Raw genomic sequence first — 53,782 nt, forward strand, 5'->3', positions numbered from 1 at the left:
TGCGGCCCAAGGCGACCTGACCGCCGCCGCCCGCGAGGCCTGGCTCTACGCCCTGCCGCTGATCGAAATGGCCCAGGCCCGCCAGCGCATGCTGACCGCCACCGGCGTCGACGCCCAGAAAGCCGGGCTGAACAGCTTCGGACACTCGCGCAAGCTGGTGGTCCCGGCCAACCGCTGGATCACCACGCCCAACAACGACACGCTCTATTCCAGCGCCTGGCTCGACCTGACCAAGGGGCCGGTGACCCTGACCATCCCGCCGACCAGCGACCGCTACATCTCGGTGGCGGTGATGGACATGTACACCAATAATAACGCCGTGCTGGGCACGCGGACCCTCGGCGGCCAGGGCGGGACCTTCACCCTGGTGGGGCCGGGCCAGTCCGGGTCCGGCGCCGACGTGGTGCGGGTCGAGACGCCCCACGCCTGGATGCTGGTCCGCACCCTGGTGGACGGCGAGGCGGACCTGCCGGCGGCCCACGCGGTCCAGGACGGGCTGAAGCTTAAAGGACCCAAGGGCGTCGCGCCCGGCGCCTACGCCAACCGCCAATCCCCCTGGGACGCCTATTTCTCCAGCGTCGCCGAGCTGCTGGCGTCTGACCCGCCGCGGCCGGAAGACCTGGCCCTTTTCCGCAAGTGCGCGGGTCTGGGCCTCGACCCCAAGGGCGCCTTCGATCCCAAGCGGTTCGACGCGGCCGCCATCGCCCAGATCCAGGCTGGGGTCGCCCAGGCCTCCATGGGCCTGATCGGCTTCACCAAGCGCATGGTCTTCACCCAGGGCTGGAGCTATCCGCGCTCGAACCTCGGCGACTATGGCCAGGACTACGGCTTCCGGGCGCTGGTCGCCCTGGCCGGCCTGGCGGCCTTGCCGGTGACCGAGGCCATGTACCTGCGCGCCCAGGGCGACGACGGGGCGGTCTTCTCCGGCGACGGGCTCTATCACTTGGCGGTGCCGGCCAAGCTGCCGCTGGACGGCTTCTGGTCGCTGACCATGTACGAGGCCACAGCCGACGGGCAGTTCTTCCTGACCGAGAACCCGATCAACCGCTACGCCATTGGCGACCGCACGCCCGGCCTGAAGCGCAACGCTGACGGCTCCCTGGACGTCTGGATCGGCCGCAGCGACCCGGGCGGCGATCGCACCGCCAACTGGCTGCCGGCGCCCGCCAAGGGCCCCTTCGCCATGACCCTGCGCGCCTACCTGCCCCGCCAGGAATTCCTGGACGGCCGCTTCCGCATGCCGGCGGTTCAGAAGGTCTAGGATTCGGATTGTGCAGGGATTTCGTTGACAGGGGCGGGGTGGGACGCCATACACCGCCCCTTCGCGCCGCCGGACCATCGGGCGGCCGCGAACCTATGACGGGATGATGTGTCGCCGCCGTTGAGATCGCGCCCCCACTATCGGAGGCGCCGGCCCACGTCGAATAGAAGAGAGTTCTCATGTCGAAGCGTCACTCGGCGAAGTACAAAATCGACCGCCGTATGGGCGAAAACATCTGGGGTCGCCCGAAGTCCCCGATCAACCAGCGCGCCTACGGCCCCGGCCAGCATGGCCAGCGCCGCAAGTCCAAGGTCTCCGACTTCGGCCTGCAGCTGCGCGCCAAGCAAAAGCTGAAGGGCTACTACGGCAACCTGACCGAAAAGCAGTTCGCGCGCACCTACGCCGAAGCCGCGCGCCGGAAGGGTAACACTGCCGAATCGCTGATCGCCCTGCTGGAAGCCCGTCTGGACGCCGTCGTCTATCGCGCCAAGTTTGTCCCGACCGTGTTCGCCGCCCGTCAGTTCGTGAACCACGGCCACGTGCTGGTGAACGGCAAGCGCGTCAATATCGCCTCCTACCGGGTGAAGGTCGGCGACGTGGTCTCGGTGCGCGAGCGCTCCAAGAACATGGCCCTGGTGCTGGAAGCCCTGCAGTCGTCCGAGCGCGACTGGCCGGATTACGTCGAGGTCGACGCCAAGGCGATGACCGCCAAGTTCATCCGCGCCCCGGAACTGGCCGAAGTGCCGTACCCGGTGAAGATGGAACCGAACCTGGTCGTCGAATTCTACGCCTCCTAAGGCGTTCTCGACATACCGATACAGAGAAGGCCCCGGAGAGATCCGGGGCCTTTTTCTTTGCAGCGGCAAGGTCAGCCGCGTCCCCGTTGCAACGGGGAGAACATCTCGAGAAGATCAACCGCTGAGCGAGCTTGACAGTCCTGTTACGGTGACTGTTACCTCCCCGACATAAATGGGTCACGCGTCCTGAATCGCTGGGACAAGACCCTGCGCATTGGGGAGCACGATGAGACATTTGATGATGAGCGCGGCGACGCTGGCGCTCGTGACGGGGGCCTTTGGGCTCCCGGCGGGCGCGGCCTACGCCCAGAGCGGCACGGTCGAGGAGGTGGTGGTCACCGGCTCGCGCATCCGCACCAGCCCGCTGGACCAGGTCCAGCCGGTGATCCAGATCGGCCAGGACGAGGTGCTGAAGACCGGCCTGTCCTCCACCGCCGACATCCTGCAGCGCCTGCCCGTCGCGGCCGGCGGCCTGAACTCGAAGTTCAACAACTCCGGCAACTTCGGCAACCCGCCGGACGGTGGCGGCGTCGGCGCCGGCGCGGCGGAAATCGACCTGCGCTATCTGGGCTCGCGCCGGGTGCTGGTCATGGTGGACGGCCTGCGCTGGGTGCCGGGGGCCTCGGCCTCTGGCGTGCCGGGCTCGGTCGACCTGAACACCATCCCCTCGGCCTCCATCGCCCGGATGGAAGTGCTGCAGGAAGGCGCCTCGCCGATCTACGGCTCCGACGCCATCGCGGGCGTCGTCAACATCATCACCAAGAAGAGCCAGGACGGCTTCCAGGCCTCGGCCCAGGTCGGCCAGTACGGCGAGGGCGACGGCTTCTCCAAGGAGGTGAACCTCTCCTGGGGCGCCAGCCAGGACAAGACCAGCATCGTGGTCGGCGGCGGCTACATCAAGCAGGACGCCGTGTCGTCCGGCGACCGCTCGATCTCACAGTTCCCGACCCCCGGCGCGACCTCGTGCCTGGGCGGCGGCTGTTCCTCCGGCACCTTGCTTGGCCGGTTCATCATCCATGATCCGAACACCAACCAGGACCTGGACCTGACCCTGAAGCAAGCTTTGGCGGTCGGCGCCCGGCCGACCTACACCCCGGCCAGCCCGACGGGCGCGGGCAGCAGCTTCAAGAACTTCGCGACCCTCGATCGCTTCAACTTCCAGCCCTACAACTACATCGTCAGCCCGTCGGAACGGACCAGCCTGTACGGCTCGGTGACGCATGACTTCACCGACACCCTGAAGCTGCGGGTCAAGGCGAGCTATGTGAACCGCCGCTCGGCCAACCAGGCCGCGCCCCTGCCGCTGTTCGTCGGCCCCGACGCCGGCAACGGCAACCTGCTCGACCAGGTCGCGGTGGACGCCACCAACCCCTACAACCCGTTCGGCTTCACCCTGCAGCCCGGCACCTACGCCTTCATCGGCCGCCGCCTGATCGAGAACGGCCCGCGCCACTACGCCCAGGACGTCAACACCTTTAACCTGACCGCCACCCTGGACGGCCAGTTCGAGGTCGCCGGCAAGACCTTCTTCTGGGACGCCAACGCGGTCTGGTCGCGCAACCACGCCGAACAGACCTTCACCGGCAACGTCAACGCCCAGCGCGTGCAGCAGGCCCTCGGCCCGGCCGCCCTGTGCACCGGCTCGTGCGTGCCGCTGAACATCTTCGGCGGCCAGGGCACGATCACCCAGGCCATGCTGGGCTACATCGCCTTCACCCAGCAGGACGTCTCCGAACAGGAACTGCGCGACTACACGATCAACGTCACCGGGGACCTGTTCGACCTGCCGGCCGGTCCGGTGGGCGTCGCCGCCGGCTACGAGCACCGCGAGAACGAGGGCTTCTTCCAGCCCGACGCCATCGTCGCCGCCGGCCTGTCCTCGGACATCCCGGCCCAGCCGGCCCGCGGCTCGATCAAGGTCGACGAACTCTACACCGAGGTCTCCGTGCCCCTGGTGCGGGACGTGCCGCTGTTCCATCGCCTGGACGCCTCGGTCGCCGGCCGCTGGTTCGACTATTCCACCTCGGGTCGGGACTCGACCTACAAGGCCGGCCTCGCCTGGCGGCCCACCGGGGACATCCTGTTCCGCGCGTCGTGGGGCGAGGGCTTCCGGGCCCCGACCATCGGCGAACTGTTCGGGACGGCCTCGCGCTTCGACCAGGAGGTCAACGACCCCTGCTCGAACCTGGCCACCAAGTCGGCCGCTATCCGGGCCAACTGCATCGCCCGCGGCGTACCGGCTTCGGGCAGCTATTCGCAGCTGAACCCGCAGGTCTCGGTGATCACGAGCGGCAACCGCGCCCTGCAGCCGGAAACCAGTGAGAGCTGGACCTATGGCTTCGTCTGGGAGCCCAGCGCGCTGAAGAACACCAGCTGGTCCAACGGCGCCTCCATGGAGATCGTCTACGCCGACATCACCCTGGACAACGCCATCCAGGCCCAGAACGGCCAGACCCTGCTGGACCGCTGCGCGCAGACCGGCGACGCCCTGTCCTGCGCCACTATCACCCGCACCGCCTCGGGCGCCATCGCCGGCATCTCCAACCCGCTGATCAACATCGGCGGCGTGAAGACCCGGGCCGTGGACCTGAACCTGAACTGGCGCTCGCCGGAGACCTCGGTCGGGACCTTTGCGGTGCGCTCGAACTCCAGCTTCCTGCTCGAGTACAGCGAGAAGGTGCCGACCTCGACCGGCCTGGCCGAAATCAAGCGTCAAGGCACTGAGCGCGGCAGCCCGGACCAGGCCTATCCGAAGACCAAGTCCACCCTGGCGATGGACTGGGACAAGGGCGTCTGGGGCGCGACGGCGTCCGCCCGTTACCTGTCGAGCGTCAAGGAAGTGAACGCCGGGGACAACAAGCTGGCGGCGCGCACCTATTTCGACGCCCAGCTCCGCTACGCCCCGGACTATCTGGAGGGCTTCTCCTTCGCCCTCGGGGTCAACAACCTGTTCGACAAGGACCCGCCCGGCTGCATCAGCTGCGGCCTGAACAACTACGACCCGAACGCCTATGACGCGCCGGGCCGCTATTTCTACTTCCGCCTCAGCTACAAGCAGTAGGCGTAAGCGCTTGGGAGAGCAGGGGGCCCCGGAGAGATCCGGGGCCCTTTTCCTATGTGCGCCGCTGGTCGGCCAGCCGCGCATGCCAGCGGCCGGGGTCAACGCCGCGGATCAGCAGCCACAGGCACAAGGTGCTTTCGGCGACGAAGGGCACGATCAGGATCGCAGGCGTGATGACCTCCGCCACTGGGCGGAAGAACATCACCGCCACGCAGGCGACCAGGTAGGCGACGCCGGCCAGCTGCATCATCCGGCCGATCAGGGCCGGCAGGAAGCCGGAACGGGCGATCAGTTCGCCCAGCACCAGGCAGGCGATCCCGAAGAAGATCAGCGCCAGATGAAAGGCGGTGTGATGGACCGCGAAGGCCGTGGCCGCGATAGTCTCGGCCCCGCCGGGCGCCAGGGACGCGATGAGCCCTCTGCCTTCGGCGGCGAGGCCCACCACATAGAGGAAGACCTTGCTCACCGACTCCACGGCGATGGAGACGATGTTGACCAGCAGGAAGAGCAGGGCGCCCTGTCGGCTGACCGGGCGGATCAGCAGGTACTCGATCCACAGCTGCAGGGTCGCGACCACGGCCAGGATCACGGCGGCGGCGCTGCCCAAGGCCCAGAGGTCTGACCGGGCGGCGATATTGCGCAGGGTCTGTGCGGCGTCGCCCGGGGCGATCAGCGCTTCCTGGACGAACATCTGGGAGAACAGGCCCGTGACGATGACCACCAGATAGAGCAGGCCCGCGGCGCGGGCATAGGCGCGGGGCGCCTGGTGGAGGGCGGGGAGGGCCATGGTCAGCCGACGTCCTTCAAGAGCTTTTCGATGGCGGCCAGACGATCGCGGGCGTCGGCGAGGTCGGACTGGATCTGGGCGAGGGCGGCGGCGGTGGCTTCGGCCTCCGCGCGCCTGGCCTGGCTCTGCAGGACGCTGGCCCGGTAGCGCATGCCGAAGATGATCAGCACGGTCCCGAGGACCATGGACAGGGTGGTGAAGAAGGCGGGAGCGGACATGGGTTCCTCAGGACTCCGGCTTGGACGTGAGACTGGCGGCGGCGGCCGCGATAGCCCCAGGCGTGAGGTCGATGGCGAAATCGGAAACGGCGAAGAAGTTCAGCGCCTTGCCGTCCGGCGAGAGTTCGAGCTGGCTGGTGACCAGGCCGGCCTCCTCCAGCTTGGCCAGGTGCAGGTGCAGGAGGGGGCGGCTGATGCCGATCTCGCGCGCCAGCTGGCTGACATAGTTGCGGCCCGACTGGTTGAGGGCGGCGATGATCCGCAGGCGATGCGGATTGGCCAGGGCGGCCAACATCGCCAACAGCTCATCGCCGGAAGGAGGCTGGGAAGTCTCTTTCATATGTCAGAAATAACTTACATATGAAAACAGAGTCAAGCATGGCGCCGCTTGCCAGACCCGCCGTGGGCGGGGACAGTGCGCAGCATGAACCGACGTCTCCTGATCCTGGCCGGCCTGGGCCTTCTGGCCGGGTGCGCCACGGCGCCTCCGCCGCCCATCATCGCGCCGGCCGGCTCCGACCTGAGCGAGCTTGAGCCGCTCTTTGCCGTGGATGCGGGACGCCAGGCCCTGACCATCAAGGTCTCGTCCAACGGCTGCACCAAGAAGGAGGACTTCGCCTTCTTCGTCGAAAAGAAGGGGGAGGGGACGACCCTGGCCTTCGGGCGCAAGCGGTTGGACCCGTGCCGATCCTTCGCCATGGGCCGGGCGGAGCTCACCTTCACCTATGAGGAGCTGGGCGTGGCGGCGCGGACGCCGCTGTTCCTGCTCAATCCCGTGGTCGCCTGGACCGGGCCCGGTAGCTAGAGGAAGCGGGCGACCATGTCCGGCGGCACGCGGCGCGGCCGGCCGGAGCCCTGCTCGATCAGGCACCAGGTGGTGATCGCCTGGGCGCACATGGCGCCGTCGGGGCCATCGATGCGGACATAGCGGTCGTAGCGGGGGCCTTCGGTGGTCTCGCTCAGCCAGGTGCGGGCCTGGGCGGTTTCGCCGGGCATCAGGGCGCGGCGATAGTCCACCTCATGACGCAGGCAGATCCAGGCCCACTTGGCCTGGTCATCGGCCGGCTGGACGGCTTCCCAATGCGCGATGGCGATCTGCTGGACCCAGTCCAGATAGACCACGTTGTTCACGTGGCCATTGGCGTCGATGTGCTCAGGCAGGGCCGTGAAGGCGCGCGTGAACACCTGGCGGCCCTCAGGCGGCTCCAGCAGCTTGGTCATGCGTACGAGCGCGGATCAGGCCGCGAGCACGCCCTGTTCGATCAGCAGCGGCTTCAGTTCGCCGTTCTGGAACATCTCGCGGACGATATCGGCGCCGCCGATGAACTCGCCCTTCACATAGAGCTGGGGAATGGTCGGCCAGTCGGTGAAGGACTTGATGCCGTCGCGCAGGCCATCGTCCTGCAGGACGTCGACGCCGACGAAGTCCACGCCCAGGTGATCCAGGATCTGCACCACCAGGCCGGAGAAGCCACAGCGCGGCTGTTCCGGCACGCCCTTCATGAACAGGACGACGGGGTTCTCGGCCACGGTCTTGCCGATGAAGTCGTGGACGGGGTTGGCGAGGTCGGACATCGGTCTGAAGCTTTCGACGAAAGAATTGCCCAAGAGCTAGGGAGGCCTGGCCCCTGGGTCAAGCACCTGCGCGGTCCTGGCGCCTGCGCGGCTCAGGCCCGACGGCGGCCTTCCTGCTCGGAGCCGAAGCGGGCCATCTCGATCTGGGCGGCGACGCCGGTGGGCAGGTCACGGTCCGGCACGGCGGCCAGCCGGTCGATCGTCTCGGCGCGGAAGGCCTCGAGCTGGATTGAGGCGAAGGCCGGTTCGGTCAGGGCGTAGGCGATGCACACCTCTTCCGGGGTCCAGCCGGGGGTCTCATGCAGGAAGGCGTAGGTGCCTGCGCCCGCCAGGGGCTCGATCCGGCGGCCCAGCAGGGAGGTCTTGGCCGGCGTCGGACCCCGGTTGCGCAGCACGGAGGGGAAGGGATCGCTGGCGACGATCACCATGTCCTTGGCCGAGGCCTCGCGGATGCGGCGGCGCGCCTGCCAGTCCGAGGTCAGGTTGAACGGCGTGATCAGCACGTCGAAGCCGGCCGATGAGATACAGGTGTCGATGGCCGGACCGTCGCCCGACACGCCCAACTGCAGGGCAAGGCCGCCGGCCCGCAGATCGTCCAGATAGGTCCGCGCGCTGGGCTCCAGGTGGGCGAAGGCGTGCTCGTCCATGACCAACAGGTCGAAGTAACCGGCGCCGGTCTTCTGCAGACCGTTGCGCACGCTGGCGGAGATGGCGTCGGCTGTGACCGGCTTGTGGCCGTCGCCGCGAATGCGCCAGGCCAGGAAGATCAGGCGGCGCTCCACCGCGCGCAGGGCCTCGCCCACGCCCATCGACATGATGTCGGAGCCCGCCGAGAGTTCGAAGGCGTTGACGCCGCTTTCCATGGCCGAGAAGGCCAGGGCTCGCCACGCCTGGGGCGTCGCCATGTTGGGCGCTTCCCGCAGCAGCAGGCTGACGGCCGAGACCGCCTTTCCTGTCGCGCCGAAGGGACGATAGCGCATCGCCGTCGCTCCTAGGCCGGGGCCTGGGTCTCAAGGGCGAGGGCGTGCAGTTCCCCGCCCACCTTGCCCTTCAGGGCCGCATAGACCAGTTGGTGTTGCTTCACGCGCGACAGCCCCGCAAAGGCCTTCGAGACGATCCGGGCGCGATAGTGGTCGCCGTCGCCGGCCAGATCGTCGATCTGGATGTCGGCGTCGGGAAATGCGGCCTTCAATTCGGCTTCGAGATCGGCGATGGGCATGGGCATGAGTAAGGGCTCCGCTCAGGGACAACTTTGTGCGCTAGAAAGCTTAACAACCGCCATATCGGAGTGACGGGACATGTTTCGTAACGCCGTGATCCTGATGGCGGCGCTCTGGCTCGGGGCCTGCTCCACGGTCGGGTCGGATACGCCCCTGTTCGCGGCCGCGGACACTGTCGGCGCGCCGGTGTTGCGGCCGGGCCTTTGGGCCGCCCCCAGCCGGGGCTGCCGCTTCAGCTCCAAAGCCGACGCCGCCAAGTGGCCGGACTGCGCCAACGGCGTGGTGGTCGGGGCCAGTCGCCTGGTCGGCGGTCGCCGGGACGCGAGCGGCGCCTTCACTGAGGTCCTGCCGTTCAGCCTCGCCGCCGGGGACCCTCCGGTGATGCAGATCGAAACGCCGCCGGGACATGACCTGCGGGGACCAAGGTTCGTCTATGTGGGGGTGCGCCCCCTGGCTTCCGACGAGGTGGGCGAGATCGTCAAGGCGCGGATCTGGCTGGCCCTGTGCGCCCCGCCCGTCGTCGCCGGGGCGCCTGCGCCGCGCCCGCCCAAGCTGCCGGCAGGGGTCATCCCCAGCAAGGACAAGAGCTATTGCATCACCCGCAACAAGCTGGCCCTGCGCAGCATGGTGCGCACCAGCGAAGGCTGGGCCTTTCAGGGAACCCAGGACGACTACGGGCTGGTGGCCTTCTGGGTTCGCGACGAGCCGCGCTGAGGCGGCCCGCCGCGCGCCGCTTCAGTCGATGATGGCCGAATAGACCAGGCTCTTCAGCTGGCCGCGGAAGTTGAAGGTCCCCGACGGCATCAGCTGGGTCATGAACACCAGGAACAGGTCCTCCTTGGGATCGACCCAGAAGATGGTCGAGGCCGCGCCGCCCCAATAGTAGTCGCCAGTTCCGAGCGACCCGGTCGCCACCTGGCTCATGGTCGAGGCGAAGCCCAGGCCGAAGCCCACGCCTTCGTTGGCGGTTTCCGAGAACGAGCCCAGGGCCATCTGGGTCAGGTCCTTGCCCCCCGCCAGGTGGTTCATGTGCATGATCTCAAGGGTGCGCGGCCCCAGGATCCGGTGGCCGTCCAGTTCCCCGCCCCGGCGCAGCATCTCGCAGAACCGGCCATAGTCGGCGATGGTCCCGGTCAGGCCGCCGCCCCCGGACTTGAAGCCGGGCTCCTTGGTGAACTGGCTGGTGGCCGGATCGTCGATGAGCTTCAGCTTCTTGTCCGGTCCGCGCTGATAGTTGGCGCAGAAGCGGTCGAGCTTGTCCGGGGCGACCTGGAAGGCCGTGTCGACCATGCCGAGCGGCTGGAAGATCTCTTCTTCGAAGAACTGGGCCAGGGGCTTGCCGGAGATGATCTCGACCAGGGCGCCGCACACGTCGGTGGCGAGCGAGTACATCCACTGTTCGCCGGGATGATAGCGCAGCGGCACCTGGGACAGCTTGTCCATGAACTCCATCATGGTGTCGGTGCTGCCGGCGCTGCGGATCTTCAGGCCGCGATAAATCAGGTCGATGGGGTGCTGGACGCCGACGCCCGGCAGGCCGCCGCCATAGGTCAGACCGGCGGTGTGGCAGAGCACGTCGCGGAAGGTGACCGGCCGGCGCGGGGCCTCGGTGACCATGGCCTCGCCTTCGCCGGAGACCCAGACGCGGTGGTTCTTCCAGGAGGGCACATAGCGGCTGACCGGATCGTTGAGCTGGAAGTAGCCGCGCTCGAACAGCATCATCAGCGCGACCGAGGTGATCGGCTTGGTCATCGAATAGATGCGGAAGATGGCGTCGTCGCGCATGGCCTTGCCGCGCTCGACATCCATGCTGCCGAAGGACTTCAGATAGGCCTGATGGCCGCGGCGCGAGACCAGCACCTGGCAGCCGGCGATCTTCTGCGGGCCGATATAGTTGCGCTGCAGATGGTCATCGATGCGCTCGAGCCGCGCGGCGTCGAGGCCCGTCCATTGGGATTGGGCGTCCATGAAAAAATCCTCCCGAAAATAGCGGTCGTTGAAATTGGCGGGCATCATGCGCGCCGAATACGGCCCAAGCCAAGCAAAACCATGCCGTAGGGAGAGCGCCCTTGCCGACGTCCGAGCCCGAGGAAATCCTCGATCCCGACCTGCCGATCTGCGACCCGCACCATCACCTCTGGGACTTTCCGAACGCGCGCTATCTGCTGGACGAACTGTTGGCCGACACAGGCTCCGGCCATCGGATCGAGAGCACGGTCTTCGTCGAGTGCACGGCGTTCTACCGAGCCGGCGTTCCCCCGCAGCAAGCCTTCGTGGGCGAGACCGAGTTCGTGAACGGCGTGGCGGCGATGAGCGCCTCGGGCCGCTATGGCGAGACCCGGGCCTGCGCCGGCATTGTCGGTCGCGCCGACCTGGCGGGGGCGGATGTGGACGCCGCCCTGGCCGCCCATGTGCGGGCCGGCAATGGCCGCTTCCGGGGCATCCGCCACGCCGGCGCCTGGGACGCCAGCCCCGACATCCGCGAGGCCCACACCCATCCGCCGCAGGGGCTCTACGCCAGCCCGGCCTTTCGCGCCGGGTTCGCCAGGCTGAAGGACCATGGCCTGTCCTTTGACGCCTGGCAGTTCCACCCCCAGCTGTCCGAGGTGACGGACCTGGCCCGCGCCTTCCCCGAGATCACGATCATCCTCGACCATGTGGGCGGCCCCCTGGGCATCGGCCCCTATGCCGGGCGGCTCGACGAGGTGTTCGCCACCTGGAAACGCGACATCCAGGACCTGGCCCGCGAGCCCAATGTGGTGGTCAAGCTGGGCGGTCTGGGGATGGCCACCTGCGGCTTCGGCTTCCATCACCGCGAGGTGCTGCCGAGCTCGGCGGAGCTGGCCGACGCCTGGCGGCCCTGGATCGAGACCTGTATCGAGGCCTTTGGCCCCACGCGCGGGATGTTCGAATCCAACTATCCGGTTGATGGGGTCTCGTGCAGCTATGCGACCCTGTGGAACGCGTTGAAGCGCATCGCCGCCGGGGCCTCGGCGGACGAGAAACGCCTGCTGTTCCGCGACACCGCCCGCCGTATCTACCGCCTCGACGAGGAGAGCCGCCCATGAAACCGCTTCTGATCCAGCTCGGCGAGACCGTCGGCCTATCCCTGAAGCGCCGGGGTGAGACCGTGGCCGTGGCCGAGAGCTCCTCGGGCGGCCTGATCTCGGCGGCCCTGCTCGGCATGGGCGGGGCCTCGGCCTACTATCTGGGCGGCGGGGTGATCTACACCGCCAAGGCCAGGTTCAGCCTGCTGGAGCTGCCGCGTGAGGCGGTCGCCGGCATGCGCTCGGCCAGCGAGCCCTACGCCCTGTTGTTGGCGCGAACCGTGCGCGAGCGCTTCGGAGCGACCTGGGGGATTTCAGAAACCGGCGCGGCCGGCCCGACCGGCAACCCTTACGGCGACGCCGCCGGCCATACCTGCATCGCCATCTCCGGTCCCCTGGAGTTCGCGACGACTCTCGAGACCGGCGAAAGCGACCGTCTGGCCAATATGGACGCCTTCGCCGCCGCCGCCCTGGAGTTGCTGCGCAAGGCGACCGACGCCTAGTCCTTCTTCGCCCCGCTGAGGTCCGGCACGTAGAGGCCGGTGGCGAACTTGGCCAGGAAGCCTTCGGGACGGAGACGCGCGCCAAACTCCGCGCAGGGGTCCGGCTCGCCGATCTTGCGCGACTTGTGGTCCTTGGCCGTCATGGTCCGGGCCGCGGCGTCGGCGAAGGGCTCGGCGAACTGCAGGGCGTCGCCGATGCGCGACAGGGAGGGATCGTCCGTGCCCACCGGCTTAGCGGTTCGCCGCCAGCTGATCGCGGCGATCTGCTCGCCGGCCGGCGCCAGCATCTCGGCCTCCACGGCCAGGGCTCCGGTGGTCCCCGGCGCCCGCACGCCCAGGGGGCCGGGGATGAAGAAGCTGGCCGCCGCCGAGGCCGCCGAGGCGAAGCGTCCCGTGGGCTCGACCCCGGCGATGGCGGCGCGGACCTTGTGGGCCTCGGCCGCCCCCTGCGGCGCAAGCTCGTAGCGCTTGCTGAGTTCGAAACAGAGTTGGGCGTCGACCTCGCGGGCCAGGGCCTTGCGTTCCGCCTCGGTCATCCAGTCTAGGGTCGCGCCCGTCGCATAGACGGTCGGCGCGACGGCCACCTTGCGCACCTGGGCCAGGGCCGGGGCGTCCTGGCGCTCCCGGATGCTGGCGCGCACCGTGTCCGTGCGGGCGGCCATCTGGTCATAGCGGGTCAGGAAGCCGCTGTTGGGCGCCGGCGCGCTGGCGCAGGCGGCCAGGGGGGCGATCAGCAGGTGGGCGAAGGCGGCGCGCATTACGATATCCGGAGCTTGGGGAGCGTTAGTCCATATACGCCCAGGCGTAGCGGCGGATGCGGAGCTCGCGTCGGATTGTTCGCCCTGGGCTGGCGAAATAGCCGTAGGCATTGTGCCGTCACTGGCTAAACTGAAAGCTGTGATTTTGCGTCGGGTCGCCTGATGGCGCTCCGATGGGGGGCCATTGTTCGTGACCACGACGCGGTCTCGCTAGAGCTTTTCGGGGGGAGATGCATGGACTTTGGGATCAAGCCCGGGCTGTCGCGCATCCTCAGCCTCGCTGTCGGCCTGCTGTTGTTCTGGAGCCCCGTCGCGGCGGCCCCCGTCTATCCGGCCCTGACCGGCCGGGTGATTGACGGCGCCGGCGTTCTTCCCACCAGCGTCGAAGATGCTCTGGCGGCCCAGTCCCAAGCCCTTGAAGGTCGCACGACGGATCAGTTCGTCATCATCACAGTGCCTTCGCTTCAGGGCGTCTCCATCGAAGAGTACAGCCTGGGCCTGGGCAAAAGCTGGCGGCTGGGCCAGATCGGCAAGAACAACGGCGTGCTGCTGGTCATCGCTCCCAATGAGCGGAAGGTCCGGATCGAGCCCGGCTCCGGCCTGGAGACGGTACTGGATCACACGACCTCCCAGGCCATTATCCAGGATGCGATCCTGCCCCAGTTCCGCAAGGGCCAGCTGGCGAAGGGCGTGAGCGATGGCGCCGAAGCGATCATTGAGCGGCTGGACGCCAATGCGGCGCCGGCCCCCTCGGCGGCTATGGCGCCCCCTCAAACCCTGGCGCCGGCCGCCGTGCCCGTCGCGACGCCGACCCCGGCGTCTGTGAAGAGCGACAATATGAGCTCCCTGTTCGCGCTGGTGGTCATCTGCCTGATCTTCTTTGTGATCTATAAGGTCGTGGTCGGTGTCCTCCGCGTCCTGGTGGGGCTGATCGGTCTCGCCTTCCGTCCGCGAGGGGAGGCGGGCGCAGCCCCAGATCCTTCGGGCGCGACGCCACAGGGGCTTCCCCAGGGCGCTATGCAACAAGGGCTCTCCCCCCAACGCGGCTATGGCTTCTCGCCCCTGCTCAACCTTGCTGGGCCGCTCGGCGCGGGCGCGGCGGGGGCCATGCTGGCGAACTGGTTCTTCAATCGCGACCGTGGCGGCTCGCATCGGGTGTTCAGCAGGACCACCTCCGACGAGGCCCCGTCCTACACCCCCTCCAGCAGCGGGACGGTTTCGGCCGGCGGCGGATCCTTTGGCGGCGGCGGCGGCGGTTTCTCCGGCGGTGGCGGGACATTCGGTGGGGGCGGCGGCGCCTCCGGGAGCTGGTGATCATGTTGAGTTCTGTAGATCACCAGCGCCTCGCCGCCGCGGTCGCTGCGGCCGAGGCCAAGACCTCCGGCGAGATCATGTGCGTCGTGGCCGACGCGGTGTCGGACTATCGCGACGTCCCCATCGGCTGGGCGGCGGCCGCCGCCTTGCTCGTGCCGCCCCTGCTGATGGCCGCCGGATTGCCGCTGGAGAGCGCGGCGGCGATGGCTATGCGCTGGACCGCGGGTTCAGCTCTGATCGGGTGGCTCGCCGCCTATGTCGCGACCCAGGCGGCGGTCTTCGCCCTGGTCCGCTGGGTGGCCGGTCTGCCGTCGGTGCGTCGGGTGCTGACGGGCCGCACGGCGGTGCGCGCCCGGGTTCGTCGCGCGGCGCACGCTCACTTTGTCGGGGCCTTGACCCTGGTGAAGCCTGGCCAGCCGGCTGTGCTGATCTTCGTCTCGGAAAGCGACCGTCAGCTTGAGATCCTGGCCAATCCGATCATCGACGCCGCGGTTCGGCCCGGCGCCTGGGCCACAGTCGCCGACCGCGCCGTGCAAACGGTGCGCGACCAGGGACTCGCCGAGGGCCTCGTCCTGGCCATCGCGCTATGCGGCGCGGAACTTCAGGGCGCGTTTCCCGATGATGGCGCGGTCAACGCCCTGCCGGATCACGTAGCCGAGATCTGATCTCGCCTATTCCATGAAGCCCGGCATCCAGCCCTCGTGGGCGGAACGCAGGGTCGCGAGCGGCAGGCTGAACAGGCCCTCCGCCGCCAGCGCCTCGCCGCCCGCCTGACCCACAACAACGGCGGGGACCCCCGCTTTCTGAGCGGCGAGGAGCACCGACGGGGCGTCGTCCACGGCGATCAGGTAACGGGCCTGGTCCTCGCCGAACAGGGCGGCGTGGGGAGCGAGCGACCCATCGAGCTTCAGGGTCAGGCCGGTGTTCGAGGCCAGCGCCACATCGGCGGCGGCGGCGATGAGGCCGCCGTCCGAAAGATCATGCACGACAAGGGCTTGGCCCGAATCAATGAGAGATCGCACGAAGTCGCCATTGCGCTTCTCGACCGCCAGGTCCACCGGCGGCGGGGCGCCGTCCTCGCGGCCCATCAGCTCGCGCAGATAGATGGACGCGCCCATGTCGCCGCGGGTCTCGCCCACCAGCACCAGGGCCTGACCGGCCTTCAGCCCGCTGAAGTCAGCGCGCTTGGCGTAGTCGGCGATCAGGCCAACGGCGCCGACGGTCGGGGTCGGCGGAATGGCCGCGCCGTTGGTCTCATTGTAGAGGCTGACATTGCCGCTCACGACGGGGAAGTCGAGCTCGCGGCAGGCCTCGGCCATGCCCTCGATCGCCTTGACGATCTGGCCCATGATCTCGGGGCGCTCGGGATTGCCGAAGTTCAGGTTGTCGGTGATGGCGATAGGCGTCGCGCCCACGGCGGTCAGGTTGCGCCAGGCCTCGGCCACGGCCTGCTTGCCGCCTTCGTAGGGGTTGTTCTGGACATAGCGCGGGGTGCAGTCGGAGGTGACGGCCAGCGCCTTGCGCGTGCCGTGCACCCGGACCACGCCGGCGTCAGCGCCGGTGGCGGAGTCCTCAAGCGTGTCGGCCATGACGTGGCGGTCGTACTGCTCCCACAGCCAGCGCTTGGAAGCCATGTCCGGGCAGCTCATCAGCTTCAGCACCGCTTCGGCGTAGTCGGCCGGGGCGGCGACCTCGGCGGCGCCCAGGCGCGGCTGGGCCGCGGTCGGGACCCAGGGGCGGTCATAGAGCGGGGCGTCGTCGAACAGCGGGGCGAGCGGCACGTCGCAGACGGTCTCGCCCTTGTGCTTCAGAACCAGATGGCCGGTCTCGGTGGTCTTGCCGATGACGGCGGCGTCCAGGCCCCACTTCTCGAAGATGCGGTGGCCGTCGGCCTCGCGGCCCGGCTTCAGGATCGCCAGCATGCGCTCCTGGCTTTCCGACAGCATCATCTCGTAGGCGCTCATGCCCTCTTCGCGCTGGGGCACGGCGTCGAGGTTGAGCTCGATGCCCACGCCGCCCTTGCCGGCCATTTCCACCGACGAGGAGGTGAGGCCCGCGGCGCCCATGTCCTGGATGGCGGCGACGGCGCCCGAGGCCATCAGCTCAAGGGTGGCTTCGATCAGCAGCTTCTCGGCGAAGGGGTCGCCGACCTGGACGGTCGGGCGCTTTTCTTCGGAGGCGTCGTCGAACTCCTGGCTGGCCATGGTCGCGCCATGGATGCCGTCTCGGCCCGTCTTGGAGCCGAAATAGACCACGGGCAGGCCCGGCGCCGGGGCGGCCGAGTAGAAGATCTTGTCCGCGTCGGCCAGGCCCACGCACATGGCGTTGACCAGGATGTTGCCGTCATAGCCGCGGTGGAAGTTGGTCTCGCCAGCCACGGTGGGCACGCCCACGCAGTTGCCGTAGCCGCCGATCCCCGACACCACGCCGGACACCAGGCGCTTGGTCTTGGGATGGCTGGGATCGCCGAACCGCAGGGCGTTCAGCAGGGCCACCGGCCGCGCGCCCATGGTGAAGACATCGCGCATGATGCCGCCCACGCCCGTCGCCGCGCCCTGATAGGGCTCGATGTAGGAGGGGTGGTTGTGCGACTCCATCTTGAAGATGCAGGCCTGGCCATCGCCGATGTCGATGACGCCGGCGTTCTCGCCCGGGCCGCAGATGACCTTGGGCCCAGAGGTCGGGAAGGTGGACAGGTGCTTCTTCGAGGACTTGTAGGAACAGTGCTCGGACCACATCACCGAGAACACGCCGAGCTCCACGAGATTGGGCTCGCGGTTCAGGCGGCGGACGATGAGGTCGAATTCCTCGGGCTTCAGGCCGAACTCGGCGGCCGTTTCGGCCAGGGTCTTTTCAGGCTTGGCGCTCATGGCGGGGCTTCTACCCGGACTCGCGCGCAAGGGCGATAGGGCGCTCGCCGGAAACGGCTTCTATCTGAGGATCAGCATGAACCCGGCGAGCAAAAAGCTGCCGACGCCCGCCGCGACTAGGAGCCAGACGACCAGGTTGACCATGGCGCTGGCCTTAGCGCCCTGGGCGCGGCAGGGCCGCGACCTCGGCTGAGCTCAGGCGGATCATGACGGCGCCGCCGGGCAGCTGCTCAGTGACCAGGCTGTCATAGACCCTTTGCTCGAAGGAGATCGGGGCAGGCGCCGGCGGTTTTGCGGCCCAGGTAGACCAGGTCGCGGTCAGCACCAGCAGGGCCGCGCCCCAGGCGCCGAGGGTCAGACGGTCATCGGACGGGGCCGGGGCGGCGAGCATGCCGATGCGGGTCTCCAGCGGATGGCGGGCGCTGAGCCAGTGGCAGCCGAGCGGCGCTGCGCCGCCATTCAGGCCGGCCTTCAGCAGGGCGCCGGCATAGGTCTTCCGCGCCCCGGACCGCGTCGCCATCACCGTGGCGTCACAGGCCAGCTCCTGGTCCAGCCGCATGACGGCGGCGGCCAGGTGAACCAGCGGATTGAACCAGCAGATCGCCATCAGCGCCGCGGCCGCCGCATTGGCCTTGGGATCGTTGCGCTCGATATGGGCGCGTTCGTGGGCGCGGATCAGCTCGCGCTCGGCTGCGGTGAAGCTGGCCTCGAAGTCCGCCGGGGTCACCAGTCGCGGAGCGATGACCCCGACCACGGCCGGCCCGGCCTGGCCCAGACGGGCGCGCGCCAGAAAGCGCAGCTGGGCCAGCAGGATCAGGGCGACCACCACGCCGGCGCCCACGGCCCAGGCCAGGGCCACGCCCTGCAGGACGTCCGGGGCCAGGTCCGCGGTCAGGACCCGTTCGCCCAGGGGGGCGGCGAGAGCGCTCTGCGAGTTCCGGGGCGGGACCAGGCCAGCGCAGAAGGCCAGGGGCACGAGCGCCCACAGGGCATAGGCGAGCTGGGCGCCGAACAGCCGACGCGCCGGCAGCCGCAGGATCAGCACCGCCAGGATCGCCGTGCTGGCTGCGAGATTGGCCCAGATCAGATTGGCGAGGAGTTCAGCCATCATCGTCTTCGAACTCCGCGATCAGCTTCTTGAGGCGGGCGACTTCGGCGGGCTTCAGGGCCCGTGACTTGGCGAAATGGGCGACCAGAGGGGCGAGTTCGCCGTCGAACAGTCGGTCCAGCAGATTCTGGCTCTCGGCCTGGACATAGTCGGCGCGGGCGATCAGCGGCGCATAGCCGTGGCGGCCATCGAACTTCTGGGATTTCAACGCCTTCTTCTTCAGGAGGCGGTTGATCAGGGTCTTCACCGTGGCGTCGCCCCAGCCATTGGCGGGGCCGACCTCGGCGATGATCTCGTCGGTCGTCAGCGGCTCACGGCGCCACAGCGCCTCCATGATCCGACTTTCGGCCTCGGTGATATGCATTTCTTACACCCGTAATCTCGGCTGGAGATTACGGGTGTGAAACCAACTGTCAAGCTGTCAGAGCGCCGGGACGATCGGCAGTTCGATCGAGCTGGCCGTGGCGCCGCCGGTCCAGATCCGCTGGGTCGCCTTCTTGTAGTCGCCGGGCTTGGCGAAGAAGGGGTTGGAGACGAAGGTCTGTGGATTGCGGTCGTAGAGCGGGAACAGGCTCGACTGCACCTGCACCATGATCCGGTGTCCGGGCAGGAAGACGTGGTTGGCCGGCGGCAGGTCGAACCGGTAGGCCAGGGTCTTGCCCGCCGCGATGGCGGTCGGCTTCTCCAGGCTCTCGCGGTAACGGCCGCGGAAGATGTCGATGCCGACGCCCAGCTGGAAGCCGCCCATCTCCGGATAGGACGGGACCTCGTCCGGATAGACATCGATCAGCTTCACCACCCAGTCGCTGTCCGTGCCGGTTGTCGACGCGAACAGGTTCACGACCGGCGCGCCCGCAATCCGCATCGGCGCAGTCAAGGGCTCAGAGACGAAGGTCAGCACATCGGGACGGCCGTCCACGAACCGCTGGTCGGTCACCAGCCAGCGCTTCCAGGCGTCGCCATCGGCGAACACCACCGGCCGGGGCAGGTAGGGGACGGGCTTGTTCGGATCGGCGACGTACTCTTCAAAGCCGGCCGGGCCGGTCGGCGCGGTGAAGCTCAGCCTGCCGCCGGCCTGGAGGTAGAGCGGCTTGGAGGCGGTCGAGCAGCCCTTGGCGCAGGCGAGCGGATAACGGTCCATCCGGCTCCAGCGGTTCATGCCGGTCTCGTAGATCAGCACCGGCGGGGTGTCGGCCTTGGGCGCGGCCGTCTTCAGCTGGGCGTCCAGGAAGGGCTTCATCACCTGGGTGCGGAACTCGGTGGCGGTGTCGCCGGAGAACTTCAGCGCGCCCAGGCTGGAGCCATCGTAGTTGACGCCCGAATGCCGCCACGGGCCCAGCACGATGGAGAGCTTGTCGTTGGCGGTGTCCTTGGGCTCCATCGCCTCATAGGTGTGGATGGCGCCGTAGATGTCCTCCTGGTCCCACAGGGAGCCGACAATCATGGTCGGGACCTTCAGCGGCGTCTTGGCCAGCAGGAGGTCGAGCGCTTGCTCCTGCCAGAAGCTGTCCCAGGCCGGATGCTCGGAGATCTTCCGCCAGAAGGGCAGCTGATCGAGGCCGTTGGCCTTGGCGTAGTCGCCGGCCGACCCCGCGCGCAGGAAGCCGTCATAGTCATCGTGGACTGTGCGCGGCACGGCGTCGCCGGCGCCCTTCTGCACCGTCTGGCGGTGCATGTAGTCGAAGTTGGTCTGGCGGAACGCGCCGTTGTGGAACCAGTCGTCGCCCTTCCAGCCGTCGACCATCGGGCTCATCGGCACAGCGGCCTTTAAGGCCGGGTGCGGATCCAGCAGGGCCATCAGCACTGTGAAGCCCTCGTAGGACGAGCCGATCATGCCGACCCGGCCATTGGTCTCGGCCACGTTCTTCACCAGCCAGTCGATGGTGTCGTAGGCGTCGGTGGAGTGGTCGATCCCCGTGGCGTTCAGCGGCCCCCGCGGCGGCCGCGTCATGACGTAGTCGCCCTCGGAGCCGTACTTGCCGCGGATATCCTGGAAGACCCGGATGTAGCCGCCGTCCTGGACGAACACCTCATCGCCCTGGGACAGGGTGGCGAGCATGTTGGGGGAGACGTCGCGCTCGGCGCGTTTGCGGGCGTTGTAGGGCGTGCGGGTCAGGATGATCGGGGCGTCCTTCACCCCCTTGGGCAGCACGATGACGGTGTAGAGCTTCACCCCATCGCGCATGGGGATCATCACTTCGCGCTTCTCGTAGTTCGCGTTCGCCTGCACCGGCTTGAAGGCTGCCGGGATGTCCGGGGTCATCGGGGATGTTTGCGCCAGGGCGGGGGCGGCGACGGCCAGGGCGGCCAGAGCGGCGGCGACCTTCAGGGTGCGGGGCAGGGACATGCGACTCCTCGAACAGCAGAGGTCAGACCCTAGCCACGGCGCCCCACGGTAACAATTCTTAACGCGCCGTTTACCAAGGCGTCTCTAAAGTGCGCCTAGGCTCAAACCGATGGGGTTTGCGAGTGGCGCTCTCGCCGATCAGAGGGCCAGCGGGCGCACCGTTGGCCACGGCGATCGCCGGGGCGATCAGGTCTCCGGCGAACGAGATCGCGCGCATCCAGGAGATCGAGCGCGCCGGCCCCATCTACGGGCCTCGCCGCGTCCCTGACGCCGACAAGCCCCAGACCCCCGCAACCCCGGCCTCCGCGACCCAGCTCGCGGCCCAGGACGCCGCGGCCCGCCAGGATGGACTGGGGCCGCTGATCGCCGACCTGCGCCAGGCCCTGGGCCGCAAGCCCCTGCCGCCGGCCGCCCGCGCCGCCGCCGCCCAGGTGATGATGCAGCTGGCGCCCATGGGGCCCGAGGTCGAGGCCAGGGACGTCATGAAGGCCTTGTCCAATTCAGGCCTGCTGCTGGAGGCCAAGATCGCCGCCGAGCCCCAGGCCTCGCCCATCGGGGTGGACCTGAAGGCCGCCTTGCTGGTCCTGCGCCAGGCCCTGACCCAGGGGCTGCCGAGGGACTCGGTTCGCACGCCGGGCAAGCCCACCGCGCAGCGGCCGCCGCCGCCCTATCGCGGCGGGCCGACCACGCCCCAGCGTCCGGCGGCCTCCAGCCTTAGCCACGATGCCGAGATCCCGGCGGTGCTGCGCCAGCTGGCCGACGAGACTGACGCCGCCATCGCCCGCACCGAGTTGTTGCAGATCGCCTCGCTGCCGTCGCCGCACGACCTGTCAGAGGCCGGAGAGGTCACGCGCTGGGTGTTCGAGGCGCCGGTGGCGACCCAGCAGGGCGCGGCCATGGTGCAGTTCGAGATCCGCCGCGAAGGCCGCGGGACCGGCCGCGACCGGGAGGAGGGCGCCATCTGGCGGACCCGCTTCTCGCTGGACATTCCGCCGGTTGGGCCGGTAGAGGCCCACCTGACCCTGGCCCACGGCCATCTGGGCGTGGCGCTCTGGGCCCAGTCCGCGGACGGCGCCGAGCGCCTGCGGACACGCGCCGAGAGCCTGAACGCTAGCCTGGCGGCGGCCAGCCTGCCGGCCGATGTGGCCGTCTATCACGGAACCCCCGCCGCGCCGTCGCCGACGGCGGGCAAGCTGGTGGACCAGGTGCTATGACCGACCAGGCCGCCCATCGCCGGGTCGCCGTGGCCCTGAAATACGACGCCCCCGGCGCGCCCAAGGTCGTGGCCTCCGGCGCGGGGCTGACCGGGGACAAGATCATCGCCGTGGCCCAGGCCCACGGCGTGCCGATGACCTACAACCCGCCACTCGCCCAGGCGCTTTCGACCCTGGAGCTGGAGACGGAGATTCCGGAGCGGCTGTACGTGGCCGTGGCCGAGGTGCTGAGCTTCCTGCTTGCCGCGGCCGAGCCAGACTAGGCGCTGGCGAGCGCGCTCTGGAACAGGATGGCGCCGTCGGCGGAGCCCAGTTCCGGCTCGAAGGCGCGGTCCGGGTGGGGCATCAGGCCGAGCACATTGCCCTTGGCGTTGATGATGCCGGCGATGTTGTCGACCGAGCCGTTGGGGTTTTCCAGATAGCGGAACACCACCTGGCCCTCGCCCTCGATGCGGGCCAGGGTTTCGGGCTCGGCGAAGAAGTTTCCCTCGCCATTGCCGACCGTCATGGTCACCTCGCGGCGGCCGCCATAGCCGGCGGTGAAGCGGGTCTGGGCGTTGGTGACTTCCAGCGCGACCGGCTTGCAGACGTACTTGAGCTTCTCGTTGCGGAGCAGGGCGCCGGGCAGGAGGCCCGTCTCGCACAGCACCTGGAAGCCGTTGCAGATCCCGACGGTGGCGACGCCGCGCTCGGCCGCGGTCTTCACTTCCGCCATCACCGGCGAGAGCGCCGCCATGGCGCCGCAGCGCAGGTAGTCGCCGTAGGAGAAGCCGCCGGGCAGCACGATCAGGTCGAGGCCGGAGGGCAGGGCCGTTTCGGCGTGCCAGACCATCTCCACCTTGGCGCCCGTGGAGCGCTCGATGGCGACCTGGCAGTCGCGGTCGCAGTTGGAGCCCGGGAAGACGATGACGGCGGCTTTCATGGGGCGGCTCCTTAATTGGCGTCGGCGGAAAAGGCCAGATCGGGGGCGGGGAAACGGCTGCGGAAATCGAAGGCCTCGGACGTCGAGCCCAGCTCCGCAAGCAGCTTCAGGCGTCGGGCGCCCTCGACCCCATCAGGGAGCTCGCCGGCAGGGATCCACCATAGCACGAAGGAGGGCCCGACGCTGGGCAGAAACCACTGCGCGCGGTCGCGGACATAGTCGCGATGATCGGTGCGATAGACGAAGGCCGCCAGAGCCTCGGCGCTCTCCCAGACCGACAGGTTCAACAGGTAGTTCGGATCCTGGCCTTCGGCGGGCAGGGCGCTGTCGAAGCCTTCGCCCTTGGCGCGCCAGACGAAGCCCGGACTGGCCTCGGCCAGCGCATTGATGTGGTCCAACGCCTCGCGGAAGCCGGTGCTCTCCGGCGCCTCGAGAGGATGGCGCAGGGTGGCGACGTTGAACTGGGCCAGGTGGAAGCCGCTCATTGGCCGCGCACCTTGGCGAGGCTGCGCAGGTAGGCGACCAACTCGTCGTATCCGGACTTGTCGCCATAGGGACAGCCATCCTCGACCATGCCCGCGGGCGTCGCGGTCTGGCGGACAATGGCCGGATGGCCGGCGCCGCCGGGCTCGGTGACCACATAGGACACATGGCCGTCGGCGGCGTTGTAGTAGCGATAGGGCTCGCCGGGCGCGGTGGCGCGGGTGAGCCCTGGCTCGGCGGCGATCTTCGCCGACAGGACGTCGAAGCCCTGGGCGCAGTCGAGCACGAGCGCGGCCGGCGCGGGCGCCTCGACCGGCTCCGGCGCGCAGGCGGACGTCAGGAGCAGGGCGCCGCCAAGGACGAGCCCCGCAGGCCTCACGCCAGCTCCACCCGGTAGCTTTCGATCACGGTGTTGGCGAGCAGCTTCTCGCACATCTGCTTGACCTCGGCCTCGGCGGCCGCGGCGTCCGACGCCTTCAGGTCGAACTCGATGGTCTTGCCGACCCGCACGCCTTCCACGCCGGACCAACCCAGGCCGTGCAGGGCGTTCTCGACAGCCTTGCCCTGGACGTCGAGGACGCCGGGCTTGAGGAACACATGGACTTTCGCGCGCACTAGTGCAGGCCTCCTTGGATCACGGTCGGCATTTCCTTCATCACCCCGAGCCGCCGGGCGACTTCGGTGTAGTTCTCGATGACATCGCCCAGGTCGCGCCGGAAGCGGTCCTTGTCCATCTTCTCGTTGGTCTGGGCGTCCCAGAGGCGGCAGCTGTCCGGGCTGATCTCGTCGGCCAGCATGACGCGGGCGTAGTCGCCTTCCCACAGCCGGCCGAACTCGACCTTGAAGTCGATCAGGCTGATCCCGACCGCGCCGAACGCGCCGTTCAGGAAGTCGTTGATGCGCAGGGTGAGCGCCATCATGTCGTCGATCTCCTGGGTCGAGGCCCAGTTGAAGGCGGTGATGTGCTCTTCGGTGACCATCGGATCCGACAGCTTGTCGTCCTTCAGGTAGAACTCGATGATCGAGCGCGGCAGGGCCTGGCCCTCCGGCAGGCCCAGGCGCTGCGACAAAGAGCCCGCGGCGACGTTGCGGCAAACCACCTGCAGCGGAATGATCTCGACCTCGCGGATCAGCTGCTCGCGCAGATTTAGGCGCTTGATGAAGTGGTTCTGAACCCCAATCGAATTGAGGCGCGTCATAAAGTATTCGCTGATGCGATTATTGATGACGCCCTTGCCCTCCAGCACGGCCTTCTTAGTCTCGTTGAAGGCTGACGTGTCGTCCTTGAAGTACTGGATCAGTGTTCCGGGTTCGGGCCCTTCGTAGAGGATCTTGGCCTTGCCTTCATAGATCTTCTTGCGGCGGGTGGTCATTCATGCCTTCTCCACGCAGCGAGGGCTTGGCCGGCGCCGGAAACAAAAACGCGCGCCGTTGGACCCAACAGCGCGACGATCGCGACTCGACCTCTCGCTCAAACGAGGCGGAAGGATTCTAGCGGACCGGACGCCGTTCGGCAAACAGCCGCCCCCAGGCCGCCCCCTTGCAACGCCCGCCCCTGCACCCAAACTGGTGGATGAAGCGCCGCTTTCGATTGCGGCCCGACCCGTCCAGGGATACAGAACCCGCGACCGACACCATCTGGGACCGACATGACGACCTTCGACAATCGCGAACGTGGCTTCGAGAACAAGTTCGCGCTGGACCAGGAACAAGAGTTCAAGGCGGGGGCGCGGCGCAACAAGCTGCTGGGCCAATGGGCCGCCGGGCTCATGGGTCTGCAAGGCGACAACATCGACGAGTACGCCAAGGCGGTGGTGAAGTCCGACTTCGAACTGCCGGGCGATGATGACGTGCTGCGCAAGGTCTTCGAAGACCTCAAGGGCTCGGGCGTCGCCGTCAGCGAAGGCGAAGTGCGGATGAAGATGGACGAGCTGCTCGCCGTCGCCCGCGACCAGGTGAAGAACGGCCTCTAAGGCCCGCTCCACCGGACGAGATTTCGAAACGCCGCTCCAACCGGGGCGGCGTTTTTCGTTTGGGCGCCGTTGCGGCGCCTGATCCAATCAACAGTGAACAAGCCAGGGAGGCCCAGATGACCGAGATCCTCACCGTCGAGCGCCGCGACGCCGTCGACTATGTGACCCTGAACCGGCCCGAGCGGCTGAACGCGCTGAACCAGCCGCTGACCGACGCCCTCCTGGCCTATTTCGAGGCGCGCCGTCGCGACACCGAATGCCGCCTGATCGTCCTGGCCGCCGCCGGCCGCGCCTTCTGCTCCGGCGCGGACCTGAAGGCCGGCGGCCAGCCCGACGCCCTGCGCGACGGCCCCAATGGCGACTGGACCCTGCGCGACCTCCTGAAGGCCATGCGCGCCTGCCCGCAGCCCATCGTCACCCTGGTTCAGGGCGCGGCGGCCGGCGGCGGCCTGGCCATCGTGCTGGCCAGCGACATCATCGTGGCCGGCGAGACCGCCGCCTTCCACCCGGCCTTCATCAAGATCGGCCTGTCCGGCTCGGAGCTGGCGGCCAGCTGGCGCCTGCAGCGCCTGCTGGGCCAGGCCGTGGCCCGCGACATGCTGCTCACCGGCCGGCCGATGAAGGCCGAGGAAGCCCTGGCCCGCGGCCTCGTCTCCCGCCTGGTCCCCGACGATCAACTGGCGGCCGAGGGCGAGGCGATCGCGGCCGACCTCCTGAAGGCCGCGCCGGACGCCCTGCGGATCTCCAAGCGGACCTTTGACGGCACGCTCGAGGCGACCAGCTTCGAGACGGCCCTGGAGCTGGAAGAACGCGGCCAGATCCAGGCGATCCGGGCGATGCGGCGGGGGTGACCTTGTCCCCTCTCCCCATGGGGTGGGGAGAGGGGGCGCGGCGGTGCGGCGTCCGCTCAGTACGCGAGCAGTAGGGCGCTAAACCTCCACCCCACGTCATCCTCCGGGCGCCCGCAGGGCGATCCGGGGGACCCATGGGACGGCCTGAACATCAGCTTGGGTCCCCCGGATCCTTGCTGACGCAAAGACCGGAGGATGATGGGGTTTTGGGTGAGCGGGGCTGGGGCATTCTTTGGCTACACGCTCAATCCCGCACAGCCACGCTTGCCACGTCACAGTGTGACGTTAGGGTCGCCGCGGCTTTTTGTGAGGGTTTGATGCGTCATCGATTTTTCTCCGCTGCGGCCCTGGCCGCGTTGATGGTGGGCGTTCCGGTTGGGGCGCTGGCGCAAGCGGCTCCGGCTCCGGCGGTGGTCGCGCCGGCGACGTCCGAGGACGCGCGGCTGCTGGCGTTTCTGGACGCGCAGTTCGACGAGGAGCTGGCGATGCGGCCGCAGCTGGCCACCCGGCTGGGCCTGAAGCTGGGCGAGGACAAGCTGGATGACATCAGCGACGCCGGGCTCCTGAAACGCCTGGAGTGGCGCCGGGCCAGCGTGGCGAAGATGAAGGCCGGGTTTGATCGGGCGAAGCTCTCGCCGATGATGCAGGCCAACTACGACATCTGGGCCCTTGAGCTCGCCCGCGCGGAGACGACCTACAAGTTCCGGCGCTATCAGCCGCCGTTCTATTCGTTCCTGTACTCGGTGCATTCCGAGCTGCCGAACTTCCTGATCAACACCCATGTGGTGCGGGACAAGGCCGACATGGCCGCCTATGTGGCGCGGCTGAAGGCCATGCCGGGGGTGCTGGATACGGCGATCGCCCAGTCCAAGGCCGCGAGCGCCGAAGGGATCCGGGCGCCGAAGTTCGAGATCGAGCGGGTGATTTCGGGGTCGAAGACCCTGACCTACGGCGCGCCGTTCGGGGACGGGGCGGACTCGCCGCTGTGGGCCGACGCCAAGGCCAAGGTGGCCAAGCTGCAGGCCTCGGGCGGGGCGACGCAGGCCGAGGCCGACGCGATGCTGGCCGACGCCAAGGCCGCGATCCTGGAGCTGTCGCCGGCCTATGGGCGGGTGATCGCCTGGGCGCAAGCCGAGCTGCCGACCGCGCCCAGCGGCCGGACCGGGGCCATCTCCCTGCTGGGCGGGGCGGACTGGTACGCGGCCATCCTGAAGATCAACACCACCACCGACATGACGCCGGAGGAGGTGCACCAGACGGGCCTGAAGGAAGTGGCGCGGATCGAGGCGGCGCAGGATGCGCTGGCCCGCCAGGCCGGGTTCGCCGACCGCGAGGCCTTCTATGCGGAGCGGGCCAAGCTTTATCCGCCCACGGACTGGACCGACGCCCTGCGCGCCGACTACCTGGCCAAGGCCAACGCGGCCATCGCCAAGACCCGCACCCTGCTGCCGGACTGGTTCGGCCTGTTGCCGGCCTACAAGGTCGAGGTGGTGCGCGAGCCGGCGTTCAGCGAGGTGGCCGGCGGGGCGGCGCACGCCGCGGGACCGAGCCCGGACGGCGCGCGCCCGGGGCGCGTCTATGTGCACCTGGTGGGCAAGACCGATGACCCGGCCGATCTCTACAACCTGATGTGCCACGAGGGCGTTCCGGGCCACGTGATGCAGGGCGACATCCAGGTGCGCCAGACGGGCACGCCGAAGTTCCGCAAGGCCTATGGCTATGTGGCCTATGGCGAGGGCTGGGCGCTCTATACCGAGGCCCTGTGCAAGGAGATGGGGGTCTATCCGGACGTGGCCGCCGACTTCATGCGGCTGGACGCCGAGCTGTTCCGGGCCGCGCGGCTGGTGGTCGACACCGGCATCCACGCCAAGGGTTGGACCGAGGATCAGGCCGTCGACTACATGATGAAGACCGGCCGCCGGCCCGCCGACCAGGCGCGCTCGGAAGTGCGGCGCTACATCACCCTGCCGGGGCAGGCGACGGGCTACAAGATCGGCATGATCAAGATTGTGGCCCTGCGCCAGAAGGCGGAACAAGCCCTGGGGCCGAAGTTCGACATCAAGGGCTTCCACGACCTGATCGTCGGCTCAGGCTCGACGCCGCTGACGGTGCTGGAGGCGCGGGTGGACGACTGGATCGCCACGCGGAAGTAGGGGCGGGTTCGGCCGGGCGGAGCAACTCCGCCCGGACCGTTTCCTCAGCCCTTGAGGTCGCCGTAGATCTTCATCAGGCGATAGAGGTAGTCGCGGCTGTCATAGAGCGACTTGACCCCGATGTGCTCGTTCAGGCCGTGCATGCCGCCGCCGTCCGGGGTGATGAACATGCCCGAGATGCCGTAGGTCGGAATGCCGACGGGGGTGAGGAAGGCGCCGTCGGTGGCGCCGGCCGACATGGTCCGCACCTGGCTGAGGCCGGGGAACATCTCGGCGGCCAGCTTCTCGGCCGGGCCGAGCACCTTGGGATCCAGCGGCGGCGGCGGGGCCGGCGCATTGCGCACCTCGCGGATCGCGACGCTGACCTTGGGATTGCCGATCACGTCGCTGAGCGTCTGGCGTACGGCCTCGGCGGACGTGCCGGGGAAGATGCGGCAGTTCACATTGGCACGGGCGCGCTGGGGCAGGGCGTTGGTGGCGTGGCCGGCGTCCAGCTGGGTGGCGACGCAGTTGGTGTGCAGGATCGAGTGGACGTCGATGTCCTTGTCGGCGACCGCGCGGGCGGCGGCGTCGTTGGGATCCTTCATCAGGGTGGCGAGGGCGTCGCGCAGGGCCGGCGTGCGCTGGGCCGCGGTGCGGTTGAAGAAGTCCCGGGTGGTGTCGGTGAAGGCGACCGGGAAGCGGTAGGCCTCGATGGCCGCCAGGGCGTGGACGAGATCATAGATCGCGTTGTCGGGCCGCGGGCGCGAGGAGTGGCCGCCGGGGTTGGTGACCTCGAGCGTATAGTTCTGCGACAGCTTCTCGCCGACCTGGATGCCCAGGAACAGGGGCTTGCCGTCGGGGCTGAGCGCGCCGCCGCCGCCCTCATTGACCGCGAAGGCCGCGTCGATCAGGTCGCGCTTGTTCTTGGCGAGGTATTCCGCGCCGTTGAAGGCGCCGTTGGTCTCTTCCCCGCAGGTCAGGGCGAGCTTCAGGGTGCGGCGGGGCTTGAAGCCCTCGGTCTTGAAGCGGACCAGGGTGTCGACCCAGATGGCCGCCTGGGCTTTGTCGTCGCCGGCGCCGCGGGCGTAGAACTGGCCGTCTTCCTCGATGAGGGTGAAGGGATCGCGGGTCCAGTCCTCGCGCTTGGCCTCGACCACGTCGAGGTGGGCCAGCATCAGGACCGCCTTGGCCTTGGGATCCTTGCCCGGATAGACGGCGACGAGGCCGCCTTCCTTGGGGTGCTCAGGGACACTGAAGAAATGCAGGTCGCTGTCGGGGAAGCCGGCGGCCTTCAGGTGGGCGGCCATGCGCTCGGCGGCCAGGGTGCAGCTGCCCGAGGACAGGGTGGTGTTGGTCTCCACCAGCTCCTTGTAGAGCGCACGGAAGGCGGCCTGGTCTGGGCGCACCTGGGCTTGCGCCAGGGCCGGGGCGGCCGCGCCGGCGAGCAGGGCCGCGGCGAGGGCGAGGGGTTTGAACATCTACTGGTCTCCGCAAGAGTCGTTGGAGCTTAGGCGGGGCCGGGGCCCTGGCAAGCTGTAGAGATTTGGCCGGCGGGCGCCCCTTGCCAGCGGGGGGATGGCGACGCCAGAAGAGGCGATGCGCATCGATCCTGAGCACGCCGCCGCGGACGCGGTCATCGCCAAGCTGGGCCTGCAGCCGCACCCGGAGGGGGGTTGGTATCGCGAGACCTGGCGTGCGTCGGCCGAGCCGGGCGTGCGGGCAGGCGGGACCTCGATCCTGTTCCTGCTGAAGGCCGGAGAGCGGTCTCATTGGCACCGGGTGGACGCCGACGAGCTGTGGATCTTCCAGGGCGGGCGGCCGCTGACCCTGAAGGTCGGCGGTGAGCCGACGGTCCGGCTGGGCGGCGACGTGCTGGCCGGCGATGCGCCCCAGGCGGTGGTTCCGGCCGGCGCCTGGCAGGCCGCCGAGGGGCCGGGCGAGGGCTGGAGCCTGGTGGCCTGCGTGGTTGTGCCGGGTTTTGAATTTGCGGGCTTCGAGATGGCGCCGCCCGGTTGGGAGCCTGAAGCGTGATCCGCTGGGAGCACCTGGGAACGGCGACCGTGCCGGACGGCGGCGGCGAGCTGGGGCTGATGCGGCGGGGCCAGGAGTTCTCGATCATGGCGCCTGGCGGGATCGAGCTGATGAACTCGCGCCTGAGCGGGTCTGAGGAGGCGCTGGCCAAGCTGGCGATCGAACGGGTGGGGGCGGAAGGCCACGTGCTGGTCGGCGGCTATGGCATGGGCTTCACCCTGCGCGCGGCCCTGGCGGCGCTTGGCCCCAAGAGCCAGGTGACGGTGGCCGAGCTCGTGCCCGAGGTGATCGACTGGGCCAGGGGGCCGATGGCCGAGCTGACCGCCGGCGGGCTGGACGATCCCCGGACCACGGTGGCCCTGGGCGATGTGGGCGAGCTGATCCGGGCGCGGGCAGGCGCCTATGACGCCATCCTGCTGGACGTGGACAATGGGCCGGAGGGCCTCAGCCGGCCGGCCAATGATCGCATCTACAATGGCGCGGGCCTGGCGGCGGCCAAGGCGGCCCTGCGCCCCGGCGGGGTGCTGGCGGTCTGGTCCTCGGCCCCTAGCGCCGCCTTCACCAAGCGCCTGCGCGGGGCGGGGTTCGCGGTGGAGGAGCTGAGCGTGCGGGCCAGCATTCACAAGCGCGGCGGGCGGCACACGATCTGGATGGCGAGCCAGCGCAGTTGACGCGCGCGCGGCCAGGAGGGACCTAGGGTCATGATCAACGCCCCCAACATCCTCGTCACCGGATCCACCCGCGGCATCGGCGCCGCCATCATCGAGGCCCTGGCGCTCAAGGGCGCCCGCGTGGTCGGCCATGGCCGCACGGACGGAGACGGGGTGATCGGCGCGGACCTGTCGCAGCCTGGGGCGGCCGATGTCCTTTGGGACAAGGCGCTCACGGCCCTGGACGGCCGGATTGACGTGCTGATCAACAACGCCGGGGTGTTCGAGGCCGTGGCGGTGGACGCTGATGACCAGGCCTGGGCCGACGGCTGGGGCCGGACCATGCAGATTAACCTGCAGGCCAGCGCCGACCTGTGCCGCCGGGCGATCCTGCACTTCCGGGCGCGGGGCGAGGGCGGGCGGATCGTCAACATCGCCAGCCGGGCGGCCTATCGCGGCGACTCCCCGGCCCACTGGCACTATGCGGCGTCCAAGGCCGGCATGGTCGGCATGACCAAGTCCATCGCCCGCGGCTTCGCGATCGAGCAGATCCTGGCCTTCGCCATCTGTCCGGGTTTTGTGATGACCGGCATGGCCGAGGACTATCTGGCCAGCCGGGGCGGCGACAAACTGTTGGCCGACATCCCGCTCGGCCGCGTCGCCGATCCGCCGGAGGTGGCCAGCGTCGCCGCCTACCTGGCGCTGGAGGCCCCGGCCTCGATGACCGGCGCGGTGATCGACGTGAACGGCGCTAGTTTCGTGCGCTGATTTGATCCCACGCGTAGCGAGACGCCGGTCCGGGCGTCATCGTCACCGTCATGACGACGGCGGCTGACCAGAACGACGCACAAGGCCTGAGCGCGGCTGAGGCCGCGCGGCGGCTTTCTGAGGTTGGGCCGAATGCGGCGCCGGCCCGGCGCGGGCGTGGGCTCGCGCGGATCATCGCGGAGACCCTTCGCGAGCCGATGTTCCTGCTGCTGCTGGCGGCGGCGGGGCTCTATCTGCTCCTGGGGGATTGGCGGGAAGGGATCTTCCTGTGCCTGGGGGCGACGGCGGCCTTGGGGCTGGTCATCTCGCAGGAGGCGCGCAGCGAGCGGGCCCTGGCGGCGCTGAGGGACCTGTCCCAGCCGACGGCGCGGGTGCTGCGGGACGGGGAGGTCCAGCGCATCCCGGCCCGTGAGATCGTACCCGGCGACCTGGTGCTGATCGCCGAGGGCGAGCGGATCCCCGCCGACGGCCGGCTGGTCAGCAACGACGTGCTGGGGGTCGATGAGTCGATCCTGACCGGGGAGTCGGCCCTGGTGGACAAGCGCCGGGCCGAGCCGGGCGATGCGCCCGCCGGAGAGACCGCGCCCGACCAGTTGTTCGCGGGGACCATGACCCTGCGCGGCCAGGGCCTGGCGCGGGTGACACGGACTGGCGCGGCCACGTCCCTGGGCCAGATCGACGCCTCGCTGGCGGGCCTGGCGGAGGAGCCGACGCCCCTGCAGCGCACCGCCGGGCGTTTGGTGGGGTGGCTGGGCGTGATGGCCCTGGCGTTCTGCGCCCTGGTCGCCCTGGCCTATGGGCTGGTGCGCGGCGCCTGGATCGATGGCGGCCTGGCGGGGCTGACGGTGGCCATCGCCCTGGTGCCCGAAGAGTTCCCCATGGTGCTGGCGGTGTTCCTGGCCCTGGGCGCGCGCCGGCTGGCGCGGCGGCGGGTGCTGGTGCGCCGCAACGCGGCCATCGAGGCCCTGGGCGGGGCGACGGTGCTGTGCGTCGACAAGACCGGCACCCTGACCGAGAACCGCATGCGCGTCGCCCGGCTGTGGCCGGAGGCGTCCGCGAACGAGCTGTGGGCCATCGGCAGACTGGCCAGCGCGCCCCGGCCCAGCGACCCCATGGACCGCGCCCTGCAGGAGGGGGCGAAACCCTCGGGGCGCGCAGCCCTGGACCCCGAGCCCAGCCGCGTCTGGCCGCTGACCGCCGAGCGCATGGCGGTGATCCAGGCCTGGCGCCAGGCGGACGGGGTGCTGCTGGCGGCCAAGGGCGCCCCAGAGGCGATCATCGCCCTCTGCCGGTTGCCCGCCGCCGAGGCTGAGCAGGTGATGGAAGAGGTGCGCGCCCTCGCCCAGGCGGGCCTGCGAGTGCTGGGCGCTTGTGTCCGCGAGGCCCAGGCCGACGAGGCGCCCGACGCGGCCGCGTTTCGTTTCACCGGCTTGATCGGCTTCGAAGATCCCCTGCGGGCGGATGCGCCGGCGGCGATCGCCGAGGCGCGGGCGGCGGGGGTGCAGGTGATGATGATCACCGGGGATCATCCGTCCACGGCCCTGGCTGTGGCGCGCGCGGCCGGGCTGGAGGTCGAGGCCGGGGTGCTGTTGGGCGCCGAGCTGGCGCAACTGGACGCCTCGGCCCTGGCGGCCAGGCTCGCGACCGTGCGGGTGTTCGCGCGGGTGGCGCCGGAGCAGAAGCTGGCCCTGGTCCAGGCCCTGAAGGCGCGGGGCGAGGTGGTGGTCATGACCGGCGACGGGGTCAATGACGCGCCAGCCCTGGAGGCCGCCCACATCGGCGTGGCCATGGGGCGGCGGGGCTCGGACGTGGCGCGGGAGGCCGCGGACCTGGTGCTGCTGGACGACAGCTTCGCCTCCATCGTCGGGGGTGTGCGCCTGGGCCGGCGGATCTTCGCCAATCTGCGCCGCGCCCTGACCTATGTGACGGCGATCCATGTGCCCGTGGCCGGGCTGGCCATAGCCCCGGTGCTGTTGGGCCTGCCGCCGCTGCTCTATCCGATGCACGTCATGTTGCTGGAACTGGCCATCGATCCGATCTGCGCCCTGGTGTTCGAGGGCGAGCCCAGCGGGCGCAACGCCATGCGCCACCCGCCCCGCAAGCGCGAGGAAGCCCTGTTCGGAGCGGCCGAACTGCGCCGGGCGATGGTCCAGGGGCTTGGAGTGCTGGCTGCGGTGCTGGCGGTCTACCTGATCGGACTGCAGCAGGCCTCCGAGCTCCAGGCGCGCGGGGCGGCCTTCCTGGCCCTGGCCCTATCCAACCTGGTGCTCGCCCTGGCCGATGCGGCGTCTGGCGGCGGGCGGCTGTTCGGGCGGCACCGGTGGATCTTCTGGGCGATCAGCGCGGCCCTGGCGGTGATCCTCTCGCTGGTGATGTACGTTCCCGCCCTGGCGCAGCTGTTCCGGATCGCGCCGCCGCCTGCGGCCCTGCTAGGCATGGCGTTGGCTGCGGCGGTGGTCGGCGGCGGCTGGCCGTTGGTGGTTCGCCGGGCGGGGTGAAGCACTGTTGCGCGTGTGGGAGGGGCGCCGCGCCTGGGGCCGATTCCGGGGCGGGCGAGAACAATCGTCCGTGATCGAACGGCGTTTACACACCGCGCGACCGGGCGTAGGCCAAGGCTGATTTCCTCTTGCGAGTCTTAGACATGCTGAACTGGCTTCAGGCCCTGATGCCCAAGGAAGAGAAGTTCTTTGATCTCTTCGAGGCCCACGCCAAGACCCTGGTCCTTGGGGCCGAGGCTCTGCGCGACGTGCTGAAGGGCGGCGAGGGCGTGACGGCGGCCTGCCATGCGGTGGCGCGTTACGAGAACGACGCCGACGGCGTGGCCCGAGAGGTGATGCTGGCGGTGCGCCGCAGCTTCATCACCCCCTTCGATCGGTCCGACATTCACGCCCTGATCAGCTCGATGGATGACGCCATCGACCAGATGCACAAGACGGCCAAGGCGATCACGCTCTACGAGGTGCGCACCTTCGCACCCGACATGCAGGCCCTGGGCGACATCGTGGTGCGCATGGCCGGCCTGACGGCCGAGGCCACCCCGATGCTGCGCAACCTGCGCGCCAATTCCTCGCGGCTGAACGCCCTGTCCGAGCAGATCGCGACGCTGGAGGAAGAGAGCGACCAGCTGCACGACGCCGGTCTCGCCACCCTGTTCAAGGCCACGCCCAAGGACGACGCGCTCAGCTTCATCATCGGCGCCGAGATCTATGAGCACCTGGAGAAGGTGGCTGACCGGTTCGAGGACGTCGCCAACCGGATGAGCTCCGTCCTGATCGAGCATCTGTAGGCGAGGCCTGGCCGGTGGATTTCCTCACCTACAGCCCGGTGCTGCTGTTCCTGATCTTCGTGGCGCTCAGCTTCGACTTCCTGAACGGCCTGCATGATGCGGCCAACTCCATCGCGACCATCGTGTCGACCCGGGTGCTGCCGCCCTTCTATGCGGTGTTCTGGGCGGCGTTCTTCAACTTCATCGCCTTCCTGTTCTTCGGCCTGCACGTGGCGAATACGGTGGGCAAGGGGATCATCGACCCGGCGATCATCGACGACGCGGTGATCTTCGGCGCCCTGGGCGGCGCCATCGCCTGGAACGTGATCACCTGGCTGGCCGGCATCCCATCCTCCAGCTCACACGCCCTGATCGGCGGCCTGCTGGGGGCGGGCATGGCCAAGGCCGGCGGCCTGTCGCCGGTGCTGTGGGAAGGCGTGCGCAAGACCGTGGCCGGCATCGTTGTGTCGCCGGCGGTGGGCTTCACCCTGGCGATCCTGCTGGCGGTGATCGTGGCCTGGCTGTTCGTGCGCGCCACCCCGGCCTTTGGCGACAGCGTGTTCCGCAAGCTGCAGTTCGTCTCGGCCTCGCTCTATTCCCTGGGTCATGGGGGCAATGACGCCCAGAAAACCATGGGCGTAATCACCGTGCTGCTGTTCGCCCACGGCGAGCTGAAGGGCGACTTCCACGTGCCGCTGTGGGTGGTTCTGTCCTGCCAGGCGGCGATGGCGCTGGGCACCTTGATGGGCGGCTGGCGGATCGTCCACACCATGGGCTCCAAGATCACCCGGCTGACGCCGCAACAGGGCTTCTGCGCTGAGACCGGCGGGGCGATCACCCTGTTCCTGGCCACGCACCTGGGCGTGCCGGTCTCGACCACCCACACCATCACCGGCGCCATCGTCGGCGTCGGCGCGGCGCGACGGACCAGCGCCGTGCGCTGGGGCGTGGCGGGCGGCATCGTCTGGGCCTGGATCATCACCCTACCGATGGCGGGGCTGATCGGCGCGGGCTGTTACGTCCTGGCCAAGCTGGTCGGGCGCATCGGCTGATGGGCAAGAAGGCGGATCGTCAGCGGGCGGAACCGGACCGGGAGCCCCGCACTCAGTATGCCGCCATCCCCTGGCGCAAGGGCGAGCACGGGGTCGAGGTGCTGCTTCTGACCAGCCGGGAGACCCGCCGCTGGGTGCTGCCCAAGGGCTGGCCGATCAAGGGTCTGAAGCCTGGGCCATCGGCGGCTCAGGAGGCGTTTGAGGAGGCCGGGGTGTCCGGCCACGTGACCAAGAAGCCGGTCGGTCTCTACCACTACGACAAGCGTCTGCGCTCTGGCCGCCTGCAGCATGTGCGGGTGCAGGTGTTCTCGCTGGCGGTGGAAACCGAGCTCGACGAGTTCCCGGAAGCCGGCCAGCGCGACAAGGCCTGGGTCCTGCCCGCCGAGGCCGCGCTGCGCGTGGATGAGCCGGAGCTGAAGACTCTGCTGGCGGGCTTCAGAGGGAAGTAGGCTTTGCGCCCTAGCTGGGGCGCTGGTGTCGGATGGCGACAGGGTCGACGGCGGCCTGGGCGGTGATCCAGTCGCGGAAGGCGGCGATTTTGCGCAGGCGGGCGCGCTCCGGCGGCACGACCAGGAAGTAGCCGGTCCCATAGTCCGGGGCGATGTCGAAGGGCTGGACCAGGCGGCCTTGCGCGATCTCGGTGGCGAAGAAGATCGGCGAGCCCAGGGCCACGCCGTCGCGGGACAGGGCGGCGGCCACCTCAAGGGTCTGGGCGTCGGCGTTGAAGCCGGGCGGGGCGGCCGGGCCGGAAACCTCCACCCCCGCTGCGGCGAACCAGACGGCCCATTCGTCGGGTGAGCCGATGCGCTCGGCCTTCAACAGGTCGGCAGGATCGCGCAGGCCCAGGCGATCGCGGGTGGCCGGGGCGCACAGGGGCGTCTGGACATGGCGGAACAGCGCCGTGACCTGCATGTCCGGCCAGTCGCCGCGGCCGCCGCGCAACGCCAGGTCAAACTCGCCGCGCCGCAGGTCGGCGACGCTGACCGAGGTGTCCAGGCGCACGGCGATATCGGGATGAGCGATCTGGAATCCGCCCAGGCGCGGGGCCAGCCACTGGATCGCCAGGGAGGGCAGGGCGGTGATGGTCAGGACCCCGTCCGCGGCGCCGCTGATCTCGTTCAGGGCCGCCCGCAGGCCGGTCATGGCCTCGGTGGCGGCGCGCGCCAGGCGCTGTCCCTCGGCGGTCAGCGCCACCTCGCGGGTCAGCCGCAGGAACAGGGGCAGGCCGAGGCGCTGTTCCAGGGCCTTCACCTGCCAGGACACCGCCGCCTGGGTGACGCCGAGCTCCTGGGCCGCGCGCGTGAAACTCGAGAGCCGCGCGGCGGCCTCGAAGATCCGGATGGCGCTCAAGGGGATCTGGGCGAGGGGATCTGACATAAGCGACGCTTATGAATACACGAGGAGACCCCGTTTGTCAGCCGCGCGGTGCGGCGCGAGAACCCTGTTCAGCCAATGGCTTCAGGAGCGACGCGATGGAAGAACTCAGCAGACTGCATAAGGACGTTCCCTTCGGCTGGGTCCAGATGCTGGCGCAATGGCTGTGGACAGGGCGCGAACGCCGAAAGCCCCTCCCCCTTGTGGGGAGGGGTTGGGTTGGGGGTGTGAGCGCCGTGGGTCCGGGGCGCCGCCAACAGCCGCCCCAGTGAAATCCGTCAGGCCTGCGCAGACACCCCCACCCCCTACCCCCTCCCCTCAAGGGGGAGGGGTGGGTTGGCTGCCACCGCCATTTGCCTAATGGGCGTGATCAGCCGGCGGCCGGCGGCGGGGTCGGGGCGCGGGCGATCCAGATCTGATTGCCGCGGGCGAGGAGCTTGCCGTCCGCGTCGTGCAGGGCGACGCCGGAGAAGAACTTGCGGCCCTCGCTCTCCTGGGTCCAGGCGCTGACCACATAGGTCTGGCCGGCGCGCGGACGCTCCAGGACCTCGCCGACCATGGAGCCGAGCAGGCCGGCATGACCATTGGTCTTGATGTGCCAGCACATGGAGCCTGGGCAATCGAGGGCGGCCCAGGTGATCTCGTCCGGGACCGTGCCGTCGGCGTCGGCGAAGTTGGCGTGTGGGGTCCACAGACCGGCGCACTGGCCCTCCGGGGCGCCCTCGACCTGACCCACATGGACGCCCAGACCTTCGCCGTCCTCACGCTCGACGCAGCAGGAGAAGCAGCCGCGGTGCAGGGGCCGCTTGGCGAACACCGAGCCCTCTTGGGCGGCGCGGGCCGCCTCGATGGAGGGCGGGGTTGGCGGTTCGGGCAGTTCGGTGGCGAGCGCAGGACGGGCCGAGCCGATCGGCTGGCCCTCAAGGCCCAGCAGGGTGACGGCGCCGTCCTCGCCCGGCTGCAGGGCGAGGTCGGCGTCCAGCGGGATCAGGGCGCGCAACATGGCCTGGCCGCGGCCACCCACCGCCTTGGCGAGCAGGCCGCTGATGTATCCGCCATTGGCCGAAATGGGCGGGCCGCGGAACTGGCGCGGCACGTGAATCTCAGACATCGAAACAAAAGTCCTGAAGAAACAAAGGGTTTGAAAAGTCGGTAGCTCGAATGGGGGGATAGTAGGAAATGCGAACCCCTCAGGGCAAGACGGAACGCCCTCTGCTCAGGCGTCATGGCCGGGCTTGTCCCGGCCACCTATACGCGCCTGAGGTCCAGGCCTGGGCGCGGTGGTTCGGCCTCATTCAATCCGCCGACACGGTGTTCATGGATGGCCGGGACAAGCCCGGCCATGACGGTCGAAGGGGAGCTGGCTCAGCCGACCAGCGCCGCCGGGACCTCCAGTTCGAGGTCGAGCAGTTGCTGGGCCTTGCCCTTGGCCAGGGCGTCGAGGCGCAGGCTGGAGAACTGGCCGCCGCCCAGGGCCTGGATGCAGTGGAAATTCAGGGCGTTCATGCCCGGCAGCTCGTAGCGGATGACCTTGGGGGCTGGGGCGCCGGCGAACTCGTGGGCGAACCAGGTCTTCACCCGGACCTCCGTCAGGGCGGCGCGGATCCAGGGCAGGAGCTCCGGCTTGCGGGCGATGACCCCGACATTGAAGGCGTCACCCTTGTCGCCGGAGCGAGCCCAGGCGACGTCGACCAGGCGCACCCTCTTCATCGGACCGGCGGCGTCCGGATCGGCGGGGACTGGCGGACGCACGGTGGCGGCGGGGTCGTAGGCGACCGGCGGGCGCGGGGCCTCGATGGTCAGGGTCTGGCCGCCCACATCGACCGTGGCGGGCAGGTCGGCGCGGGGCAGCAGGATCGAGAACACGCGGGCCACAGGCGTGATGGTCGGGGCGCCGCCGAACCAGCCGGTGGAGCCGACGCTCATCGAGGTGGTCGGCGAGGCGAACTCACGCATCATCAGGCCCAGGGCCTCGGCGCTCTCGTGCTCGGCGCCGATGCGGGCGACCACTTCGCGCACGTCGCGCAGGGCCGGGTTGGCGTTGGCGCCATAGGTCGCCTCGGCGCCCAGCACCTCGACGCGGGTGTCGCGGAAGGCGGGCAGGTTGCGGTCGCGCAGCATTTCGGACACGCGCATCAGCACGGCGTCAGCCTGGCGGGCGGCCTTGGCGGCGGCCTCGCGGCCCACCACGGGCATGGCGCCGATGAACCGGAAGCCGTCGCCGAAGGTCACGCAGACCTTGTAGCGGTCCGAGGCCGGATAGCCCTTGGCCCCGGTGACCAGGACGCGGTTCGGGCCGGCCTGTTCGCACTTCACTTGCGTGAAGTCGCAGACCACGTCGGGCAGGGCGTAGGCCTGGGGATCGCCGACCTCATAGAGGATCTGTTCGGCCACGGCGGCAGGCGAGACCAGGCCGCCAGTGCCTTCGGGCTTGGTGACGACGAAGCTGCCGTCGGCGTGGCACTCCACGATCGGATAGCCGATGTGGGCCCAGTCGGGGACGTCGCGCCAGTCGGTGAACAGGCCGCCGGTGGCCTGGGCGCCGCACTCGATGACGTGGCCGGCCAGGGAGCCGGTCGACAGCTGATCGTGGTCCTCGTCGGTCCAGCCGAACTCGTACATCAGCGGGCCAAGCGTCAGGGCTGAGTCGACCACCCGGCCGGTGATGACCATGTCGGCCCCGGCGGCCAGGGCCGCGGCGATGGGGCGGCCGCCGAAATAGGCGTTGGCGGAGAAGACCGCCTTGGGGTCCGGGAAGGGGGCGTCGGTGAACATCTCCGACAGACCCTGGGCTTTCAGGGCGTCGAGCTGGTCCATCAGGTCGTCGCCCTCGACGATGGCGATCTTGAAGGACAGGCCCGCGGCGGCGGCCAGCTCCTCCATGCGGGCGCGGCAGGCGCGGGGATTGAGGCCGCCGGCGTTGGTGATGATCTTGACGCCCTGGGCCTTGAGTTCCTGGAGATTGTCCTTCCAGACCCACTCGGTGAAGTCGCGGGCATAGCCCTGGTCGGGGCGTGCGGCCTTCAGCTGGCCCAGGGAGGACATGGTCGCCTCGGCCAGGTAGTCCAGCATCATGTAGTCGAGCTTGCCGCCCTTAAGCAGCTGGGGCGCCGCCACCGAGCTGTCGCCCAGGAAGCCGCCTGCGCCACCGATCCGAACCACCTTGGCCATGTTCCGCTCCCCGTCTGTGTCGGGGCGCAGGTGGGACTTAAAGGACGGGCTGGGTCAAGCCGGCGACGTAGCGGCAGGGGTGGAGTTTTTTACGGCGACTTGGGACCCGCGCAGGCGCCGCGGAAGGCGCGGACGGCGGCCCTCTCACGCTCGGCTCGGGTGTCCAGGTTGCGGGTGTCCCGGCCGATGCTGAGGGTCAGCTGGCCGGTGGCGGCGAAGCTGTTCAGGACCGGATCGGCGGCGGCCAGACGCGCCTCAAGGGCGGGGTAACCGCCGTCGGCCTTGGGGGCGCTGAGCGGATAGGACCCCTTGGCCTTGCCGCTGGCCATGTGGGCGGCCTTGGCGACGGGTTCGCCCTCGGGCGGGAAGAAGATCAGCCGCACCTGGGGCAGGGCGCACTGGAACATCAGGCCGACGGCGTCGGTGCCGGCGATCCCGTAGGCGAGCTTGGCGGTCTCGGCCCGGTTGGCCGCCACATAGGCCCAGGACCCGCCGCCCGCCTGAGCCGGGGCGGCTGGCGCGGTGCGCATAGGACCGGTGGTGGAGCAGGCGGCCAACAGGCTCGCGCCCGCCAGGGCCAGGATTGTGATCGACCGCGTCATGGTTCCCCCCGGAGCCACACCTTAGTGGACGTTGGCCGGCGGGCCTTCCAGCCAGCGCTGGAGCACGGCGATCACCTGGTCGCCGGGCGCGAAGCCGCGGGTCACGACGCCGAAGGCGCCGTCCGGGCCGGGGCCGGCCACCAGGGTCGGAAAGCCGGTGACCCCTGCGCGCTGGCTCATGCCGTAGTCGGCCCAGGTCTCGCGCTTGAGCTCGTCGGTGTCGAGGTCGGCGCGGAAGGCGTCGCGATCGACGCCGTATTCGGCCGCCAGATCGGCGAGCACGTCGAAATTGGTGACGTCCTGGCCCTCGCCATAGAAGGCGGCCTGCAGCCGGCCCAGATAGGTCAGGGCCTTTTCCGGGTCTTCGCGGCGCATGCGCACCACGGCGCGGGCGCCGGGGTCGGTGTCATAGAGGAAGCCCTCGCGGTCGATCCCCGAGCGGTCGAAGGGCAGGCCGGTCGCCTCATGCACATGATGCCAATGGCCGGCCAGGCTGTCCTTGGCCTCCTGGCTCATGGGCTCCTCCGTGCCGGGGCGCAGGCCGCCCATGACCAGACGGATCGGCAGGGCGCGGCCGAAGGTTCGCCGGATGTCGGCGACGACCGGCGAGAAGCCGTAGCACCATGAGCACATGGGGTCGGCGAAATAGATCAGGTGAGGACCATCCATGCGCCGATCCTAGCACCGCCCGGACGCGCCGCGAGTCCTATTGAGGCGTGGGCGCGGCTTCCGCGGGCGGGGCTTCCGGGGCGGGCGGCGGGGCCTCTTCCTCGGCGTTGGCCTGGAAGGCCGTGCCCATCAGCTTGGCCCGCTTCTCGAGCTCGGTGGCGGTAGGGGCGCAGCGGGCGGGCAGGGTCCAGCCCATCCATTGCTGGGCGACGGTGCGCACCGGCAGGGTGTCAGCGCCGGCCCAGGCCTTGCGGCCCTGGCCGATCAGGGCGGCGCCGCGGGTGTTGATCGGCTTCAGGCTGGCCTTTTCCGCCGCCTGCATGGCGCGGGCGAACAGCTTCATGTTGCCGCGGCTCATGGTCACCAGGTCGTCGTAGGTCTTCATGTCCTGGGCCAGGGTCGAGCCTGGCCGCTGGAACTGGGCCTCGATGCGGCTGACCTCGGGGATCATGCGGTCGTGCAGGTCGAGATAGCCGGACAGGGCGCCGTAGCACCAGGCGACCAGGCCGTAGTCGTCCTTGGGCGCGCCGGGCGGCCAGGGCAGCTCTTCCTCGACCGGCGGGGGCTCTGCGGGCGCGGCGGCGGCCGGCGGGGCGTCCTGGGCGGCGAGGAGAAGGGCGAGGAGAAGGGCTGACATGAAGCGGCGCTACCTGTGAATTTCGGCGGTCAGATGGCGGACGACCCGCCGAAGCCCCCGCCACCGGGGGTCTCGATCTCGATCAGGTCGCCAGGCTTGACCGTAACGGAGAAGCAGCCGGGAAGCTCCCTGACGGCGCCGCTTTTTTCGATCAGCCGCTGACGGCCGGGCTTCGCGGCTCCGCCGCCGGCCAGGCCCTGAGGGGCATGGTCCCTGCGGGTGGAGAGCAGGGCGGCGTCCATGGGGGCCAGGAAGCGGATGCGGCGGACGGCGCCGTCGCCGCCCATGTGCGCGCCCGCCCCGCCCGAGCCATGGCGCACGCCGAAGGTCTCGACCCGCACCGGAAAGCGGCGCTCCAGGATCTCCGGATCGGTCAGGCGCGAGTTGGTCATGTGGGTGTGGACCGCGCTGGTCCCGGCCGCCGTCGCCGTCGCGCCGGCCCCGCCGCACAGGGTCTCGTAGTACTGGCGGATCTCGTCGCCGAAGGTGAAGTTGTTCATCGAGCCTTGGGCGTTGGCCATGACGCCGAGGGCCGCATAGAGGGCGTCGACCACGTGCTGGCTGGTTTCCACATTGCCGGCCACCACGGCGGCGGGCGGATGCGGGGCCAGCATGGAGCCGTCGCGGGTGAGGATGCGCAGGGGCTTCAGGCAGCCGGCGTTGAGCGGAATGTCGTCGTCCACCAGGGTGCGGAAGACATAGAGCGCCGCAGCGTCGACGATGGCCGAGGGGGCGTTGAAGTTGCTGGGCAACTGGCCGGCGCTGTCGCTGAAGTCGAGGACCGCCTCACCGGCTTCGGCGTCGACGGTGGTCCGCACCACGATCTCGCCGCCGCCATCCATGGGCACGCGGGCCTCGCCGTCCTTCAGCCGCCCCACCGCGCGGCGCACGCAGGCCGCGGCGTTGTCCTGGACGAAGCTCATATAGCGGGCGACGACCTGCGGGCCGAAGGCGCGGATCATCTCGGCCACGGCAGAGGCGCCGGCCTGGCAGGCGGCGATCTGGGCCTTGAGGTCGGCGAGGTTGCGGTCGGGCGCGCGGCTGGGCCAGGCGCCGGCGGTGAGCGCGGCGCGGGTCTCGGCCTCCAGGAAGACGCCGCCGCGCATGATCGGCAGGGCGTCGAGCAGGACGCCCTCCTCATCGATGGTCTTGGAAAAGGGCGGCATGGAGCCGGGCTGGATCCCGCCCACGTCAGCATGGTGGCCACGGGCGGCGACGTAGAAGGCGGGCTTCGCCTCATGGCCCATGAAGACCGGCATGACCACGGTGATGTCGGGCAGGTGGGTGCCGCCCGCATAAGGGTTGTTGAGTGCGAAGGCGTCGCCGGGGTTCAGGATCGGGTGGCGGTCGCGGACCGCGCGGACCGAGGCGCCCATGGAGCCCAGATGGACCGGCATGTGCGGCGCGTTCGCCACCAGGCCGCCGTCGTCGTCGAACAGGGCGCAGGAGAAATCGAGCCGCTCCTTGATGTTCACCGAATGGGCGGTGCGCTCCAGGGCCGCGCCCATGGCCTCGGCCACGCCCATGAAGCGGCGGTTGAACAGCTCCAGGGTGACGGGATCAGGCTTGTCGAGGGCGATGGTCCGGCGGGCCAGGGCGCCGTTACGGGTCAGGCGGATCAGCCCGTTGGCTTCGGATGTGGCGCGCCAGCCGGGAGCCAGGGCGATCTGGGTGTCGCCGCGAACGATCAGGGCGGGCCCCTCGGCGGTGGTCAGGGTCTCGGCGGCGAGGATGGGGGCGTCGTGGGTCTGGCCATGGGCGAACATCCCAATCCGCTCATCTCCGCGAAAGCGGGGATCCATGCTGAGGTTGGGCTTGTCGGAGAGGCCGTTTGGATCCCCGCCTTCGCGGGGATGAGCGGAAGAGGGTTGGGCGGCTTCGGCTTCAACGCTGGCGATCAGGATCGTGCGCTGGGGTTCGATGAAGCCGAACAGGCGCTGGTGGGCGGTCTCGAAGGTGGCGCGGAGGTCGGCCAGGGACGACAGCGGCGCGGGCAGTTCGGCGTCGGCGCCGTCATAGCGCAGGCGCAGGGTCAGGCGGATTTCGCCTTCGTCCGCGCCCTGTTCGGCCAGGGCCGCGCGGGCGGCGCCCTCGACCTCGGCGCAGAGGCGCTTGGCCTTGGCGAGGCCTTGGTCATCGAGCGCCTCGTCCAGGCCGGCCTGACGCAGGGCCGCGACCCGGGCCTGGCCTATGCCCCAGGCGGACAGGACGCTGCCGTGGCGGGGGCATAGCACCTCGTCGATCCCGAGCGCCTCGGCGGCCTGGCAGGCGACCTGGCCGGCCGCGCCCCCGAAGGCGACCAGGGCGTGGTCGCGGGGATCAAAGCCGCGCTCGGTGGAGATGCGGCGCACGGCCTGGGCGGTCTGTTCCACGGCGACAGCGACGAAGCCCTCGGCGGCGGCTTCCAGGCTCTCTGCGCCCATGGCGGTGGCCAGTTCGGCCAGGCGGGCGCGGGCGGCCTGCGGGTCCAGGGGCTGGTCGCCCTTGGGGCCGAACACCTTGGGAAAGAAGCGGGCGTCCAGGCGGCCCAGCACGATATTGGCGTCGGTGACGGTGGCGGGGCCGCCGCGCCCGTAAGCCGCCGGGCCCGGATCGGCGCCGGCGCTTTCAGGACCGGAGCGGGCGCGGAAGCCGTCGAAGCCCAGGATCGAGCCGCCGCCGGCCGCGACGGTCTCCACGTCCAGCATCGGGCTGCGCAGGCGCGCGCCGGCCACGCGGGCCACGTCCTTGCGCTCCAGAACGCCCGCATAGCGGCAGACGTCGGTTGAGGTGCCGCCCATGTCGAAGCCGATGACGGCGGGGCTGTCGGCCTGTTCGGCGGTGCGGGCCACGCCGACCACGCCGCCGGCGGGCCCGGAGACCACGGCGTCGCGACCGCGGAAGGCGGCGGCGTCCACCAGGGCGCCGGACGAGGTCATGAAGTAGAGCGGCGCGCCGGCCACGGACGAGGCCACGCGGTCCACATAGGCCCGAAGCACCGGGGTCAGGTAGGCGTCGGCGATGGTGGTCTCAGCGCGCGGCACAAAGCGGGGCAGGGGCGAGACCTCGTGGCTGAGGGCCACGAAGGGAAAACCGACCTCGCGGGCGATCTCGCCCGCCGCCAGCTCATGGGCCGGGTTCAGGTCGGCATGCAGGAAGGCGATGGCGCAGGACTGATAGCCCTCGGCCAGGGCTGAGTTCAGGCGCGTGCGCAGGGCCGCGGCGTCCAGGGAACGCACCACCTGGCCCTGGGCGTCCAGGCGCTCGGCGGCCTCGACCACGCCGGCATAGAGGGGCTCGGGGCGGCGGATCTGCAGGGCGAACAAGTCGGGCCGGGCCTGGTCGCCGATCAATACGGCGTCGGCGAAGCCTTCGGTGGTCACGAACAGGGTCTTGGCGCCCCGACGCTCCAAGAGGGCGTTGGTGGCGACCGTGGTGCCCATCTTGATGCCCGTCACCCGGGCGGCCGGGAACGGGGCGCCGGGGGCGGCGTTCAGGACCCGGCGCATCGCCTCGACCGCGGCGTCGGGATAGGCCGGGGAGGCGGAGAGCAGTTTCAGGGACACTTCGGCGCCGTCGTCCGCGCGGCCGATCACATCCGTGAACGTGCCGCCCCGGTCGATCCAGAAACTCCAGAGCCTGTCCAAAACTTAATTTCCCTCGCGGTAGGTATGCATTGTCGGTGCATCCGCCTGACGCTACAAACCGAAATACCCGCATGAGCTTCTGGCGCAACATCGCAGGTCTGGCCGTCCGCCGCCCCGACGCAGCGGAGTGCGTGGACTGTCCGCCCGGCCCGCCGGGTGAGGATCCCGCATTCTCGACCGCCGTCACCGCCCTGGGCGCCAAGCTGGCCAAGGCCGATGGCCGCGCCCAGGTCTCCGAATTCGACGCCTTCGCCCAGGTCTTCACGCCGGACGCGGAGTCTGAGCGGAACATCCACCGCCTGTATGATCTGGCCCGCCAGACCACCCGCGGTTTCGAGAGTTACGCCAAGCGTTTGGCCAAGCGTTACCGCAACTGCCCGCAGATCCTTGAGGACGTGCTGGACGGGCTGTTCCACATCGCCGCCGCCGATGGCGTCGTGTCGCAGGAAGAGCTCGACTACCTGGAACAGGTGGCCTGGCACTTCGGATTTTCGGCCCTGGCCTTCCGCCGGCTGAAGGCCACGCACCTGGGCATGGCGCAGGACGATCCTTATGGCGTGCTGGAAGTTCCGCACGACGCGCCGGACGATCATGTGCGCAGCGCCTGGAAGAAGGCGCTGGTGGAAAGCCACCCGGATCGCGCCCGCGCCCGGGGTCTGCCCTCGGAATACGTCGCCGTGGCCGAAGCCAAGGCTGCGGCCATCAACGCCGCATTTGACGCCGTGATGCGCGAACGGCGCGGCCTGGCGCTCGAAGGCGTGGCATGATGCGGCCGATCCGCTCAATTTTCTCGACGAGTGTTGACGACACCCGTCGTCGGACCGACATAATTCGCTAAGGGCCGCCAAAAGGGCAGCCAGCCGAGGACGCCATGGTCAGGGAATTCGCCCGCAAGCACGGTTCTGCTCTTCGCAGCTTCGCCATGGTCGGCGGCGCGCTCGCCACCACGGCGGCGGTCGCGGTCGGGGCGGTCCTGGCCCTGTTCGCCGCCGCGACGGTGGTGATCATCGCGGTGATGTCCAGCGCCCTGCTCGGCCTGTCCGGCCTGGCCCTGCGGGCCCGCCGCACGGCGGCGGCCCGGGCTGACGGCGTCATCGAGGCCCGCAACATGGGCGGCCACCACTGGGTCGCCTACGGCTGGAACGAGCGCGGCCGCTGATCGCCGCCGCTATGTCGACTTGTGGCTTGACGCCACAGCTACCTCCGGTTCTGTTCGCCTAGCCCCATTCTGGGGGAGGGCTGAGTGCTGGACAGGCTGAGGCGTGGGCCGTTCTATCGATACGGCGTGGGCTTGGCCGCCTTCGCCGCCGGCTTGGCCGTCCGCGCGGTCCTGGCGCCCTGGTTTCCGCCCGGCTTTCCCTATGTGACCTTTTTCCCGGCGGTGGTGATCACCGCCTATGTCGCCGGACGCGGGCCAGCCGTGTTCTGCTCGGCCCTGTCCCTGGTCGCCGCCTGGACCTGGTTCGGGCCGCCCGGAGGTTTCCACTGGAATGTCTCGACGGCGGTCGGCATCAGCTTCTTCATCTTCGTCGTGGCGGTGGACATTTTCTTCATCGACGGCATGCGCCGGGCGCTCGACCGGCTGGAGGAGGAGCGGCTGCGCTCGGCGCGGCTGGCTGAGGCTCGCGATCTGCTGGCCCAGGAACTGCACCACCGGGTGAGCAACAATATCCAGGTCGTGGCCTCCCTGCTGCGCCTGCAGGCGGACGCCGCCGCCGATCCCCAGGCCCGCCGCGGCCTCGCCGAGGCGAGCCAGCGGGTGGACGTGATCGCCGTCATCCAGCGTCAGCTCCAGGCCCTGGAGGGAGACGCGCCGCCGTTCCGCGACCTGGCCGCCCAGCTGCTCTCGGACGCCGCTCAGGCCGCGGGGGCGAGCATCGACCTGGTGGTGGAGGGCGGCGAGGCGGCCCTGAGCCCGCAGCACGCCACCCCCGTCACCCTGGTGATGCTGGAATGCTTCAACAACGCCCTGGAGCACGGCTTTGGCGGCCGAGGCGGGGGATGCATCGAGGTGAGGCTGGACCAGTCAGGCGCTGAGCACCGGTTGACCGTGGCTGACAACGGCGCGGGGCCGCCGGCGGGCTTTGACCTGAAGCGCACCCGCAGCCTGGGTCTGCGGATCACCAAGGCCATGGCGGCCCAGATCGACGGGCGGTTCGAGATCGTCCGGGACGGCGCGCGCACCGTCTGCATCCTGACCTTTCCGGGCGTCCCGGCCTGATCGCTGAACAGTGATAAGTCGGGCTTGCGAGGGCCGTGCCCGCCCTCTACCGTCACCTTTCAAACATTCGTTGGGAGGAACGGCATGATCGGCATCATCGCGACCCTTAAGGTCGCCGAGGGCAAGAACGCGGAATTCGAGGCGATCTTCACCGACCTCGCCGCGCAGGTGAAGGCCAACGAGCCGGGCTGCGTCGCCTATCAGCTCACCAAGAGCCGCACCGACCCGCAGACCTACAAGGTCCTGGAGCTCTACGCCGACCAGGCCGCGCTCGCCGCGCACGGTCAGACCGAATACTTCAAGGCCGCGCAGCCGAAGATGGGCCCCTGCATGGGCGGGCGTCCTGAAATCGAAGTGCTCGACGGCGTCGGCTAAGGGAGAGAACGGTTATGGACCTCGACTTCACGGCCGAGGATCTCGCCTTCCGTGACGAGGTCCGGGCCTTCATCGATGAAGCCTTCGACGACGAGATGCGGGCCCTGTCCGCGCAGTCGAAGAACCACCACCTGACCAAGGACGCCCAGGTCCGCTGGCTGAAGCGCCTGCACGCCAAGGGCTGGATGGCCCCGGACTGGCCGGTGGAATACGGCGGCACGGGCTGGAGCACCTCGCAGAAGTACATCTTCGACATGGAGATGGCCCTGGCCGGCGCGCCGGAGACCGCCAACATGGGCATCCGCATGTGCGCGCCCGTGGTCATGGCCTTCGGCACCCCGGAGCAGAAGGCCCAGCACCTGCCCAAGATCCTGTCGACCGATGCATGGTGGTGCCAGGGCTATTCCGAGCCGGGCTCGGGCTCCGACCTCGCCTCGCTGTCGCTGAAGGCCGAGCGGGACGGGGACCACTATGTCCTGAACGGCTCGAAGATCTGGACGACCTACGCCCAGTGGGCCGACTGGATGTTCTGCCTGGTGCGGACCTCCAATGAAGGCATTCGTCAGCAGGGGATCAGCTTCCTGCTGCTGGAAATGAACACGCCGGGGATTTCCATCGTCCCCCTGCCGACCCTGGACGGCCCGCCGGAAGGCGACCAGGAGATCAACCAGGTGTTCTTCGAGAACGTCCGGGTGCCGGTCTCCAACCGCATCGGCGAGGAAGGCCTGGGCTGGACCTACGCCAAGTACCTGCTGCAGTTCGAGCGGGGCAACGCCTACGCCTCGGGCCTGACCAGCATGCTGAACAAGGTCAAGAAGATCGCCAAGATCGAGCGCGGCGACGGCGGCGGCTCGATGCTGCAGGACCGTGACTTCCGCCGGAAGCTGGCCGAGGCCGAGATCAAGATCGAGACCCTGAACGCCACCGAGCTGCGGATGTTCGCGGCCCGCACGGCCGGCGAGGCCATGGGGGCGGCGTCCTCGATGCTGAAGCTGGAGGGCAGCCAGGCCCAACAGTTGATGACCGAGCTGGCGCTTGAGGCGGCGGGCATCTACGCCCAGCCCTTCGTGCGCGACACCTGGGCCGAGATCCGCGGCGGCACGAACCAGCCGCGGGCGGGCGAGGATTATTCGGCCACGGTCGCGCCCATGTACTTCAACTACCGCAAGACCTCGATCTACGCCGGGTCGAACGAGATCCAGCACAACATCATGGCCAAGATGGTCCTGGGGCTCTGAGCCCCAGGCGTCTGTTGGGGAGTACGCCATGGACCGGGAAGCCCTGATCACCGCGAGCTTCGAGCTTGCTGCGGAGAAGGCCGGCGACCTGACGCCGCTGGTCTATGAGCGCCTCTTCCGGGAGCACCCGGAGATGGAAGCCCTGTTCTGGCGGGACAAGAACCACCAGGTGAAGGGCGAGATGCTGTCCCAGGTGGCGGTGGCGATCCTCGATTTCGTGGGACCGCGCCGCTACAGCTCGCAGCTGATCCGCACCGAGGTGATCAACCACGCCGGCTATGATGTGCCGCCGGAGGTGTTCCGCCTGTTCTTCGGCGTCGTCCGCGACACCATGAAGGCGGTCTGCGGCGCCGACTGGACCGCGGATATCGACGCGGCCTGGTCCTCGACCCTGACCGATCTCGACGCCTACGCCACCTTGAACAGCACGGCGGCCTGAATGTCCTATTCCCGTTTCGAAGACGCCCTGGCCAAGGCCGTGGCGGAGCGCCGGATCGCGGGCGCAGTGGCCCTGGTCACCGACCGGGACGGCGCGCTCTATGAGCACGCCCATGGCGCGCGGACCGCCGGCCAGGACGTGGCGATGGACGCCGGCACCCTGTTCTGGATCGCCTCGATGACCAAGGCCCTGGTCTCGGTGGGGGCGCTGAAGCTGGTCGAGGCCGGCAAACTCACCCTCGACGAGGACCTGGCGCGGCTGATCCCGGAGTTCGCCGATCTGCAGGTGCTGGACGGCGTGGACGCTGACGGCAAGCCCAAGGTGCGTCCGGCCCGCAGCCCCATCACCCTGCGCCGGCTGCTGAGCCACACCTCGGGCTTCGCCTATGGCTTCACCAGCCCGGACCTGCTGGCCTGGGCCACGGCGACGGGCGCGGCGGATCCGTCCAGCGGCAGCCGCGCGGCCCACAAGCAGCCGCTCGTCTTCGATCCGGGCCAGGACTACATCTATGGCATCGGCATCGACTGGGCGGGCGTGGTGATCGAGGCCGCCAGCGGCCAGCGATTGGACGCCTATCTCGCCGAGCATGTCACCGGCCCGTTGGGCATGGCTGACACAGGCTTCAAGCTCAGCCCCGACCAGGCGGCGCGCGCGGCCTCGGTGCATGTGCGCGGGCCTGAGGGCGTCATGCCGATCCCCTTTGGCCTGCCGCCGGAGCCGGAGGTCCTGCCGGGCGGCGGCGGGCTCTACAGCACGGCTGGCGACTACGGCCGCTTCCTGCGCATGCTGATGGGTTCTGGGCCGCAGCTCTTGTCCGAAGCCACCCTGCGCGAGCTGGCCACCCTGCAGACCGCGCCGGGCGTGGGCGGCTTCAAGTCGGCCCTGCCGGGCATGAGCCATGACTATGATCCCTACCCGGGCATGCCGACCGGCTATGGCCTGGCGACCCTGATCACGCCCGATCCCACCGGCGACGGACGGCGTGGCGGCAGCCTGACCTGGGCTGGCCTCGCCAACACCTATTACTGGGCCGATCCCGTGGACGGTCGCGGCGGCGTGCTGATGACCCAGCTCCTGCCCTTTGCGGATCCGGAAGTGCTGGAGCTGTTCAAGGCGCTGGAGCGGGACGCCTACGGGGTTTAGGGGCTGAACCTGAGCAAGTGCGTCCTTCTACCCTTGTGGGAGAAGGTGGCCCTGCGGAGCAGGGTCGGATGAGGGGTCTCTCAGACCTTTCAAGCACGGCTTTCGGGGACATGCCGGATGGGGCGGCGCGACCCCTCATCCGTCAGCTTCGCTGACACCTTCTCCCACAAGGGGAGAAGGGATTCGACCGTCTACCCCCGCCGCAGGGCCTTGCCGGGACGCGCGTCGGTGACCTGGCCGTCGCGGGCCACGACCTCGCCGTTGACCATCACCAGGCGGATGCCGCCGGGGGTTTGCTTGGGGTCTTCCCAGGTGCCGCGGTCGATGATGGTCGCGGGATCGAACAGCACCAGGTCGGCGAAGGCGCCGGCCTTCAGAACCCCGCGATCCTTCAGCCCGAACTTGGCGGCCGAGAAGCCGGTCATCCGGTAGATGGCGTCGGGCAGGCTAAGCACCGACAGGTCGCGGCTGTAATGGCCCAGGACCCGGGCGAAGGTGCCGTAGAGCCTGGGATGCGGCTTGCCCTCCAGGGTCGGCAGGCCGTCCGAGCCGATCATGGTCGAGGGGTGGCGCATCACCATCTGGACGTCGTCCTCGCTGATGCTGTGCAGGATGACGGTGGCGCCGGGCTCGGCCTCCAGGATGCGGGCCAAGGTGTCGGCCACCGACAGGCCGAACTGGGCCGTGAGGGTTTCAATCGACTTGCCCTCCCACTCGGGGGTGCGGGCGGTCGAGGCGATGACGACGTCGGCCGGTTGCAGGCTGCCGACCCCGCCGCCCAGCCGTCCGCCCTCGGCCACGGCGGACAGGACCGTGCTGCCGGCGGTGTAGGGATACTGGTCGGCGTGGACGTCCAGGCCCTTGCGCTGGGCGGCGTCGATCAGGGCCAGGGACTTGGTGACCAACCCCCAGGCCGCGCGGCCCGAGGCCTTGTGGTGGGAGATCTGCACCCCGACCCCGGCGGCCTCGCCGATGCGGATAGCCTCGTCCACCGAGTCCAGCAGGCCCACGCCCTCGTCGCGCATATGGGTGGTGTAGAGCGCGCCCGTGCCCTTCAAGAGGGCGGTGAGCTCGATGATCTCCTCGGTGCGCGCGTGCCGGCCGGGCTCGTAGATCAGGCCGGTGGACAGGCCGAAGGCGCCGGCCTCCAGGCCCTCGGAGACGATGGCCTTCATCTGGGCCATCTCGGCGTCGGACGGGGCCTCGGTCTTGCGGCCCATGACCGACATCCGCACCGTGCCGTGGCCGATCAGGGCGGCGATGTTCAGGGCCGGCGGCGCCTTGTCGAGGACGTCCAGATAACCGCCATAGCCGTCCCAGCCCGGCAGCTGGCCCTTGGGGTGGAAAGACCGCGCCAGGATGGCGGCGGCGGGGAAGGGCGCCGCGCCCATGCCGCAGTTGCCGACCACGCTGGTGGTCACCCCGCCCAGGGTCTTGAAGGCCATGTCCGGGTGCAGGACAGCGGCGAAGTCGTCGTGGGTGTGGACGTCGATGAAGCCGGGGCTGAGCGCCAGGCCGCCCGCGTCGATCTCCTGGCGGGCGGCGCCTGAGACCGACCCCACCGCGGCGATCCGGTCGCCCTCGATGGCCAGGTCGCCGGCCACGCCCTGGGCGCCCGTGCCGTCATAGATGACCGCGTTACGGATGATGCAGTCGAAGGCCATGGCGTCGTGCTCCTGATCCGGCCAGCATAGTCGTCGAGGCCACGGAGAAGCGCCATGCCGAAGATCGATCTCGCCAAGGTTCCGGAGCACAAGGGCGTTGGATACCCGCCGCCCCTGGACGAACCCTGCCGCGAGCGTGTGCGCCAAAGGCTGGGCGAGGCGGGTGGGCTGACGGATTTCGGGGTCAATCGGATGCGCCTTCCGCCGGGCGGCTGGTCCAGCCAGCGGCACTGGCACAGTCACGAAGATGAGTTCGTGCATGTGCTGTCTGGCGAACTGGTGCTGGTGGAGGACGATGGCGAGACCTTGCTGAAGGCCGGGGACAGCGCCGCCTTTCCCAAGGGCTCGGGAAACGGGCACCACCTGATCAACCGCGGCGCCGAGACGGCGGTCTATCTGGAAGTGGGCTCGCG

56 protein-coding genes (2 of these 56 only partly in view) are annotated in these 53,782 nt (G+C 69.4%); 29 read left to right on the plus strand and 27 right to left on the minus strand.

Annotated elements, in window-relative coordinates:
* The 3 genes from ACFQ27_RS04730 to ACFQ27_RS04740 all read left to right on the plus strand — a co-directional run.
* On the plus strand, positions 1–1,261 hold the 3' portion of the coding sequence (locus ACFQ27_RS04730) for a DUF1254 domain-containing protein (protein ID WP_377352792.1). The gene continues 65 nt to the left of window position 1, outside the view; the window shows 1,261 of its 1,326 coding nt (coding positions 66–1,326); its start codon lies beyond the left edge, outside the window; the stop codon is at positions 1,259–1,261.
* A 179-nt stretch (positions 1,262–1,440) separates the two neighbouring features.
* Positions 1,441–2,058 (plus strand): 30S ribosomal protein S4, encoded by a 618-nt coding sequence (gene rpsD, locus ACFQ27_RS04735; RefSeq protein WP_374345147.1) that lies wholly within the window; start codon positions 1,441–1,443, stop codon positions 2,056–2,058.
* 226 nt (positions 2,059–2,284) lie between these two features.
* Positions 2,285–5,119, plus strand: a complete 2,835-nt coding sequence (locus ACFQ27_RS04740) for a TonB-dependent receptor domain-containing protein (protein WP_377352794.1) — start codon at positions 2,285–2,287, stop codon at positions 5,117–5,119.
* A 52-nt stretch (positions 5,120–5,171) separates the two neighbouring features.
* Here ACFQ27_RS04740 and ACFQ27_RS04745 read toward each other — a convergent pair whose 3' ends face one another.
* From ACFQ27_RS04745 to ACFQ27_RS04755, 3 genes are read right to left on the minus strand one after another with little or no spacing between them, the layout of a single operon-like run.
* Complete coding sequence (locus ACFQ27_RS04745; RefSeq protein ID WP_377352795.1) at positions 5,172–5,906, minus strand: DUF4386 domain-containing protein; 735 nt, start codon at positions 5,904–5,906, stop codon at positions 5,172–5,174.
* 2 nt (positions 5,907–5,908) lie between these two features.
* Positions 5,909–6,124, minus strand: coding sequence for a hypothetical protein (locus ACFQ27_RS04750; RefSeq protein ID WP_374345144.1), 216 nt, complete (start codon positions 6,122–6,124; stop codon positions 5,909–5,911).
* A 7-nt stretch (positions 6,125–6,131) separates the two neighbouring features.
* A complete protein-coding gene (locus ACFQ27_RS04755; protein WP_374345143.1) occupies positions 6,132–6,419 on the minus strand; it encodes an ArsR/SmtB family transcription factor in 288 nt (95 codons plus the stop codon).
* Between the two features lie 129 nt (positions 6,420–6,548).
* Here ACFQ27_RS04755 and ACFQ27_RS04760 point away from each other — a divergent pair, with 129 nt between their 5' ends.
* On the plus strand, positions 6,549–6,929 hold the full coding sequence (locus ACFQ27_RS04760; protein ID WP_374345142.1) for a hypothetical protein: 381 nt from the start codon (positions 6,549–6,551) through the stop codon (positions 6,927–6,929).
* On the opposite strand, the gene ACFQ27_RS04765 is transcribed toward ACFQ27_RS04760, so the two are convergent.
* The 4 genes from ACFQ27_RS04765 to ACFQ27_RS04780 all read right to left on the minus strand — a co-directional run bounded on the left by ACFQ27_RS04765 (position 6,926) and on the right by ACFQ27_RS04780 (position 8,924).
* Positions 6,926–7,345 carry an acyl-CoA thioesterase gene (locus tag ACFQ27_RS04765; protein ID WP_374345141.1) on the minus strand — a complete coding sequence of 140 codons (420 nt, stop codon included), beginning with the start codon at positions 7,343–7,345 and terminating at the stop codon, positions 6,926–6,928. The two genes, ACFQ27_RS04760 and ACFQ27_RS04765, sit on opposite strands and share 4 nt — an antisense overlap.
* A gap of 15 nt (positions 7,346–7,360) precedes the next feature.
* Entirely contained in the window at positions 7,361–7,699 is a 339-nt protein-coding gene (grxD, locus tag ACFQ27_RS04770) for a Grx4 family monothiol glutaredoxin (protein WP_377352796.1), read from the minus strand.
* 92 nt (positions 7,700–7,791) lie between these two features.
* Positions 7,792–8,679: an aldo/keto reductase gene (locus tag ACFQ27_RS04775; RefSeq protein WP_374345138.1), complete on the minus strand. Its 888-nt coding sequence runs from the start codon at positions 8,677–8,679 to the stop codon at positions 7,792–7,794.
* 11 nt (positions 8,680–8,690) lie between these two features.
* Positions 8,691–8,924, minus strand: coding sequence for a BolA/IbaG family iron-sulfur metabolism protein (locus ACFQ27_RS04780; RefSeq protein WP_374345137.1), 234 nt, complete (start codon positions 8,922–8,924; stop codon positions 8,691–8,693).
* Between the two features lie 73 nt (positions 8,925–8,997).
* Between ACFQ27_RS04780 and ACFQ27_RS04785 the strand changes: the two genes are divergently transcribed.
* Positions 8,998–9,633, plus strand: coding sequence for a hypothetical protein (locus ACFQ27_RS04785; protein ID WP_374345136.1), 636 nt, complete (start codon positions 8,998–9,000; stop codon positions 9,631–9,633).
* A gap of 21 nt (positions 9,634–9,654) precedes the next feature.
* Here ACFQ27_RS04785 and ACFQ27_RS04790 read toward each other — a convergent pair whose 3' ends face one another.
* Positions 9,655–10,887, minus strand: a complete 1,233-nt coding sequence (locus ACFQ27_RS04790; RefSeq protein WP_374345135.1) for a serine hydrolase domain-containing protein — start codon at positions 10,885–10,887, stop codon at positions 9,655–9,657.
* A gap of 101 nt (positions 10,888–10,988) precedes the next feature.
* Between ACFQ27_RS04790 and ACFQ27_RS04795 the strand changes: the two genes are divergently transcribed.
* Positions 10,989–11,987, plus strand: a complete 999-nt coding sequence (locus tag ACFQ27_RS04795; protein ID WP_377352797.1) for an amidohydrolase family protein — start codon at positions 10,989–10,991, stop codon at positions 11,985–11,987.
* Positions 11,984–12,469, plus strand: a complete 486-nt coding sequence (locus ACFQ27_RS04800; RefSeq protein WP_377352798.1) for a CinA family protein — start codon at positions 11,984–11,986, stop codon at positions 12,467–12,469. Before ACFQ27_RS04795 ends, ACFQ27_RS04800 begins: the two co-directional genes overlap by 4 nt.
* Here the strand turns inward: ACFQ27_RS04800 and ACFQ27_RS04805 are convergent.
* A complete protein-coding gene (locus ACFQ27_RS04805; RefSeq protein WP_377352799.1) occupies positions 12,466–13,227 on the minus strand; it encodes a DUF3313 domain-containing protein in 762 nt (253 codons plus the stop codon). The two genes, ACFQ27_RS04800 and ACFQ27_RS04805, sit on opposite strands and share 4 nt — an antisense overlap.
* Before the next feature lie 234 nt (positions 13,228–13,461).
* Between ACFQ27_RS04805 and ACFQ27_RS04810 the strand changes: the two genes are divergently transcribed.
* Positions 13,462–14,541 carry a TPM domain-containing protein gene (locus ACFQ27_RS04810; RefSeq protein ID WP_374345131.1) on the plus strand — a complete coding sequence of 360 codons (1,080 nt, stop codon included), beginning with the start codon at positions 13,462–13,464 and terminating at the stop codon, positions 14,539–14,541.
* Positions 14,542–14,543: 2 nt separating this feature from the next.
* On the plus strand, positions 14,544–15,206 hold the full coding sequence (locus ACFQ27_RS04815) for a TPM domain-containing protein (RefSeq protein ID WP_377352800.1): 663 nt from the start codon (positions 14,544–14,546) through the stop codon (positions 15,204–15,206).
* 6 nt (positions 15,207–15,212) lie between these two features.
* Here ACFQ27_RS04815 and purL read toward each other — a convergent pair whose 3' ends face one another.
* The 4 genes from purL to ACFQ27_RS04835 all read right to left on the minus strand — a co-directional run bounded on the left by purL (position 15,213) and on the right by ACFQ27_RS04835 (position 20,866).
* The gene (purL, locus tag ACFQ27_RS04820; protein ID WP_377352802.1) at positions 15,213–17,411 is read right to left on the minus strand and encodes a phosphoribosylformylglycinamidine synthase subunit PurL; all 2,199 of its coding nucleotides are present in this window, start codon (positions 17,409–17,411) and stop codon (positions 15,213–15,215) included.
* A 154-nt stretch (positions 17,412–17,565) separates the two neighbouring features.
* On the minus strand, positions 17,566–18,519 hold the full coding sequence (locus ACFQ27_RS04825) for a M56 family metallopeptidase (RefSeq protein ID WP_377352804.1): 954 nt from the start codon (positions 18,517–18,519) through the stop codon (positions 17,566–17,568).
* Positions 18,512–18,883, minus strand: coding sequence for a BlaI/MecI/CopY family transcriptional regulator (locus ACFQ27_RS04830; RefSeq protein WP_374345127.1), 372 nt, complete (start codon positions 18,881–18,883; stop codon positions 18,512–18,514). The genes ACFQ27_RS04825 and ACFQ27_RS04830 overlap by 8 nt, the downstream gene beginning before the upstream one ends.
* A gap of 57 nt (positions 18,884–18,940) precedes the next feature.
* Positions 18,941–20,866 (minus strand): CocE/NonD family hydrolase, encoded by a 1,926-nt coding sequence (locus ACFQ27_RS04835; RefSeq protein WP_377352806.1) that lies wholly within the window; start codon positions 20,864–20,866, stop codon positions 18,941–18,943.
* Positions 20,867–21,027: 161 nt separating this feature from the next.
* Here ACFQ27_RS04835 and fliK point away from each other — a divergent pair, with 161 nt between their 5' ends.
* Both fliK and ACFQ27_RS04845 read left to right on the plus strand, forming a co-directional pair.
* Positions 21,028–22,080 (plus strand): flagellar hook-length control protein FliK, encoded by a 1,053-nt coding sequence (gene fliK, locus ACFQ27_RS04840; protein WP_377352807.1) that lies wholly within the window; start codon positions 21,028–21,030, stop codon positions 22,078–22,080.
* Entirely contained in the window at positions 22,077–22,343 is a 267-nt protein-coding gene (locus ACFQ27_RS04845) for an EscU/YscU/HrcU family type III secretion system export apparatus switch protein (RefSeq protein ID WP_374345124.1), read from the plus strand. Before fliK ends, ACFQ27_RS04845 begins: the two co-directional genes overlap by 4 nt.
* Here ACFQ27_RS04845 and purQ read toward each other — a convergent pair.
* The 5 genes from purQ to purC are packed head-to-tail and all read right to left on the minus strand — an operon-like array spanning position 22,340 to position 24,858.
* A complete protein-coding gene (purQ, locus tag ACFQ27_RS04850; protein ID WP_374345123.1) occupies positions 22,340–23,002 on the minus strand; it encodes a phosphoribosylformylglycinamidine synthase subunit PurQ in 663 nt (220 codons plus the stop codon). The two genes, ACFQ27_RS04845 and purQ, sit on opposite strands and share 4 nt — an antisense overlap.
* An 11-nt stretch (positions 23,003–23,013) precedes the next feature.
* Positions 23,014–23,487: a DUF3291 domain-containing protein gene (locus ACFQ27_RS04855; protein WP_374345122.1), complete on the minus strand. Its 474-nt coding sequence runs from the start codon at positions 23,485–23,487 to the stop codon at positions 23,014–23,016.
* Positions 23,484–23,864, minus strand: a complete 381-nt coding sequence (locus ACFQ27_RS04860) for a hypothetical protein (protein ID WP_374345121.1) — start codon at positions 23,862–23,864, stop codon at positions 23,484–23,486. Before ACFQ27_RS04860 ends, ACFQ27_RS04855 begins: the two co-directional genes overlap by 4 nt.
* The gene (gene purS / locus ACFQ27_RS04865) at positions 23,861–24,100 is read right to left on the minus strand and encodes a phosphoribosylformylglycinamidine synthase subunit PurS (protein ID WP_374345120.1); all 240 of its coding nucleotides are present in this window, start codon (positions 24,098–24,100) and stop codon (positions 23,861–23,863) included. The genes ACFQ27_RS04860 and purS overlap by 4 nt, the downstream gene beginning before the upstream one ends.
* Positions 24,100–24,858: a phosphoribosylaminoimidazolesuccinocarboxamide synthase gene (purC, locus tag ACFQ27_RS04870; RefSeq protein WP_374345119.1), complete on the minus strand. Its 759-nt coding sequence runs from the start codon at positions 24,856–24,858 to the stop codon at positions 24,100–24,102. The genes purS and purC overlap by 1 nt, the downstream gene beginning before the upstream one ends.
* Before the next feature lie 276 nt (positions 24,859–25,134).
* Here purC and ACFQ27_RS04875 point away from each other — a divergent pair, with 276 nt between their 5' ends.
* From ACFQ27_RS04875 to ACFQ27_RS04885, 3 genes are all read left to right on the plus strand, one after another.
* A complete protein-coding gene (locus ACFQ27_RS04875; RefSeq protein WP_377352809.1) occupies positions 25,135–25,458 on the plus strand; it encodes a DUF1476 domain-containing protein in 324 nt (107 codons plus the stop codon).
* Positions 25,459–25,574: 116 nt separating this feature from the next.
* Positions 25,575–26,309, plus strand: coding sequence for an enoyl-CoA hydratase/isomerase family protein (locus tag ACFQ27_RS04880; protein WP_374345117.1), 735 nt, complete (start codon positions 25,575–25,577; stop codon positions 26,307–26,309).
* A 317-nt stretch (positions 26,310–26,626) separates the two neighbouring features.
* The gene (locus ACFQ27_RS04885) at positions 26,627–28,462 is read left to right on the plus strand and encodes a DUF885 domain-containing protein (RefSeq protein WP_377352810.1); all 1,836 of its coding nucleotides are present in this window, start codon (positions 26,627–26,629) and stop codon (positions 28,460–28,462) included.
* A gap of 44 nt (positions 28,463–28,506) precedes the next feature.
* On the opposite strand, the gene ACFQ27_RS04890 is transcribed toward ACFQ27_RS04885, so the two are convergent.
* Positions 28,507–29,922 carry a M20/M25/M40 family metallo-hydrolase gene (locus ACFQ27_RS04890; RefSeq protein WP_377352811.1) on the minus strand — a complete coding sequence of 472 codons (1,416 nt, stop codon included), beginning with the start codon at positions 29,920–29,922 and terminating at the stop codon, positions 28,507–28,509.
* Between the two features lie 118 nt (positions 29,923–30,040).
* On the opposite strand from ACFQ27_RS04890, the gene ACFQ27_RS04895 reads away from it, so the two are divergent.
* The 7 genes from ACFQ27_RS04895 (at position 30,041) to ACFQ27_RS04925 (ending at position 36,659) form a co-directional block, all read left to right on the plus strand.
* On the plus strand, positions 30,041–30,475 hold the full coding sequence (locus tag ACFQ27_RS04895) for a cupin domain-containing protein (protein ID WP_377352812.1): 435 nt from the start codon (positions 30,041–30,043) through the stop codon (positions 30,473–30,475).
* A complete protein-coding gene (locus ACFQ27_RS04900; protein ID WP_377352814.1) occupies positions 30,472–31,146 on the plus strand; it encodes a spermine/spermidine synthase domain-containing protein in 675 nt (224 codons plus the stop codon). The genes ACFQ27_RS04895 and ACFQ27_RS04900 overlap by 4 nt, the downstream gene beginning before the upstream one ends.
* 30 nt (positions 31,147–31,176) lie before the next feature.
* The gene (locus ACFQ27_RS04905) at positions 31,177–31,893 is read left to right on the plus strand and encodes an SDR family NAD(P)-dependent oxidoreductase (RefSeq protein ID WP_377352815.1); all 717 of its coding nucleotides are present in this window, start codon (positions 31,177–31,179) and stop codon (positions 31,891–31,893) included.
* A 50-nt stretch (positions 31,894–31,943) separates the two neighbouring features.
* Positions 31,944–34,391 carry a cation-translocating P-type ATPase gene (locus ACFQ27_RS04910; RefSeq protein ID WP_377352816.1) on the plus strand — a complete coding sequence of 816 codons (2,448 nt, stop codon included), beginning with the start codon at positions 31,944–31,946 and terminating at the stop codon, positions 34,389–34,391.
* Positions 34,392–34,534: 143 nt separating this feature from the next.
* On the plus strand, positions 34,535–35,179 hold the full coding sequence (locus tag ACFQ27_RS04915; protein ID WP_377352817.1) for a DUF47 domain-containing protein: 645 nt from the start codon (positions 34,535–34,537) through the stop codon (positions 35,177–35,179).
* Between the two features lie 14 nt (positions 35,180–35,193).
* Positions 35,194–36,210, plus strand: a complete 1,017-nt coding sequence (locus ACFQ27_RS04920) for an inorganic phosphate transporter (RefSeq protein WP_374345109.1) — start codon at positions 35,194–35,196, stop codon at positions 36,208–36,210.
* Positions 36,210–36,659, plus strand: coding sequence for an NUDIX hydrolase (locus ACFQ27_RS04925; protein WP_374345108.1), 450 nt, complete (start codon positions 36,210–36,212; stop codon positions 36,657–36,659). Before ACFQ27_RS04920 ends, ACFQ27_RS04925 begins: the two co-directional genes overlap by 1 nt.
* Positions 36,660–36,669: 10 nt before the next feature.
* Here the strand turns inward: ACFQ27_RS04925 and ACFQ27_RS04930 are convergent, their stop codons facing one another.
* The 7 genes from ACFQ27_RS04930 to ACFQ27_RS04960 form a co-directional block, all read right to left on the minus strand.
* Positions 36,670–37,587, minus strand: coding sequence for a LysR substrate-binding domain-containing protein (locus tag ACFQ27_RS04930; protein WP_377352818.1), 918 nt, complete (start codon positions 37,585–37,587; stop codon positions 36,670–36,672).
* A 367-nt stretch (positions 37,588–37,954) separates the two neighbouring features.
* Positions 37,955–38,695 (minus strand): hypothetical protein, encoded by a 741-nt coding sequence (locus ACFQ27_RS04935; protein WP_377352819.1) that lies wholly within the window; start codon positions 38,693–38,695, stop codon positions 37,955–37,957.
* 254 nt (positions 38,696–38,949) lie between these two features.
* Complete coding sequence (locus ACFQ27_RS04940) at positions 38,950–40,755, minus strand: acyclic terpene utilization AtuA family protein (RefSeq protein WP_377352820.1); 1,806 nt, start codon at positions 40,753–40,755, stop codon at positions 38,950–38,952.
* Positions 40,756–40,844: 89 nt separating this feature from the next.
* The gene (locus tag ACFQ27_RS04945) at positions 40,845–41,357 is read right to left on the minus strand and encodes a hypothetical protein (RefSeq protein ID WP_374345102.1); all 513 of its coding nucleotides are present in this window, start codon (positions 41,355–41,357) and stop codon (positions 40,845–40,847) included.
* A 21-nt stretch (positions 41,358–41,378) separates the two neighbouring features.
* Entirely contained in the window at positions 41,379–42,026 is a 648-nt protein-coding gene (locus tag ACFQ27_RS04950) for a DsbA family protein (protein ID WP_374345101.1), read from the minus strand.
* 37 nt (positions 42,027–42,063) lie between these two features.
* A complete protein-coding gene (locus tag ACFQ27_RS04955) occupies positions 42,064–42,663 on the minus strand; it encodes a hypothetical protein (protein WP_374345100.1) in 600 nt (199 codons plus the stop codon).
* A 29-nt stretch (positions 42,664–42,692) separates the two neighbouring features.
* Entirely contained in the window at positions 42,693–46,289 is a 3,597-nt protein-coding gene (locus ACFQ27_RS04960; protein ID WP_377352821.1) for a hydantoinase B/oxoprolinase family protein, read from the minus strand.
* Between the two features lie 71 nt (positions 46,290–46,360).
* Between ACFQ27_RS04960 and ACFQ27_RS04965 the strand changes: the two genes are divergently transcribed.
* The 7 genes from ACFQ27_RS04965 (at position 46,361) to ACFQ27_RS04995 (ending at position 51,705) form a co-directional block, all read left to right on the plus strand.
* A complete protein-coding gene (locus ACFQ27_RS04965; protein ID WP_377352822.1) occupies positions 46,361–47,056 on the plus strand; it encodes a TerB family tellurite resistance protein in 696 nt (231 codons plus the stop codon).
* Between the two features lie 104 nt (positions 47,057–47,160).
* Positions 47,161–47,448 carry a hypothetical protein gene (locus ACFQ27_RS04970; RefSeq protein WP_377352824.1) on the plus strand — a complete coding sequence of 96 codons (288 nt, stop codon included), beginning with the start codon at positions 47,161–47,163 and terminating at the stop codon, positions 47,446–47,448.
* An 84-nt stretch (positions 47,449–47,532) separates the two neighbouring features.
* Positions 47,533–48,510: a histidine kinase dimerization/phosphoacceptor domain -containing protein gene (locus ACFQ27_RS04975; RefSeq protein ID WP_377352826.1), complete on the plus strand. Its 978-nt coding sequence runs from the start codon at positions 47,533–47,535 to the stop codon at positions 48,508–48,510.
* 84 nt (positions 48,511–48,594) lie between these two features.
* The gene (locus ACFQ27_RS04980; RefSeq protein ID WP_374345095.1) at positions 48,595–48,885 is read left to right on the plus strand and encodes a putative quinol monooxygenase; all 291 of its coding nucleotides are present in this window, start codon (positions 48,595–48,597) and stop codon (positions 48,883–48,885) included.
* A 14-nt stretch (positions 48,886–48,899) separates the two neighbouring features.
* Complete coding sequence (locus ACFQ27_RS04985; RefSeq protein WP_377352827.1) at positions 48,900–50,123, plus strand: acyl-CoA dehydrogenase family protein; 1,224 nt, start codon at positions 48,900–48,902, stop codon at positions 50,121–50,123.
* A 28-nt stretch (positions 50,124–50,151) separates the two neighbouring features.
* Complete coding sequence (locus tag ACFQ27_RS04990; protein ID WP_377352828.1) at positions 50,152–50,562, plus strand: globin domain-containing protein; 411 nt, start codon at positions 50,152–50,154, stop codon at positions 50,560–50,562.
* Positions 50,563–51,705, plus strand: coding sequence for a serine hydrolase domain-containing protein (locus tag ACFQ27_RS04995; protein ID WP_377352829.1), 1,143 nt, complete (start codon positions 50,563–50,565; stop codon positions 51,703–51,705).
* 191 nt (positions 51,706–51,896) lie between these two features.
* On the opposite strand, the gene ACFQ27_RS05000 is transcribed toward ACFQ27_RS04995, so the two are convergent.
* Positions 51,897–53,369, minus strand: coding sequence for an N-acyl-D-amino-acid deacylase family protein (locus tag ACFQ27_RS05000; RefSeq protein ID WP_377352830.1), 1,473 nt, complete (start codon positions 53,367–53,369; stop codon positions 51,897–51,899).
* Between the two features lie 54 nt (positions 53,370–53,423).
* Between ACFQ27_RS05000 and ACFQ27_RS05005 the strand changes: the two genes are divergently transcribed.
* Positions 53,424–53,782: the 5' portion of a cupin domain-containing protein gene (locus ACFQ27_RS05005; protein WP_377352831.1), read on the plus strand. The gene runs 94 nt beyond the window's last position; only the first 359 of its 453 coding nucleotides appear in the window; the start codon lies at positions 53,424–53,426; its stop codon lies beyond the right edge, outside the window.

It is taken from the genome of Phenylobacterium conjunctum, from assembly GCF_042679085.1.
GTDB classification, from domain to species: domain Bacteria; phylum Pseudomonadota; class Alphaproteobacteria; order Caulobacterales; family Caulobacteraceae; genus Phenylobacterium; species Phenylobacterium conjunctum.

What these genes read in the sequence shown, in the direction of transcription:
- rpsD (WP_374345147.1), top strand. Translation starts at nt 1,441, where the DNA reads ATGTCGAAGCGTCACTCGGCGAAGTACAAAATCGACCGCCGTATGGGC.
- ACFQ27_RS04740 (WP_377352794.1), top strand. Translation starts at nt 2,285, where the DNA reads ATGAGACATTTGATGATGAGCGCGGCGACGCTGGCGCTCGTGACGGGG.
- ACFQ27_RS04745 (WP_377352795.1), bottom strand. Translation starts at nt 5,906, where the DNA reads ATGGCCCTCCCCGCCCTCCACCAGGCGCCCCGCGCCTATGCCCGCGCC.
- ACFQ27_RS04750 (WP_374345144.1), bottom strand. Translation starts at nt 6,124, where the DNA reads ATGTCCGCTCCCGCCTTCTTCACCACCCTGTCCATGGTCCTCGGGACC.
- ACFQ27_RS04755 (WP_374345143.1), bottom strand. Translation starts at nt 6,419, where the DNA reads ATGTTGGCCGCCCTGGCCAATCCGCATCGCCTGCGGATCATCGCCGCC.
- ACFQ27_RS04760 (WP_374345142.1), top strand. Translation starts at nt 6,549, where the DNA reads ATGAACCGACGTCTCCTGATCCTGGCCGGCCTGGGCCTTCTGGCCGGG.
- ACFQ27_RS04765 (WP_374345141.1), bottom strand. Translation starts at nt 7,345, where the DNA reads ATGACCAAGCTGCTGGAGCCGCCTGAGGGCCGCCAGGTGTTCACGCGC.
- grxD (WP_377352796.1), bottom strand. Translation starts at nt 7,699, where the DNA reads ATGTCCGACCTCGCCAACCCCGTCCACGACTTCATCGGCAAGACCGTG.
- ACFQ27_RS04775 (WP_374345138.1), bottom strand. Translation starts at nt 8,679, where the DNA reads ATGCGCTATCGTCCCTTCGGCGCGACAGGAAAGGCGGTCTCGGCCGTC.
- ACFQ27_RS04780 (WP_374345137.1), bottom strand. Translation starts at nt 8,924, where the DNA reads ATGCCCATGCCCATCGCCGATCTCGAAGCCGAATTGAAGGCCGCATTT.
- ACFQ27_RS04785 (WP_374345136.1), top strand. Translation starts at nt 8,998, where the DNA reads ATGTTTCGTAACGCCGTGATCCTGATGGCGGCGCTCTGGCTCGGGGCC.
- ACFQ27_RS04790 (WP_374345135.1), bottom strand. Translation starts at nt 10,887, where the DNA reads ATGGACGCCCAATCCCAATGGACGGGCCTCGACGCCGCGCGGCTCGAG.
- ACFQ27_RS04800 (WP_377352798.1), top strand. Translation starts at nt 11,984, where the DNA reads ATGAAACCGCTTCTGATCCAGCTCGGCGAGACCGTCGGCCTATCCCTG.
- ACFQ27_RS04805 (WP_377352799.1), bottom strand. Translation starts at nt 13,227, where the DNA reads ATGCGCGCCGCCTTCGCCCACCTGCTGATCGCCCCCCTGGCCGCCTGC.
- ACFQ27_RS04810 (WP_374345131.1), top strand. Translation starts at nt 13,462, where the DNA reads ATGGACTTTGGGATCAAGCCCGGGCTGTCGCGCATCCTCAGCCTCGCT.
- ACFQ27_RS04815 (WP_377352800.1), top strand. Translation starts at nt 14,544, where the DNA reads ATGTTGAGTTCTGTAGATCACCAGCGCCTCGCCGCCGCGGTCGCTGCG.
- purL (WP_377352802.1), bottom strand. Translation starts at nt 17,411, where the DNA reads ATGAGCGCCAAGCCTGAAAAGACCCTGGCCGAAACGGCCGCCGAGTTC.
- ACFQ27_RS04825 (WP_377352804.1), bottom strand. Translation starts at nt 18,519, where the DNA reads ATGGCTGAACTCCTCGCCAATCTGATCTGGGCCAATCTCGCAGCCAGC.
- ACFQ27_RS04830 (WP_374345127.1), bottom strand. Translation starts at nt 18,883, where the DNA reads ATGCATATCACCGAGGCCGAAAGTCGGATCATGGAGGCGCTGTGGCGC.
- ACFQ27_RS04835 (WP_377352806.1), bottom strand. Translation starts at nt 20,866, where the DNA reads ATGTCCCTGCCCCGCACCCTGAAGGTCGCCGCCGCTCTGGCCGCCCTG.
- ACFQ27_RS04845 (WP_374345124.1), top strand. Translation starts at nt 22,077, where the DNA reads ATGACCGACCAGGCCGCCCATCGCCGGGTCGCCGTGGCCCTGAAATAC.
- purQ (WP_374345123.1), bottom strand. Translation starts at nt 23,002, where the DNA reads ATGAAAGCCGCCGTCATCGTCTTCCCGGGCTCCAACTGCGACCGCGAC.
- ACFQ27_RS04855 (WP_374345122.1), bottom strand. Translation starts at nt 23,487, where the DNA reads ATGAGCGGCTTCCACCTGGCCCAGTTCAACGTCGCCACCCTGCGCCAT.
- purC (WP_374345119.1), bottom strand. Translation starts at nt 24,858, where the DNA reads ATGACCACCCGCCGCAAGAAGATCTATGAAGGCAAGGCCAAGATCCTC.
- ACFQ27_RS04875 (WP_377352809.1), top strand. Translation starts at nt 25,135, where the DNA reads ATGACGACCTTCGACAATCGCGAACGTGGCTTCGAGAACAAGTTCGCG.
- ACFQ27_RS04880 (WP_374345117.1), top strand. Translation starts at nt 25,575, where the DNA reads ATGACCGAGATCCTCACCGTCGAGCGCCGCGACGCCGTCGACTATGTG.
- ACFQ27_RS04885 (WP_377352810.1), top strand. Translation starts at nt 26,627, where the DNA reads ATGCGTCATCGATTTTTCTCCGCTGCGGCCCTGGCCGCGTTGATGGTG.
- ACFQ27_RS04890 (WP_377352811.1), bottom strand. Translation starts at nt 29,922, where the DNA reads ATGTTCAAACCCCTCGCCCTCGCCGCGGCCCTGCTCGCCGGCGCGGCC.
- ACFQ27_RS04895 (WP_377352812.1), top strand. Translation starts at nt 30,041, where the DNA reads ATGCGCATCGATCCTGAGCACGCCGCCGCGGACGCGGTCATCGCCAAG.
- ACFQ27_RS04905 (WP_377352815.1), top strand. Translation starts at nt 31,177, where the DNA reads ATGATCAACGCCCCCAACATCCTCGTCACCGGATCCACCCGCGGCATC.
- ACFQ27_RS04910 (WP_377352816.1), top strand. Translation starts at nt 31,944, where the DNA reads ATGACGACGGCGGCTGACCAGAACGACGCACAAGGCCTGAGCGCGGCT.
- ACFQ27_RS04915 (WP_377352817.1), top strand. Translation starts at nt 34,535, where the DNA reads ATGCTGAACTGGCTTCAGGCCCTGATGCCCAAGGAAGAGAAGTTCTTT.
- ACFQ27_RS04925 (WP_374345108.1), top strand. Translation starts at nt 36,210, where the DNA reads ATGGGCAAGAAGGCGGATCGTCAGCGGGCGGAACCGGACCGGGAGCCC.
- ACFQ27_RS04930 (WP_377352818.1), bottom strand. Translation starts at nt 37,587, where the DNA reads ATGTCAGATCCCCTCGCCCAGATCCCCTTGAGCGCCATCCGGATCTTC.
- ACFQ27_RS04935 (WP_377352819.1), bottom strand. Translation starts at nt 38,695, where the DNA reads ATGTCTGAGATTCACGTGCCGCGCCAGTTCCGCGGCCCGCCCATTTCG.
- ACFQ27_RS04940 (WP_377352820.1), bottom strand. Translation starts at nt 40,755, where the DNA reads ATGGCCAAGGTGGTTCGGATCGGTGGCGCAGGCGGCTTCCTGGGCGAC.
- ACFQ27_RS04945 (WP_374345102.1), bottom strand. Translation starts at nt 41,357, where the DNA reads ATGACGCGGTCGATCACAATCCTGGCCCTGGCGGGCGCGAGCCTGTTG.
- ACFQ27_RS04950 (WP_374345101.1), bottom strand. Translation starts at nt 42,026, where the DNA reads ATGGATGGTCCTCACCTGATCTATTTCGCCGACCCCATGTGCTCATGG.
- ACFQ27_RS04955 (WP_374345100.1), bottom strand. Translation starts at nt 42,663, where the DNA reads ATGTCAGCCCTTCTCCTCGCCCTTCTCCTCGCCGCCCAGGACGCCCCG.
- ACFQ27_RS04965 (WP_377352822.1), top strand. Translation starts at nt 46,361, where the DNA reads ATGAGCTTCTGGCGCAACATCGCAGGTCTGGCCGTCCGCCGCCCCGAC.
- ACFQ27_RS04970 (WP_377352824.1), top strand. Translation starts at nt 47,161, where the DNA reads ATGGTCAGGGAATTCGCCCGCAAGCACGGTTCTGCTCTTCGCAGCTTC.
- ACFQ27_RS04980 (WP_374345095.1), top strand. Translation starts at nt 48,595, where the DNA reads ATGATCGGCATCATCGCGACCCTTAAGGTCGCCGAGGGCAAGAACGCG.
- ACFQ27_RS04985 (WP_377352827.1), top strand. Translation starts at nt 48,900, where the DNA reads ATGGACCTCGACTTCACGGCCGAGGATCTCGCCTTCCGTGACGAGGTC.
- ACFQ27_RS04990 (WP_377352828.1), top strand. Translation starts at nt 50,152, where the DNA reads ATGGACCGGGAAGCCCTGATCACCGCGAGCTTCGAGCTTGCTGCGGAG.
- ACFQ27_RS04995 (WP_377352829.1), top strand. Translation starts at nt 50,563, where the DNA reads ATGTCCTATTCCCGTTTCGAAGACGCCCTGGCCAAGGCCGTGGCGGAG.
- ACFQ27_RS05000 (WP_377352830.1), bottom strand. Translation starts at nt 53,369, where the DNA reads ATGGCCTTCGACTGCATCATCCGTAACGCGGTCATCTATGACGGCACG.